This is a genomic window from Christiangramia oceanisediminis, from assembly GCF_022570735.2.
Classification (GTDB): domain Bacteria; phylum Bacteroidota; class Bacteroidia; order Flavobacteriales; family Flavobacteriaceae; genus Christiangramia; species Christiangramia oceanisediminis.
Map to the genome: position 1 here is coordinate 634,388 of NZ_JANCNS010000003.1, position 57,671 is coordinate 692,058.

Sequence of the window (57,671 nt, forward strand, 5' to 3'; positions counted from 1 at the left end):
TATTTGAAACAGCTTTATGTAAAGCTCAAGATACTATTAGAATAACCTGGAGCCTAAGAGATAATTATTTTTACAATCAATATTTAAAAACAGGTGAAAATGTAATTACTGAGCTTGAAGGAATTGCAGTTCAAAGAAAAAAATCGAATGATATCGAGGGCCTTTTGAGCAGTTACAAACATTTAAGTTCTATTTATCAGGAACATAATCTTTCTAAAGCCAAACAGATAGCGGAGCAGTATCTAAATACAGCTAAAGCTTTTGGTAATCCTTTGGAGGAATTACAAGCCCTTGAAGTAATTATTCAACTTAATAAAGAAAATCTTAAAGAGGATTATGTACAGGAATATTTTTATCTAAATGATAGTATAAATACTTCTAGAAACAAGATCAAAAACCTATTTGCTAAAATTAAATTTGATGAAGAACAAAAATTAAAAGAAATAGAGAAGTTGGAGCACCAATCTGCGGCCAGCAAATTGGAAGCTGAAAAAGAGAAAACTCAAAAAATTGTCATTTCTGTCATTCTATTTTTCTTGTTACTGGCTGCCTTCATCTTATATTATTTAATTCAACAAAAACATAAAAGAGATAAGATCAAGGAAATTCATGATACCGAGGCCCGTCTATCTAAAAAAGTTCATGATGAGCTGGCTAATGATATTTTTCAAATAATGACTGATCCAGCTGTAACAGAATCTACTTTAATAGATAGGCTGGACAATGTATACCATAGAACGCGTGATATTTCAAAAGAAAACAATTTAATCCATACTGGATCGGATTTTTCAGATGAACTACAAGGAATGATTAGCAGTACGGTTCCGTCCTCAACTAAAGTCTTTATTATTGGTTTAAAAAATATCGAATGGGACTTTTACAACCAGGAAAAGAAAATTGTGATTTATCGTGTAATCCAGGAATTACTAGTGAATTTCCGTAAACACAGCAAGGCTACCCGTTTAACTCTTAGGTTTGAGAATTCAGGGGGTAATCTTAATATTCTTTATAAGGATAATGGTCAGGGAACTGATTTAAAGAATGCTAAATTCTCTGGGCTTAGAAATATGGAAAACCGTATTCATTTAATAGACGGTTCTATTACTTTTCAATCAAAACCAGGATCTGGATTTTCTTGTCAAATCAATATTCGCAGTTAAAATGTTTAACAACGTACTTATAGCCGAAGATCAAGACTTCGTAAACCTAGGAATTAGAGAAGTTTTACAGAATTTAGAAATAGAAAAAATTACTCATTCTCAGTATTGTGATGAGGCATATCTTAAATTAAAGCGCGCTGCCTTAGACAATAAACCTTTTGATCTTTTAATTTGTGATTTAAACTTTAAGGCTGATCATAGAAATGAAAAAATAGAATCAGGTGAAGCATTAGCAAGTCTTTTAAAAAAGGAAATACCAGACCTAAAAATCATTATAAATACAGTAGAAGAACATCCAAGTATTGTAAAAAGGGTTTGGAGTTCCGGGATCGCTGACGCTTACGTTATTAAAGATAGAAATGGTTTTAAAAGTCTTGAAACAGCCATTAAAAAATTAACGATAAACGATAAGTATTTGGCGCCTTCTATAGAAGGTATACTATCACAAAGTAATGTCATCGAATTATCTGATTATGAATTAGAACTTTTAAAATACGTTTCAAAAGGATATAGTCAGGAGGAAATTCATCAAGTATTTAAGAATTACAAGATCTCACCAAACAGCAAGAGTTCCATCGAAAAAAAACTTAAAGAATTACGGGAACTCTTTGAAGCCAAAACTAATCCCCATTTAATTACTGTGCTTAAGGATCTCCAGATCATTTAGTACGTTTTTGGATTAGCTATCTAAAATTTTCAATAATCTTCAATTTGCGGAAAACCGTAAGAGTTTAAATTTCAGGCATGTTAAATTTAGTTCTGGAAGTAAACTCTTATATGAAAAAATTTCTCACCTATTTTCTTATACCCTGTCTAATCTTACTGGCTGCATGCAGTCCTGATGGAGAATCCGATACCTCAGATGATTTAAGAAGCGAGTGCGGTACGCATAATGGAAACCTACTAGATATTGGGCCCGAAGGAGGTTGCTATTATATAAATAGCAGTGGTAATAAGACGTATGTGGATAGGTCTGAATGTCAATGCTAAAAAAGTGGAATTCCTTTTTAACTAATTTAATTGTATTACCATGAGCAAAACCGCTATTTCAACCGAACTGAAAAGCCACTTTTTAAGGCTTTACCAAATGGCATTAACCGATGATCAATTTGATGTACTCGAATTAAAGACTCTTTATTCCTTTGCTGATGACCGCGGAGTCCCTAGAGAAGAGTTGGATAGATTACTCCTTAATCCAGTTGATCATTCATCTACAATTCCAAAAGATTTAAATACTAGGATTGAATACTTGTACGACCTGGCTACTATGATTCTAGCAGATAATGTAATTACTGAAGATGAAAAAAGCACTTTAAGAAAATACTGCAGGAAGTTTGAATTTCTCGAAGAGAATGTTGAACAATTATCTGCTTATTTACTGGAATGCGTTAAAAACGGTGTAAAAAAAGAAACACTTATAAATGAATTAAATAACTGAAAATGGAATCTATAAAAAACCTATTTCGAATTAAAGATGCTCCGGTAGAAATAAACGATTCTATGGAAACTGATATTGATAGAGAGCAAATTAGAATAACTTATTATCAAAGTGGTTTTGCCGCATCTACAAAAGCGTCTGGAAAACCTATTGTGCTACAGGCCTGTTTGCAAAACTTATTTAGCAGTTTCGAAGATCAATGTCGCAGACAAAATGCTGAACAGGAGAAGTTGAAACAACCCTATAGAGAAGAGCAGGAAAAGTTGCGTACTGAGTTAAAAAAGCTGGAGACAGGCCTTTCCATTTTCGATGAAAAAGAAATTGATTTAAACAAAAAAATTGAATCTGTTAGGCATGATATAGTTGATGTTAAAAATGCTCCTGAAAAGTATGGAGTTGAAGCAGACAAAAGACCAAGAGCTCAATTTTATATTGGTTTAGCAGTTTTATTACCTATTACCCTTTACCTATTGGTATTTTATATATCTGCTTCATATTCCGCTTTTTTCAAGGAATTCACGAATGATGTATTGACTGCTGCAATATTTGATAAGGATGCCTTAAATAATGCCTTTGAAGACAGTTGGCTTGAAGGACTATTAGTAATTACAATTCCTTTTGTTTTTATGGGCTTGGGATATGTTATACATATGATGCAAAAAGGTAGTGGCTTTGTAAACTATTTAAAACTCGCCGCTCTATTAATAATAACTTTTTTGTTTGATGGTTTGCTTGCTTATCAAATTGAAAAGAAAATCTACGATTTTAATCGAACTCTAAATTCACCAGATTATAACTTGGAAGTAGCACTTGGCCAAGCGGAATTCTGGATGATAATTTTTGCCGGATTTGTGGTTTACATTATCTGGGGACTGGTTTTTGACTTCATCATGAAGGAGCATGAAAACCTTGATAAGATTAAGGTCTTTATTAATAATAAAAAAGAGCAAATTAAAAACCTGGAAAGAATAAAGGAAGGTATAATAATCAAGAAGGATGAATTTAAAAATAAAATAACGGAGGTTCAGGGTAGTATTTCTGAAATCCAATCAAAAATAAACGGATTCATTTTTCCCATTAAGGAGTACTTATTATATCATAATCAATACAAAGAGGGCTGGTTCCAGGCAATAAATACTGAAATAGCATTACCAAACAAAGAAAAAGAAGAACTTCTTAGTGCCTGTGACCAAATGGCACAAACCCACCTTAAAGAAATGAATCTTTCCGAACAGGACTTCCAACATCTTGTTTACTCTAAAAATTAAATCTCATGAATTTTAAACATATATCATTAATATTTTTCTTAGCACTTGTCGCCTGCCAGAACGAACAAAATCATAATACAACAGATATTCAATCGACTGTACACAGAGACTCAGGGGTAAGGCAGCCTGAACAAAACTTAAATATAAGTTTCTTACTCGACTTATCAGATAGGATCGATCCCAACAAATACCCCAACGATGCGATGGCATATTATAAAAGAGATGCAGCTTACATCAAATCAGTTGCGGGAGCCTTTAGAAATCACTTGAATTCAAAAAAAATTCGTCAGATCAACGAAAAGATTCAGGTATTTTTCGAACCAGAACCTTCAAATCCTGAAATAAATGAAATCTCAGAAAAATTAAAATTTAATTTTTCAAGACATAATATCTCTAAAGATTTATTAGAAACCTTTGATCACAACTATAGAACCTATCCCACCCAAATTTATAATTTGGCAATTGAAGATAATAACTATATAGGCTCAGATACCTGGAGATTCTTCAAAACTAACATTCAAGATTACTGCGTTGAAGAGGGTTATCGAAACGTTTTAGTTATTATGACAGACGGTTATATTTTCCATAAAGACACCAAAATTAAAGAGGAAAATAGAACTTCCTATTTAACACCCGAATATATAAGATCAGTTGGCCTTAATTCTAACAATTGGATAGATCGTTATAAGGAAAATAATTTTGGCTATATTAACCTTGATAAGGATTTAAGTAATCTTGAAATCCTAGTTCTAGGTATTAATCCCGATCCAAAAAATGATTATGAGGAAGAAGTAATTCGAAAATATTGGTCAGATTGGCTCGAAAATATGAATGTAAAAAGATTTAAGATTATGAATGCTGACTTACCCTCAAATATGGAAGAAATCATCAAAGATTTTATTTAGAGCTTGAATTTTTGGACATGAAAAAGTTCATTTTTACTATACTCCTATCAGTTGCCACCAATTTCTCTGGATATGATCTGGTTTCTAATCCAGAACTTAAAAATGTATTCATTTGCAATAGTCAGAATGGTAAAAAATATCATTTTTCTAAATCTTGTAGGGGTTTGAATGCTTGTAGATCCAACATCAAAGAAATTACTCTTGAAAATGCTAAGAAATTAGGAAAAACCATTTGTGGTTGGGAAGACTAGTTTCTTCATTAACATTTCAACTATAACTTATCTTTTACATTTATTGGGATCCCAACTTTAAGCCCAAATCTTAATCCTTCTTTGTCATTCCTAGGGTGTACATTTAAATCTGGCCGGTCTGCGAAAAGTTGTAGTATCGCGATTTTACCAGATTTATCCGCCCTTTTAAAATCCCATAATAAACCTATTCTAAAGGGTATTTTATCATTATCTAACTCGTCCAATTCGAAATCATTATTTTCATACCCAATTGAGGTGAAAACACCTCCCCTATCCCACGGCCAATAGTACAACTCTAGAGATGCTCCTGATTTAAAGGCATATTCATAAGGCTTTGAACCTTCATATGCTTTCTTTTCAGTAATTGACTCCACATTTTCATTACCTGCTATCTGGTTTCTTATTTGTATAGTAGATACCGATAAATCGTCGTAATTGGTGGACCTGCCTAAATCAAAAGAAAGTAATGCAAAAAATTTGCTCACATATTTACTTTTACTCTGTATAAAGTAACCTGTATGAAATCTAGCTCCGTAGATATCTCTACTAACGGTTTCAAATTTATATCCGGGATTATTCGTGATTTGAATATATGCGTTTCTTGATTCCCTTCCATAATAAGGCGATGCACCAGCATACAATATATGTTTTGAATTCCAGACATCGCGGTTTTCTTCTTCTTCGATTTTATGTAAATTGCTTCTAATAGATTCTATCTTCTTCTCTAAATTAGAAATCTCTTCAATTATGAGATTAGTTCTATAACCTTTCAAACTAGTAGCAATATTTTGGGAAATGGAAGCATCATCCTTATCGATAAATTTATGATTAAACTTGAGCTCCTTCTCGCTAATTTGGTACTCCTGCAATGAAACTTTCCGTTTATATTTATCTATAGAGTCTGAAAAAATTCTTGCAAATTCATTTTTCAGCGTTTTTAGGTTCTCTTTAACCTTCTTTGATTCTGATAATTGTGTGAAACCATTTTGATTTTCAAGTATTCTAACCAGGGTATCGTATTTTGAATATAATTGAATCAAATATTCAGCCTGGCGATGAGTACTCCTCATATTGGCAAAAGACCGTTCCTTATCTAATGTCGCGATTTCATCTTTTTTCGAGAACAAAGGATCAAATCTTCTAAAATATTTGGCAATTCCAAAAAAGTTTATCGAAATAGTTGCTTTCTTACCTGCTGCATCATCAAAAAAATACACTCCGGAATCAGCTGAAAAATCACCATCAGCTGTTATAAAGTCCACGCCTAAAAAATTTACTTTAGAAATATATACACTAGCTTCAAGAGTGGAAAGATCGTCTGCATACTCATAACTTAAGCCCTCTTTCGGGGAATCATCTCCAACAATTAAAAAGTTCAAATCCCTAAATGCTAAAGAATCGAATAATGACCGGGAAACTTGTCTATTGCTAATTAGCTCCGTATTTAAAACCAATTCCTGAGCTACAATCGTACCTGGTAGAAAAAATAAAAGAAGTATTGAGAAGTAGTAATTTTTCATAACCCTAATTTTTAAAATTTAAAAAATTGTAGGGTCCTTTTTTTTTAAATCTTGAAGATTAAATAAACTCAAAGTTTATAATTGGAAGCAGCTAACTTAATCAAAACCAAATTTCTAATATAATTTAAAACCGTAATAATTCTAAGGTATATCCTTATACCTATGGCAATCTAAACCGTTAATTTTGAGCAGTTAATAACCCAAACTACTATATTATGATTAAAAAGTATTTATTTGGAACTGCTATGGTTGCCGTAATTGGATTTACATCCTGTGAGAAAAATGAGTCCTCCCCTGAAGAGCCCCCCCAGGAGGCTATGACACAGATTGATTTAGATCAAGATCTTCAAGTAACCAAAGAGGTTCGTGAAAAGGTTAAATCATTAAATTTCAATTCTAAGCATATTGAAGTTGTAACTCAAAAAAACCTGGAAGGAAAGACTGAGTCAGTTTTTAAAATTGAAGGAGATATTCTTATGAGCCCTCAAGCTCTTGCTGAAATGCAACCGGCCGATATCACCTCAAAACAGTACCGTACCTACAACCTGGTAAGTAGCCCAAGAACAGTAAATGTTATAGGATATACCGGTGGATATGGTCAAGGTCTAACCTCCAAGCAACGCTCCGCATTACAACGCGCAATTCAAAATTACAACGACTTGAGTATAGGTCTGAATTTCACCTTAACCTTTGGAACAAATTATCAGTCTTATGACATTGTTGTTTATCAAACCCAGAATGGAAGTGCCGGAGGTGTAGCCGGATTCCCAAGCAACGGAGACCCGTACCAGTATATCCAAATTTTCGATGGAATGGAAAACTACAGCACCGCCACAAATGAACATGTATTGACACACGAAATTGGCCATACATTAGGTCTTCGTCACACCGACTGGTTTAGCCGTCAAAGTTGTGGACAAAGTGGTGAGGATGCTGAACCTTATGGCGCTGTTCATATACCTGGAACTCCTACCGGGTATGACTCCAATTCACTTATGCTAGCATGTTTTAGTGCTTCGGAATCAGGAAACTTTGGATATTATGACGAAGTAGCATTGGAATACCTTTACTGATCTATTAACCTAATATCTATCCAATGTTCGAAAGTGGGTCTCTTTGAGATCCACTTTTTTTCAAGCATACCCTTCCGATAATCCTTTAAATTGATTAGCTGGCTTAGTAAAACTGATTATCATCTTTTGGGTGATAGATCCCAAAATTTTTTGAAATGAAAAGGTATTAGAAGGTTAAACCTCAATTTACTTCCTCAAACACTGTTCTAAATTAAAATATCTCTTTTGAATGGTAAGGTTGGCACTTATAAATAGTAAGGTTATTCACGAAGTTAAAACAAACAACTTAAATAACTTAGCAGATATTGATGTATTGCTTAAAAATTAATTTAACCTAACTCTTCAAAAATGAAAAGAATCTTATCCTACCTCGCAATTTGTGCTTTTTTAATTTCCTGTACCAATGAATCAATACCTGAGGAAGAAATAATCGTTGCAAATAGTCAATTCACTTCTTTTAACTTGAATTACGTAATGAATTATTCACCTACTAGAGAATGCTCTCCAGATGGCACACTACCTGCTACCAATGATGTGCAGATAGCATTTGATAAAACTATGCCCCAAGATGCTATTTTCAATTTCGCAGTTCAACAAAAATCTAGTAGTGGCAATTATTGGCTTGATGTAATATCAGAATTCCAGAATGTTAGAATGCCTGCAGGAACAAACTATATTACCTTATTTACTAGTTGTCAATTAAAATATTTACATGATTGCTTTACCGGCTCTTATGGAACTGAAGAATTTAGAATAGTTCTTGAAAGTGCAGAATTTGTAGAAGACGGGACCTTAAGTGTAACTCCTGGACCTGGGATGAATGGTAATAATTATTATAGTGTAAATTCATACGTGCCTTGTGGAAATGGGCAACCAGCTATTAGTCTTGGTTCGAAATGGACAGTAGGGTATGATTCGGCATACGAAGATTAAAAAAAACATCGAAGATTGATTTTCTTCAATTTACTATTTAAAGCTGGGGATATTGAAACTCCCAGCTTTTTTATTAAATTACCGATAGTCTATTTCTTTAAAGCTTACCGGTAAAAGTTTGTAAACGAACATTTTAAGGACCTGGTTTATCTTTTCAAGGTTTAGGTACGTTTTATTCTGTTCGATCTTTCGAATAACGGTTAGTGCTACCCCTGCCCGCTCTGCAAACTCTTCCTGGGTAAGATTAACCTCTTTCCTACAGGATTTTACAAATTCTGCTAACTCTTCCATTATACGTTATAACGTATAATTTACAGTAGATCTACCAAATTATATGAAATAAATACAATTTAATTTGTTCTATTTTTTATGCTTTCACATATATTATTGAAGAACGATATTAATTTACATACCTATACATATAAGTGTTGATTTCGACTAAAAATAGATTAAAAGGATTCATTTTATATCAAATGAGACGAAGATCAATTATAATAAAGCAAAAGAGTTAAACTTTGTTAAAGCGAGACCAATCCGGTGACCAATTTTTCCTGTCCTCTGGAAAGCCCTGTAAACTCAACATACTTTTAAAATCGGTCGTTCCCTCCGATTCCGCTTTTAGTACCAAACTCGATCAAAAAGCTCTGAATACATGGATTAACGAGTTTTTGATTGATGAAATAAACCTCCGCCTTCCAAATACCACATTATAGAATTTAAGCCGGGGTTAAAAAAAGCCCGATGTCAGGTGATATCGGGCTTTAAATTAAAAATTAGATTCGCAGACTAATCGTCTTTTACATCGTACCTGTCCAGCATCATCACTTTGTCCCAGGCCTTTACAAAATCTTTTATAAAACGCTCATTTCCATCTTCTGCACCATAGACCTCAGCAATATTTCGAAGCTGTGCATTAGACCCAAAAATAAGGTCGCAACGGGTAGCCGTATATTTGGTTTCGCCGGTTTCGCGATGCTTGATGTCGAACAGCATTTCCTTGTCGTTTTGCGGAACCCACTCGTAATCCATGCTTAGAAGTACCTTAAAGAAATCATTGCTCAGAGTTCCCGGACGATCGGTAAAAACTCCATGGCTGGAATGATCGAAGTTTTGATCCAGGACTCGCAGACCTGCAGTTAGAACGGTCCATTCTGGTGCATTTAAAGTAAGCAACTGTGCGCGATCCAGGAATATCCTTTCTGGCGGCACATGATATCCCACTTTATCGTTATGGTAATTTTTAAATCCATCTGAAACGGGTTTCAGCCAGTCGAAACTTTCCACATCGGTCTGGTCTGGAGTGGCATCTGTACGCCCTGGAGTAAAAGGAACTTCTATGCTGAAGCCACCATCCCTGGCTGCTTTTTCTACCGCTGCACAACCTCCAAGTACCACAAGGTCTGCCAGTGAAACTTTTTTGTTGCCAGACTGATTTCCGTCGAAATCATCTTTGATTGATTTTAACCTATCCAGAACTTTATAAAGCTCTCTTGGCCTGTTCAGATCCCAATTATTTTGAGGTTCCAGGGCTATACGCGCACCGTTGGCTCCTCCCCGTTTATCTGAATCACGATAGATAGCTGCGGAAGACCAGGCTGCTGAAACCAATTCAGAAACTGAAAGTCCACTGTCCAGGATCTTTTGTTTTAAAGCAGTAATGTCTGATTCCCCAATAAGATCATAATCTCTTTTTGGAACCGGATCCTGCCAGATCAGATCTTCTTCGGGAACTTCAGGCCCCAGGTAACGATCTTTTGGCCCCATGTCTCTATGCGTTAATTTATACCAGGCTCTTGAAAAAGCATCGGTAAAATATTCAAAATCGTTCAGGAATTTCTCGCAAATTTCACGATAAGCCGGATCTACCTTTAGAGCGATATCTGATGTCATCATCATCAAATCGTTCATCTTTCCCTCCTCGTGAGCATCGGGTGTTTTAGGAGCATTCGCATCCTCGGGAGTCCATTGAACAGCTCCTGCCGGACTTTCGGTCTTTTTCCAGTCATATTTGAAAAGATTGATGAGGTAACTATTATCCCAGGTTGTAGGATCTGGTGTCCAGGAACCTTCGATCCCGTTTGTCATGGTATACTTACCAAATCCGGTGCCTTCAGGATTTTGCCAGCCCATACCCATAGCCTGTAATGGCGCGCCTTCCGGTGCAGGTCCTATTTTCTCTGCGCTTACCATTCCGTGGCTTTTTCCAAAGGCATGTCCACCGGCCACCAATGCAACCGTCTCTTCATCATTCATCGCCATACGTTTAAATGATTCCCGAATGGCCATAGCAGAATCCATTGGCTCCCCATTACCTCCCGGACCCTCGGGATTTACGTAAATCAAAGCCTGGTGAGTTGCTGCAACCGGGTTTTCCAGGTCACGATCTGGATCTGATGGTTCACCCTTCCATCTTAATGTCTGGCTCACCATTTGTTCCGGATGTCCGTCGTAGTATTCACCCACCTTGGATTCTTTGAATGGCTTACCATTCCAGAATTCAGGTCCCCAGTAAGTACTGCGATCGGGTTCCCAGGCATCCCGGCGCCCACCGCCAAAACCGAAGGTTGGGAAATTCATGATCTCCAAAGCACAATTTCCGGTAAGTACGATAAGGTCTGCCCAGGAAAGGGAAGCTCCGTATTTTTGTTTGATAGGCCAAAGCAGCCTGCGGGATTTATCGATATTCCCATTATCCCACCAGGAATTAAGCGGACCAAAACGCATCATTGCTTGGCCAGCACCTCCACGACCATCAGCGATACGGTAAGTTCCCGCCGAATGCCAGGCCATACGAATCATCTGCGGGCCGTAGTTATTATAATCTGCCGGCCACCAGTCTTTTGAATCCACCAGTAAATCCTTGATCTCTTTTTTTAATTGCTTAAGGTCGATCTTATTAAAAGCCTCCTTGTAATTCTCGTCTCTCAATGGGTTCGCGGCTGCTGGTTCCTGGTGTAACAGTTCTACCTGTAACCGGTTAGGCCACCAGTCGTCAAGTTGTGGTGAAGTTCCAATAGCACCACCAACCCGGGTACCTCTGAATGGGCATTTAGCCAGGTTATCTGGATTATCCATGTTTTTCATAAAATAAAATATTGCTGGATTAAAAAATAAGTTTACAGTTGAATGGCTAGTATCTTTCCCGGCAACTAATTGTATGGTTAATCATGTTACCTAACCCAATGATCCAGTATCGAAAAGCTATAATGATCTTTTACTTAATGAAGGGAAATAAGGAAGAAAAATATAGTCGTTATTTAATGTTTAATTTCAAAAGCAGAATTTAGGAAGAAGCTGATAATTAAGACGATCTACACTCGTTAAACTTTATTTAAAACATTTCTTCCCATAATAGCGACATTTGTAATCACCAGCTCTTCTTTCATTTATACTCAGCCTTTTAATTTAAAGGATGAACATTCTATCCCGCCAATGACTCAAAAGCGAATAAGACCCGATAAGAGTGAAAAATTTCAGGTATTCTTGGAGTCTGCAGAAAGAAGCTTTAGGTATTTTTTAATCGGAAACAGAATCCAGATCCAGCGAGCCGTAGATAGGTTTAATAAAATGCCCGTTCAAAAAGCTTTTGGTGGGGATCTGGCTTTGCAGAATGACCCCTTTGGCGGAATCCTGGAGCAGAAGCATGGCCGATTGCAGAAACGGAGCCGCGGTGGTGGTTTGTATTGCCCGGAGTTGATGCTTACCGATCTTCTGCGGAAGAATTTTCTTAGAGATTTCTATTCTTCGTAAGATTCCCTGAGCATCCTTCCCCTCCACCGACGCATAAAGGATCACCTGGTCTTCTTCGATATGCGGGATCATCGCCTGCATTTGTTCCTGCAATTTTTCTATGGCATCCGGCTGATTCCCTATCGGTTTCAGTTGCTCTTCTACCCAGGAGTAATGCCCCGGAAACCTAAGGGTCTTATAATCCAGGGATCTAAGTTTTCCACTCAGGCTCTGTGGCAGATCGGCTGCACCGCCCGAAGTAAGATCTTCTTCGTAGGTTTTTCCGTCGATGATGATCTCAGCCCTCTCGGAGAGCGACGGCAGTTTAGCTTTTTTAAAATCGCGAATGACCTCGGCATCCTTTTGATATTCTGTAGCTACTCCCACCGGGCTCCAGGTGAACCCGTAATAGTGGGGTGCAACGGCATGCCTGGTAAGCGCCCCCACCTTAAGGGCCATAGAACCGGCTTTCTTCACATTATATTTCTTACAGAAAACCTGGAAAAGATGATTCCCCAGCACATTGATATAACCCGGAGCCAGGCCGGTTTGTAACAAAAAGCCGGTATCGGCATCAGCAGCCAGTTTTTTGATGGCCTCTGTTTCGGCAACATACTCTGTAAGATTCGCGTAATGTAAATGATGATCTTTAGCCAGCCGGGCCATTTGCGGGGCGAGGCTTCCCGGAAGGCAATCCAGGAGTATATCGGCTTTTCGCAGGCTTTTCTTCAGGGAACTGTTAATACTATTTCCAGGCAATTCAAAACACTCGATCTGGGTTTTCCTGGAAACTCCTTTGTCGATCCATTGAGCCATCCTTTTCGCCTTGTCAGTATCCCTGTTAAGTATGAGTAATTTAGGACTTACCTGGCTTAATTCGGCCAGCATCAGTCCAGCTGCTTTGGCTATACCGCCGGCGCCAGCAATGACAATAGTGTAGTTTTGGTCCATACTTAAAGTTACATAATTTTAAGCCCTCCTGTTCAAAAATAAATCAGATTCAATAAAACAAACTGTATACGAAGAAAACTAAAAAACTGGTATTTATTCGGCTTTTCCTATTTTCGCGCTATGAATCTACGCCCCCTGTTTTTTATCTGTAGCCTGCTGATGCTCTCAATTTCGGCCTGCGAAAGCTCTGCTTCTTTTTCTGAAGATGCGCAGGCGGTGCGAAAAGATTCCGCTTTTATTTTGTTTGAAAAAGGAAAGACTGCCAAAGATCTTCGGGAAAAGATCTCCTATTTCAACAAGGCTCTTAAAGAATTGAAATTTAAAAAAGACACTATAATTCCCGATATTCTCGATTACAAGATCTATTATCATGTGAGTCTGAAAGAATATGATAGTTCGCTTTATTTTTCAGATTCTCTTATTAACACAGCCCGGGCTCAACAGGACTCCGCATACCTGGCCAAGGCCTATTACCGAAAAGCCTCTGCATTCAGAAATCTGAATCAATATGAAAAGCAATTTAAAAATTCCTTTGCTTCACGTGAGATCTATTTAAGAATTGGTGACACTTCTAATGCCGGACGAAGAACATCTGAAATGGCTTCGGCTCAAAGTCAGTTAACCGATTATACAGGCGCCCAGCAAACGGCCACAGAAGCCCTGGAATATTTAAAGGAAAATGATTCGGTTTATTTAAGCAGTATCTATAATACCATTGCCACCACCTATAGAAATCAGGGTTTATATGATGATGCGGCAAAAGAATGGAATAATGCACTTAGATATGCTTCCAGCAGCCGGGACAGCCTGAGCAATTTGAATAATATCGCGCTTGCACTTCAGGATGAAAAAAGATTCGATGAAGCTATCAGGATTTTTGAGTCCATCCTCGAAAGATCAGATCTCACTGTTTTAAAATCCCGGGCCCGATTCATGGACAACCTTGCTTACACGAAATGGCTGCAGGATCCTTCTGCACCGGTCCTTGAGGATTTACTGAAAGCAAAGGAGATAAGGCGCAGGCAGAACGACGAAAACGGGCTCCTGGCCAGTTATGATCACCTTTCAGATTACTTCAGAGATAAGAACAGCCAGCTTTCAAAAAAATATTCCGACAGTTTACTGTTAATCGCGAAAAATACGGGAAGCCAAACGGCCCAGCTCAATGCGATCCAGAAACTGATAGATCTTTCTCCTGCCGAAAAAACGAAGGGACTTTCCACGCAATATATTCGGTTAAATGATAGTATTCGATCTGAAAATCTAAGGGCCAAGAATCTATTTGCCAAAATAAGGTACGATGAAGAACAAAAGCAACGGGAGATCAATAACCTCCATGCTAAAGCCCTGCAACAAAAACTGCAAACCGAAGAATTGAAGAACCAGACGATCATACTTTCCTTAGGTGGATTGCTCCTGATGGTAAGCGGTGGATTCGGTTTTTATTATCTAAGGCAAAAACATGAAAGGGAAAAAATAAAAGAGGCCCACGATACAGAAACCAGGATTTCTAAAAAAATTCATGATGAGCTGGCTAATGACGTTTACAATGTGATGAGCGGTATGCAGGAAATAGCTCCGGTTGCTATGATGGATAAACTCGAACATATCTATAAACGAACCCGCAATATTTCCAGGGAAAACAGCAGTATCCCTCTCGGCCAAAATTACCTGCCTCATTTAATTTCGACTTTAAGTTCAGCTACTTCAGAGGATACGAGGCTTATCTTACGCGGTGAAGACACGGTGAAATGGGACAGTCTTACTTCAGAGAAAAAAATCATCATATACCGGGTGCTGCAGGAGATTATGATCAATATGAACAAACACAGCCAGGCGAGCCTGGTGGCGATCATATTTTCTGAAGAAAGAAATCTTCTGAAGATCCAGTACTCAGACAACGGAATTGGCACCTCAGAAAATCAGCTGAAATCGGGCAATGGGCTACAGAATGTGGAAAACCGTATTTTTTCAATAAAAGGAAAGCTTACTTTTGAAACCGAAACAGACAGAGGTTTGAAAATATTCATTCAGATCCCAATTTAGTAACCCGGCATGTTTAAAAAAGTATTGGTAGCAGAAGACATGGACAGTATCAACCACGCTGTTGCGTCTGTACTTAAGGAATTGAATATTCCGGAGGTGGCCCATGCCCAGTACTGCGACAAGGCCTGGCTGCTGGCGAAAAAGGCCGCACAGGATGGGCAGCCATTTGAACTGCTTATCTGTGATCTTTCCTTTAAGGAGGATCATCGGGAAGAAAAGATCAGGTCTGGGAAAGAATTGATCGCCATTTTGAAATCAGAATATCCCGACTTAAAAGTTCTGGTGAATTCTATCGAAGATCATCCGCAAACCGTGAAGGAATTATGGAATTCAGGTACTATTGACGGGTACGTATGCAAGGATCGCCGTGGTTTAATGGAGTTAAAGGAGGGCCTTCTGAAACTGGAAAAAGGTGAAACCTATAACTCCCCTTCCATCCAAAAGGTATTGAACCAAAACAATTTGCTGGTTTTAAATGATTTTGAGATCAATATTGTAAAATTCCTGGCTAATGGGCTTACCCAGGATCAGATAGAACAGGAACTGAAAAGTAAGAATATCAAACCAAGCAGTAAAAGTGCCATCGAGAAAAGGCTAAAAGATCTTCGGGAGGAATTCAATGCGAATACCAATCCTCATTTGATATCTATCATGAAAGATCTTCAATTGATATAAAATAATATGCCACGCCTTATGAAGCATGTTGAGTAGGGTCGATTTTGCTGATTAAGGCTGGCATATTACTATAAAACAGGATAGAGGTTTACTCGCCCCCTGATGCAGAAAATCCAAAAAGGTGGCCCTATTGCCGATCTATGGGAAAGCACCAGAATTTCACCTATTTAGAAAAACCCTCCTTCTAAAATTTCTTTATACACTCAACCTTGCAGTATGAGAAGCAACATAAAGGTCCTGCCTGATACGGTAGGCAAGTTTTCTGTGCTGCATACCTGCTCCTGAAAAAGGATCCTGTTATTTAAAATCTGGTACTCATTTCAGAATTCAGGATGCGCCTGTAAAATCATTCTAACACGAGCTTATTGTTCCTTCACCAACAAGGCTTTTCCTTACCGAATTTTATGCTGGATAAAGCAAGCATAAAAACCCTTCTTATTGTAAATCAAATTTTTAAAGTATATTGTTAATGCATTATTATTCGGTCTTAACATTTTTGATAGGGCTCAATTCTAATGATCCTGGCATTTATGGGAGATAATTGCATTAAGATTATTGATTCCCTTAGATCACAATCCGCGATAACAGATATTTTCCTGTTATAAAGATGAATCGCCACCAAATTTGAAGTATAAAATCGTCTCCTGAAGTGTAGGCTACGATTAGAAAACCGGATAAAAGACCAGCAAAGGTTTTTTCCAAATGTGATAAGAAAACCCACTTCTATGAGTTCCGCTAAAAAGATAGACTGGTTAAGAATATTTTCGTTCCGCTCGATAGCTTTTACGCTTATAGGAGTTCTTCTTGCCATCGTTGGGCTTCAGGGTTTCATGGTTCCGAATAATTTCCTGGATGGTGGTGTTACAGGGCTCTCTATCCTGATTAGCAGTTATGGTAACTTCCACATAAGCCTGCTTTTATTGGTTTTTAATATCCCGTTCCTGATAGTTGGTTACCACAAGATCAGTCGAACTTTTGGAGTACAGACTCTAATAGCAATGCTTTTGCTTTCTGCGGGAATGTACTTTATCAATATCCCGGTATTTACTAATGATAAGGTTCTCATCGCAATTTTTGGAGGTTTCTTCATTGGGCTCGGCATTGGATGCGTTATTCGAGGCGGTGGTGTAATTGATGGATTTGAGGTGATCGCACAGTATACTGAAAAAAAATCGGCATTTACCTCTGGCGAGATCATCCTTGCCCTCAATACTCTTATGATCATAGGCGCTGCCCTGCGCTTTGGAATAGAGACCGGAATGTATTCGATCCTGGTCTATTTTACCGCCATGAAGACTGCCGACTATGTCGTTGACGGGTTTGAAGAATATACAGCCCTCCATATAATCTCAAAGGAATCGGAACAAATAAAATTTGAGATCGTAAACAACTACAATAAGGCAGTCACCGTCTATAAAGGAGAGCGAGGATTTCTTCCCGGTTCCTACGATATAAATACAGATTGCGATATCATTATGACCGTGGTTACACGGCTGGAAATTCACAGGATCAAGATCGCGGTTTCTGAAATTGACCCAAATGCTTTTATTTTCGTGAACAGCATTAAGGAAGTTAAGGGAGGGATCGTACGCCGAAATAATAAGACCAATGTCTAAAGATATCTTTGAAATCATTATCGATCGTTTGAAAAGGAAGCTTCCTCCGGAACTGCAATACCATAATGCCGAACATACCCAAATGGTGATAGATCAGGCGAGATTCCTGGCAAAGAAGGAGTCGGTTGAAGGCCGGGATGCTCATCTTATCGAAATCGCCTGTTTGTTCCACGATATTGGTTTCCTGGATCAGATCAACGATCATGAAAAGAAGGGCTGCCAGATAGCCTCCAGGGAATTAACTAAATATGATTATACAAAGGAGGAAATTGAAAAGGTGTGCGGTATGATAAAGGCCACCGAAGTACCTCAAAAACCGCTCAACTTAAATGAAATGATCGTTGCAGATGCCGATCTTTTTTACCTGGGAACTTCCAGCTATAAAACAATTAGCGAACGGCTTTACAGGGAGCTGCAGTTCTTAAATCCCAGATTGGAAAATGAACAATGGTTTCGAATCCAGATCAATTTTCTCGAAGCGCATCAATTTCACACTTCGTATGCCCGGAAAAACCTGGAACCGGGAAAACAGGAGAACCTCCGAAAACTGAAATCTGAATATGCCGAAATATTGGGATGAAAATTTCGGAAGTAATACTTCGATCTTCCTGATGACATTGAACACCGGAATTACATAATTCGGTATAACATCCAAAAAACCTTACTGCCGCTGTCTTCCAAATGATTTTAAGATTTTTTTAATATATTGGATGCCTTTACCAGCCAATAACTTTATGAAATCAAATCCATTCAGGATTTTCCTATGCCTGATCTTTTTTCCATTAGTATGCTCAGCACAGGAAATTCCGGAAGCCTTAGTTCCCGATCATAGGGTCACCTACGGAAATAATAATCACACCAGCAGGGATGCCATTTTCTTTTCTGAAATGGATAGCAGGGGTAATTTGATCGTAGCAGGGTATACCGAACAGGATTTCACCTTTAGCGACGTTAAAATTTTCAGTTATGACCAAAATCTAAACGTAAATTGGAGTGACCAGCTATCCTGGGATGGAATAAGCTATGATTATCCCATGGATCTTTTGATCGATGAGAAGGACCATATCTGGATTATTTCGAAGAACTATATGGGCGGCTCCGCGGCTATTTATAGCGTAATTCGTTATAGCCCTACCGGGCAAAAATTATGGGAATACCAATCGCCTACGCCCTTGGAGACGTCCACCCTGAACATGAAACAATATTATTATTTCTTTGATTCGGAAGGTTTTCTCAACCTTTCCTATCAAAAGGCCCAGCAAATGGACGCTAAAAGAACTCTTTTCAGGATCTCTCCTTCGGGTGTTGCTACAGCTGAATATGAGGTTGAGGGCCCTCTGAACATGTTAACCGATTATAATGACTCCTATCTGGGCTTAAGTCTGCGATATGACACCATAACTTATGATGAACCCCTATATTCACTAAGGTTTAACGAGCGGGAAACCAGGGAAAAACTCCTGGATCTTGAAGAAGATCAGGTAGATAAAGTAAAGAATAGTCTATTTGAAAGAAACAGTATTTCCTTTGCAGACAGCGATGGTAATTATATCTACGTGGGAGGTGGCGATTTTTTTAACCATACCGGATCCCGGCATCCTGGAATCTTCCTGCTATCTGTTGATCAATCAAATGAAATTAAATTCTTTAAAGACGATGATCAGGAAAACGACAAATATTTATTAGACGCAAGGGTTAGCCCTCAGAATGAAATTTTGGTTTTGGCCAATACTCAGCCTACAGGGAACCAGGGTGAACCCATACTAAGCCTGGAAAAATATTCTACAGGTGGCGACCTACTTTCAACTCGAACAGCTACCGGCATTACGGGGAATATGGGGAAACTTTATGAAAATAGAATTCTGGTTAGAACCCTGTCTGGTCAGCTCCAGATTTACGATGCCGAGCTGAACCTGCTGCAGGAAACCACCGAAACGACCACAGAAACCTATTTTCATCCGCAGGACATCCATTCAATAAATCAAAGTATTTACCTGGTAGGGACTACCATTGCCGCGAAGTATGAAGGTTCAGATTATAATTCTGAAGAAAACTTTTACATCAGGAAATTCGGAACCGGAGGCCTGGAAGCTGAATTCCACTATAACGGCGAGGGTACTTCAAAATTTTACAATTATCACATGGTGAAGGAAGACTCAGGAGATATCCTGGTGAGTTGCCGGGAGTTCTATGGGCCCAACAATTTAAATCTGGGAGGTTCCAAAGCTCCTTATGACAAAAAGGTGATCCGTTTTAATTCGAACCTCGAGTATAAAGACGAAGAAATAGTAGACGAAAATTTCCACCTTTGGAAAGATCCCGGATTAAAATTCACTGCCAGCAATGGGGATGAATATAGATACGAAATTGACGACGAAAGAGAATCGGTGACCTGCTACCTCAACGGCAACCAGGCATGGATAAGGCAACTTGATTTCGATAATGATAATTTTATGGAGGTTGGTTATAATAATAGGATCGATAAAGAAGGTAACCTTATTTTAAGCTCTTCCTTGTACCGAAATTTCAACGGAATGATCCATAAGCTAACTCCAGATAATGAATACAGCCGGGTAATCACAGGAGGGTCGCTCATGAACCAGGTAATCCTTAGCAATAACTGGATATTTAGCATTTATGAGGATTATTCCATTAGGATCTATTCCCCTGAGCTTGAATTAATAAATGAGGTTCAATATGACCAAAACTTTTTCTATAGTGAAAATTACCCATACCTGGTTGAAAAGAATAATAAAGTCCTGCTGAATGTAACCCACGAAGAACTGGTGATGGTTTTTGATCAGTTCGGTAACTATGAAGATCAATTCAGGATCCAGGGACTTCTTCATCCCAGTGTTTCCTTCTTCGATGAAAATGATGCTCTAAACGTTTATCACCTGGTAGGAAAGGGAATTTATACCGAACATGGTCACAACTGGTCTCGCCTTGCGATTAGCAGATATGATCATATCGTAGAAGATTACATTGGGTATGCAAATGGCGACGGCGACCAGGACGGAGTCCCAGATTCCCTTGACAGGTGTCCTGATACCGAGCCCGGAGCAGAGGTTGATGCGAATGGCTGTAAGTTACTGGAGTTACCAGCAGATAATTTTACATTTTCCACAAAGGATGAAACCTGCCCCGGCAGGAACAACGGCCAGTTCGTGATAAACGTAAAGGAAGAACATGATTACGTGGTTAATTTGAATGGCGAAGAACATTATTTCCCACTTGGAATTTCTTTCGAGGCCTTATCGCCAGGAACCTATATGGCCTGTGTCCAGGTAGTAGGTCAACCTCACACCATGCGATGTGTGGAATTTGAAATAAAAGCCGGTGAATCTTTAAAAGCCGTTGAAAGCATCGAGGATAACAAGATGAACATCTCAATAAAGAAAGGTACGGGTCCTTACGAAGTTACAGTGAATGGCCAGCAGGCTGGGGTTTTCCACGTAGAAAACTTTAAGATCCCTGTGAAGGATGGAGATCTGGTGGAAGTAAAATCGGCTAACGAGTGTGAAGGCAATTTGAATTTGATGGCGGTCATCAACTCCGTTAGGCTCCATTCCAACCCGGTCACTGATATAGCAAGGGTCCTGATTCCCTCTACAATTAAGAGACCTGTTCCCGTTAAAATTTTCAATGCCTCCGGCCAACTGATGGCTTCAGAAAACCTAAGCCCAGGTAATAAAAACGAATTGATGGTCAATACAGGGGCACTGGTTCCTGGTATTTATTATCTACAGATCCATTTAGAAAATCAACATAGTCTAAAACTGATCAAAAAATGAAATTCTCAAGATTAGCATATATTATAATTGGTCTCTTGATGATCGCCTGTTCTGGTGATGAGGCAGTAGAAACAGATAAGGAAGAGGATATTAAGAACCCTGTAAACAAGGCGCCTTCCAAACCGGTTTTAGTATCCCCGCAACAGGATCTAGCCTGTGCTTATTCTACGCTTAATTTTGAATGGCAGCAATCTCAAGATCCTGAAGACGACGCGATCAGGTATGTCCTGGAAGTTGCAGAAGACCAGGATTTCCAGCGAATTTATGAAAGAGTGGAAACAATCGATACCTTTAAAGACCTTGAACTGGAGAAAGGCATGGTTTATTTCTGGCGGGTAAGGGCTAAGGATGACCAGGGAAGTCTTAGTGATCATTCCGAAACACGATCTTTCTACACCGAGCCTCGCCTATCCTATAATACGATTCCGGAGATCCCTTACGCTGAAAGCCCATCCAATAACTCATCTATTGAAGGAACTGGCGTATTATTAAAGTGGACCGCTGCAGATCAGGATGGAGATTCTCTCTCTTTTGACGTCTATTTAAGCAATACCTATCCTCCATCCCTGTATAAGGCAGATGTCCCAGAGCCTGAACTTCTGGTGGAGGTGCAGGATAATGAAAATTACTTCTGGAGAATAGCTGCCAAAGACAATAAGGGAGCCAAGGCTTTTGGCCCCGTTTGGAGTTTTGATACTAACTATTGAAAGATTGCAACAGTAGGCCTGCTTATCATTGATAATACAGCAAATTGATCAGGAATCTTCTTCGTTCTCTTCTGGTAAATTGAGCATTTCTTCATTCAGGCTTTCGGTTATATACCACCTGCGATAATCACCATCTTTTGTACCCACATGTACATATTTACCTAAGGAAGTTTTCATGGGGATCATGCCCTTTTTATTCGCCGGGTGTTTATAGGTTTCCTCGCCAAGGATATCGAATTCTACTTCGGTTTCCTCGATGATTTCCCTGTTCTGGCTTAGCCTTGTAAGATGCACCTTTCGTTTCATGTTCCAACGTCTTTTCTTTTTCCCGCTTTCGGTTTGTAGAGCATGGCAACTTAAATAAAGTCTGGAAAAAAAACATGGATTTTAAGGAATCATTGGGAATTGATTAAGCCTATATTTATAATTATAGATTCTATCAATTTATCTTCGGAAAAAACCTTCCAGTCCCTGACCTGTAGGCAGGATATTCCTCGAATTTTTCTTCTAACCTTTTCTCTTCATATTCGGTTTTGATATAGAAAAGGGCATATAAACTTATACAGATTAGCACCCGAAAGCCCGAAACAGAATAAATCGAATAAGCAGATAGTCCAAGGAGAATTCCTCCATAAATAGGGTGTCTCACGTATTTGAATAAACCGGTTTTTACAAATCTTGCTCCCTGTCGTGGAGTGGGAAATGGTGAAAGATTTCGGTTAAGCTGAAGCATGGCCACAAGAGTGATCACTACGCCCATAATTGCAAAAACAAGGGCTGCATCTTTCAAAAATTGAGGAAAAAACAATTTCAGGAAACTTAGGTCAACCAAATACAGTACAAACAATAAAAATTGAATGCCTACAAAAATATAGTCTTTCTTCCTTAGCCTCATAGACTAAAGATAAGCTTACTTTTTAAAAACCGACTTCCAGGCTTTTTTAAGCAGGTTCACGATTGGAAGAACAATAAAGCCCACGACGAGTCCAACAAGAAATTCACCAAGTATGGATGGGAAATTATGGACCAGGTCATGGATAAAGTGAATATTATGCACAAAAATTCCACCTGAAACCAGCATCAAAGCTATAGTCCCAATCACACTAAGACCTTTTATCACCCAGGGAAGTGCGTTGATCAGGAATCTTCCAACTTTATCTGAAAAGCTGTTGGTACGTTCGTTAAGGTTAATAAGCCTGGCGCCAAATTCGTCCATTCTCACGATCAGGGCCACAATTCCATAAACCCCTACGGTAGCAACCAGGGCAATAAGGCTCACCACGGGGATTTGTATGCTCAACGGCTGATCGCTCACCGCTCCCAGGGCGATGATAATAATTTCTACGGAAAGGATAAAATCGGTGATAATGGCCGATTTGATCTTTTCCTTTTCCCTGGCCAAAGCCTCTTCCTTGGTTATTTTTTCAAGTTTTGGTTTTTCTGAAGGATGTTTATGCGGAAAGAGGTACTCATGTATCTTTTCTGCACCTTCATAAGCCAGGTACAAACCTCCCAGTATTAGGATAACGGTAACGGCAAAGGGAACGAACGCACTAAGGAGAAAAGCGACAGGAAGGATGATAACCTTATTTAAAAAGGATCCCTTGGTGATGGCCCACAGAACAGGGATCTCGCGGGAAGAAACAAAACCGGAAGCCTTTTCGGCATTTACCGCCAGGTCATCTCCAAGGAGACCCGCTGTCTTTTTACCGGCAACTTTCCCCATGGTCGCAACATCGTCCATAAGAGCAGCAATATCATCTAAAAGGGCAAAAAATCCTGAAGCCATAAATATGATTTATAAAATCGAGGTAAGTTCCATCTTTTTTGCCAGAATTTGAAAAATAAATTGAAATCTCAATTTTAAAAACAAAATCCCAGCCTAAAAACCTGATAGTAAAAATCCTTTAATCTATCAATATGGTTTACTCGCCGATGATTTAAAATCTCTTTGAAAGCAAAGCCTTACACAAAGCCTATTTAACTGAATATTAACTATTTAAGTAAAACCGAAACCTCCAGGTAACCCGTAAGTATTTATATAAACTAAAATCATAAATTATGAAATCTTTAAAATTATTTTTTACCGGAATCCTCTCAATTGCATTGTTTTCAATTGTAGGATGTTCAAAAGAAGAAATGGGAAACGAGGAGATCAATACGGCAAATGCACATATTGCCCCTCAGGATCTCCCCAATAATGGAGCGAAAGCCAAAACCTATACCGTCAATTTTGGGGAATTGAACGGATCAGGTGTTTCCGGAATGGCTGAACTGGTGCTGGACGGTGCTAACCTTACCGTGCGCATCTCGGCCTCCGGACTTGAACCTGGTGCTCACGCCCAACATATTCATGGATTCGTAGAAGACAAAAGAAATTCCAAATGTCCCCCAGAAAGTGCAGATACCGATGGAAACGGATTGATTAGCGTTGCTGAAGGAGCTCCCTTTTATGGCGGTATACTTTTATCACTTACCCCATTTCCTGAAGCCGATGAAAATGGAGACCTTGAATATGAAATGACCTTTGAAGATGTGACGAAAGATTTAACTCCCCTTCAAAATAAAGCTATCGTATTGCATGGAATGGACGGAATGCCATTTCTACCGGTAGCCTGTGGCCAAATAAAAGCTGCTCAGGGAGCTAACTAGGATTTTCCACATAGTATTTAAAAGCATCCTTCGGGATGCTTTTTTCGTTTTTCTGAATATTACGGGAAACCACGTAAGCATAGCTTTTGAAAAACGACTCAGCAAAGCACGCCTTTTAATGGATTTTATCCGTATGTTTGGATTTTTTCCATATAAAGACTAATTTTCCCCCATGAAAGATGTCAAATTTGCGATCACGGATATTGAGACCACAGGTGGCGGTATAAAAGGAAACAAGATTACCGAAATTTGTATTATGGTGATCCAGAACGGGGAAGTGATCGATGAATACACTTCACTGGTCAACCCAAGCCAGGAAATTCCGCTTTATATTGAAAGTCTTACAGGCATCAATGATACGATGGTCGCCAATGCTCCTGCGTTTAGTGAGATCGCTTCAGAAATCGAAGCCATCACCCAGGACTGTATTTTTGTAGCCCACAATGTAAATTTCGATTATAATATCATTAAAGCCGAATTCGAGGAAATTGGACTCAGTTTTAAACGAAAAAGGCTATGTACGGTAAGGCTCACCAAAAAACTGATCCCAGGTCTTTTTTCCTATAGCCTGGGAAATATTTGCACCTCTATCAATATTCCTCACCTGGACCGTCACCGCGCTAAAGGTGATACGGAAGCAACGGTAGAACTTTTTAAGCGCTGCCTGTCTCTTGATCCCGAATTCGAGGTGATCGCGGAACTTCTGAACCAACGAACCGCAGCTTCGTACCTGCCTCCAAATTTTAAAAAATCAGATTTCGAAAAATTGCCAAATTCCACGGGTGTTTATTTTTTTAGAGATAAGGAAGGTATTCCTCTTTATATTGGAAAGGCCAAGAACATAAAAAGCAGGATCAAATCACACTTCCAGGAGAAATCGAACCGTAAATATAAATTGATGCAGGCCACCTATAGCATCGATTATGAACTTACCGGCAGCGAGATCCTGGCTCTATTGAGAGAGTCTGAACTTATCCTGAAGCATTATCCTAAGTTCAACAAGGCACAAAAGAAAATCTCCAGGCCGTATACCCTTACCTCCTATCATAACCAAAAAGGCATAGAACAGTTCGCACTACACAAAAATAAGATCGCTCCGGTTAGCTGGATGCGTTTTTATACCCGCGACGAGGCGATTAACTTCCTCGAACTGCTCTGTAAAAAATTTGATCTATGTCCCAAATATTGTGGCCTGCAGGCAGGGGTTAAGCATTGTGATCATTATAAAATTACCAGCTGCAGCGGAGCCTGTAAAAATGAGATCGAGCCGGAAGAATATAATGAAAGGGTCGCAAAAGCAGTCGATTATGTTTCGCAATTTGATGCATCCTGCCTACTGGTTGAAAAGGGCCGACATCAAAAAGAAAAGTCTTTCATCTACCTTAACAAGGGAAAATATTCGGGGTATGGATTTATTGATCAATCACAGGAATTCAATGAGGCCGAAGATTTTCGCAATTACCTGGTACCACAAAAAAATTCCAGTTATACTGAACGTATCCTGAGTTCGTATCTCAATACGAAGAAGGACCTGGTAAGAATCCCGATTGATGGCAGCCAGGCCGAAGATCAGCACTCCAATTTAGACAACTGGATGATCGCATAAAAAAGCCCGGCTTAATCTACCGGGCTCTTATGGATGAATTATTTCTTCACTCGCTTTACGGTTCTAAATCCAACATGGTCTGACCCGGAATCCAGGGTCATTCCCATTCTAGCCGAAACCCGGTAACTCGCGCAATAGGATTTATTACATAAAAATGAACCACCCTTGATCACTTTCTCCTTTTCATAGGGGTTCTCGGGATTGAAAAATCGTGGTGAACCCTGGGGATTTACCTGTAAACCGGCCGGCGCGATATTCTGATAATAGGCCACATCAAAATTATCTTTAGTGAATTCCCATACATTCCCGGCCATATCATAGATGCCCAAACTGTTAGGCGGAAAGGATTTTACTGGAGCCGCATATTTATAACCATCTTCTGGAATATTTTTAACCGGGAACTCTCCCTGCCAGGTATTGGCATTCTCAACCAGCGGGGTTTCTTCATCACCCCATGTGTAAATGCCTCCGTGCATTTTTCCATGAGCCGCTGCTTCCCATTCTGCCTCGGTTGGAATATCCCTACCCTTCCAGTTGGCATAGGCCTGTACATCTTCGGTGGAAACATGTACTACCGGGTAGTCATCCATACCTTTAATACTGCTGCCGGGACCCTGTGGCTGTTTCCAGTTTGCTCCTGTTTTCCATTCCCACCATTGCGAGATGTCATAAAGATTATTAACGCTTTCCAGTTCCTTTCTAAAAATCAGCGAACCCGGCTGCAACAAGCTATCGTGAGGTTTTGGTGTCCCGGGCGGTAATTGCTTTTTTATTTGTTCCCAGTCGATAGGTCGCTCAGCAACGGTCACGTAACCGGTGGCTTCTGCAAATTCGCGGAATTGGGCATTAGTCACTTCGGTCTTATCTATAAAAAAACCATCAACCGCAACAGCATGCGCAGGTTTTTCCCTTGGATGTGCGTAGGGATCATCATCTCTGGCTCCCATGGTAAATTCAACACCGGAGACCCAAACCATGCCTTCGGGAGTATCAATATCTGAAGGTTTTTCCCGAATCAGTTCAACTTCAACCTCGTTTTCAGAATCCGGTTCAGGCTTTTTTTCTTCAGCCTGGCTAAGTTCCTGTGACTTTTTCGCCTCATTTTTACAGGAAACCGAAAGTACCAGAATAGCCAGTATCCATATTATATTCTTCATCATGCTATTACTTCAAAATTATATTTGCTTATAAATTTAAATCTTTTCTAAGTTTCTCATAGAAAATCCTTTTAATAATTGGAGAAAGAAAAAAAACCACAATGAACTGTATGTCAATATATTATAAATCCAATTAAATAGCCTACTGCTTTTATGAATTTCAATCTAAATAATGAATCATGATTAAATCAAATTTTTTTGTAACACTAATTCAATATTTTAGTCAAATCATTCGCAATCAATTAAGTATTTTAGCAAACATTAATTAAAAATCATTTTATGACTAACATCAGTTTTAAACCGATAGCCATCATGCTATCGTTCATGCTGATCTCCTTTGTTTCCTGCAATGAAAAAGAGGAAAATAAAGATTCAGCAGAAGAAGGTCTATCGATCGAATATGAAAAATATGAACTCGATAACGGCCTTAACGTTGTACTACACCAGGATAAATCAGACCCGATCGTATCTGTAGCCATACAGTATGGCGTAGGTTCTAACAGGGAAAAACAGGGACGTACCGGTTTTGCTCACTTATTCGAGCATATGCTTTTCCAGGAATCGGAAAATGTTCCGCAAGACCAGTTCTTTAAAAAGATACAGGATGTAGGTGGAACGCTGAATGGAGGAACCTGGCAGGATGGAACCATCTACTACGAGGTAGTTCCTAAAAACGCACTGGAAATGGTCATGTGGCTGGAGTCTGACCGAATGGGATACCTGATCAATACCGTAACCAAATCGGCCTTTGCTAACCAGCAGGAAGTCGTTCAGAATGAAAAGCGCCAAAGGGTAGACAATAACCCTTACGGGCATACCAGCTGGGTAATAGACAAGAATCTTTTTCCTGAAGGTCATCCATATAGCTGGCAGGTAATAGGGGAACTGGAAGATCTTCAGAATGCCACTGTTGAAGACGTAAAGGAGTTCTACGATAAATTCTATGGTCCTAACAATGCAACTCTGGTAATCGCAGGTGATTTCAACGAGGAGGAAACCAAAAAAATGGTAGAAAAATACTTCGGTGAGATCAAAAAACGTCAGGAGGTTGAGCCGCTTGAAGTTCAGAATGTAAGCCTTGAAGAGTCCAAGCGCCTTTACCACGAAGATAATTTTGCTACCGCGCCTCAGCTTAACATGGTATGGCCAGCAGTAGAACAATATAACAAGGATGCCTATGCCCTTAACTTTCTTGGGGAAATCCTTTCAGACGGAAAGGAAGCTCCATTGTACAAGGTTCTTGTTGAAGAAAAAGAGCTCACTTCTCAACCTTACGCTTTTAACAGTGCCAACCAGATCGCTGGTAAATTCAGAATTCTTGTTACCGCGAATTCAGGTGTAGACCTGGATAGCGTTGAGGCCGGAATACAGGAAGCCTTCCAACTTTTCGAAAAAGAAGGAGTAACTGAACGCGATATCGAGCGTATCAAGGCTGGTCTAGAGACCGATTTTTATAATGGGATAAGCAGCGTACTAGGAAAATCCTTCCAGTTAGCTCAATATGATGTTTTCGCCGGAGATCCCGGTTTCATTTCCAAAGATATCGAGAATATCAAGGCTGTGACCAAAGAAGACGTAATGAGAGTCTATAACGAATACATCAAGGATAAGCCATTTGTGCTTACCAGCTTCGTACCTAAAGGTGAAATGGATCTTATTGCTGAAAATTCGGAAAAAGCCCAGGTCGTGGAAGAGGAGATCACTGAAAATGTTGAAACAGAGGTCGCAGAATCCAACGAGGAGATCAAAAAGACGCCTTCAAGTTTTGACCGTTCTGTTCAGCCCGAAATAGGAGATTCTCCAGAATTGAACATTCCGGAATCCTGGAGCGTAAACCTGGACAACGGACTTGAAGTTTACGGTATCGAGCAAAATGAATTGCCATTGGTTAACTTCAGCCTTGTGCTGGAAGGTGGTCACCTGCTGGATAATCTTGATAAGAACGGGGTAGCCAATTTGATGTCTGACATCCTTATGGAAGGAACCGCCAACAAAACACCGGCTGAACTGGAAGAGGCCATCGACCTTCTGGGAGCCAGCATCAATATGTATACTACCGATGAATCTATCGTAATTAGAGGAAATACCCTGAAGCGAAATTTCGATGCAACGATGGATCTTGTTAGAGAGATCATACTTGAGCCTCGTTGGGATGAAAAGGAACTGGAAAGGATCAAAACAAGCACCATCAATAGTATCAAGCGTTATGAAGCAGATCCAAACAGGATAGCAAGTAATGTGTACGATAAGGTACTTTACGGAGAAGATCATCCTTTCGCGCATCCAACTTTAGGCACCGAGGAGTCTGTAAAGTCTATCACTATGCAGGATCTTAAGGACTATTACAATAATTATTTTTCACCTTCAGTAAGTCGTTTTCATGTAGTGGGAGATTTAAACAAGGAGGAAGCTCTTGCTGCGATTTCAGAAATGGAAAGCAACTGGGAAGCTAAAGAAGTGAAAATGCCTGAATTTGAAGTTAAAAATGACAGGGATAAGGCTTCTTTATATTTCGTTGATATTCCAAATGCGAAGCAATCGGTGATCAATATAGGCTATGTTGCCCTTCCAAGAACCAGCGAGGATTTCTATCCGGCTGAAGTTATGAACTATAAGTTAGGTGGTTCATTTTCTGGAAATGTAAACCTGATCCTGAGAGAAGAAAAAGGATACACTTACGGAGCCCGTTCAGGATTTTCCGGGTCCAAAATACCTGGAACCTTTACAGCTTCTTCAAGTGTAAGGACCAACACAACCGGGGAGTCGGTAGAGATATTCAGAGACCAGATCTCGAAATACAAAGAAGGTATATCTCAGGAAGATCTTGAATTCACCAAGAACGCGTTGATCAAATCTAACGCCCGTCGTTTTGAAACCCAGGGATCCTTACTGGGGATGCTTCAGGAGATGAGCGCGTATGACCTGGATCCAAAATACATCGAGAAAGAAGAAGATGTGATTCGCTCGATGACCCTTGAACAACATAAGGAATTAGCCAACAAATTACTTGATGAGTCTAAAATGGCATATTTGGTCGTTGGTGATGCTGCTACACAATTCCAGCAGTTCAAAGACATGGGATTTGATGAAGTAATCCTTTTAAATAAACAGGGAGAAGAAGTTAAGTTTTCGAAAGTTAAGCCTTAAGCATTCTTTTCACATAACTATAAACCCTGCCAGATGGCAGGGTTTTTTTTGTTTGTGATAGTGATCTATTTCACCATCGATCTCATTTATAAGCTCCGGAGGTGTCCTTCCCAAATAAATTGTAACTTTAAAAAACGTACAATTATGTGTTTAAAAACTTAAGAATATTTCACTCAGGTCTAACATTTTAGATAAAGCCGGCTGGCTTTCAAATAATATATCCTACGCTAAGCGGATATGTATTTTCATACTTGTTTTTATGGTTGGCTGCGCTCCAAAACTGGAAGATGTGGAAGCACCAATCGAGAATCCACAGCAATTCTCAAATTCAGGAAATAGGGATTTACCCGATACCTGGTGGACGAGCTTTGATGACCCAGCCTTGCACAGCATAATTGAACGAAGCCTTGAAAATAACCTGAGCCTGGCCGCGAATCAGCAGGGATTTCTTGCGGCTATGGCCGTAGTCAAGCGTGAAAAATCCTTTTTGATCCCAGATATTTCAGCTGAAGCAAGATCGGGAATCAGCCGGCCGGAACCTGATTTCGCTGGTGGTGAGAACACCCAAATTGGTCTTTCAGCCTCTTACGAAGTGGATCTATGGGGAAGGATAAGAGCGGGTATTGAAGCCGAAGAATACCGGGCGCAGGCCAGTTATTATGATTATCAGGCGGCTGCTATTAGTATTTCGGCAGAAACTGCATTGACCTATTACCGGTTAGTTGCAGCCAGGCAACAACTGCAACTCGCCGAAAACCAGATCCAGACCAATGAAGAGATCACAAGGCTTATCAGGGCAAGATTTACCGGGGGGCAAATTCGTGCGGTGGATATTCTCAGGCAGGAGCAGTTGCTTCAGAACACCCGGGAACAAAAGGTGATCTATGAAACCGATATCGAGATTTTAAAAAATCAGTTAGCCCTTTTACTGGCCAAACCCGCTCAAAACGAACTGATGGTAAAGACCGATAGTTTTCCGAGACTTCCTGAATTACCCCAGACAGGCCTTCCGCTGGAACTGGTGAGAAGACGTCCCGATGTAAAACAGGCATACAACCTGGTTCTCGCAGCCGATCGTGATATGGCCGTAGCCATCAGAAATAAATATCCCCGGCTATCCCTTAATCTCCAGGGACAGGCCAGGTCTAACAATTTCAATAATATCTTTAACGACTGGGCCTATACACTTTCGGGAAATCTTTTCGCACCGCTTATTACCGGGGGAAGATTGAAAGCTGAAGTAAGCAGGACCGAGGCCGTCAAGGAACAGGTGCTGTTGCAGTATGGTCAAACGGTACTTACTTCCTTTAGAGAAGTTGAAGACGCACTGATTAGAGAAGAAAAACAAAAAGAACGCATCCAGATTCTGGAAGACCGATTAGAATTATCGCAAAAGACCATCCGGCAGTTAAGAACAGAATTTTTAAACGGGCTTAGTGAATATCTTGATGTTCTCCTGGCATTAGGAGAACAACAGCAATTACAGAGAGATCTCATCACCGCCAGGCAAAACCTAATAGAAATAAGAATATCTCTGTACCGTGCACTGGCAGGTGGATTAGAATTGGAAGAAGTAGAAGAACCCCAGTTTAACTAAAGAACTTTATATGTCTACTAAAAAGATACTGATCATTTGTGGAGGAATTTTACTGGCAGCAGCGGCCGTGACCATCCTGGTCTTTATGACCGAACCTACCGCTCAACAGGAAGGCGCCAGTAAACAAATGGCCATGCTTGTTCAGGTCACTGCTATTGAAAAAGGCGATTTCACCCCGGTTATTCAGGCTACCGGCACGGTACAGCCCGTGGAAGACGTGATGTTGAGCCCCCTGGTAAGTGGCCAGGTGATTAAACGATCAGATCGCTTTGTACCCGGTGGATTTGTTGAAGAAGGAACTTTGCTATTACAAATAGATCCTTCCGATTTCAGAAATCAATTAGACCTTAGAAAAAGTGAACTCCTGCAGGCAGAAACCGATCTCGAGATGGAAATGGGAAGGCAGGAAGTTGCCCAACAGGATCTGCAGCTGGTTGGTGGCGATTCACTTTCTAATCGCCAGCGATCACTTGTACTTAGAGAACCTCAGCTAAATGCTGTTAAGGCAAGGATTCAGGCTGCAAAAGCTGCCGTAGAACAGGCCGAGATCAACCTGTCAAGAACGAGCATCAGGGCACCGTTTGACGCCCACATCCTTTCCCAGAATGTTACTTTGGGCTCACAGGTGACGCCCGGAGATAACCTTGGCAGGCTGGTAGGCACCGATTATTACTGGGTCAATCTCGCCATCCCGGTGAATAAGCTTGCCTGGCTTGATTTCCCGGACTCGGAAGAAGAAAAAGGGTCTGAAGTGATCCTGAACAATAATTCTGCATGGCCAAAAGGCAGTTCCAGGACTGGTTTCCTGGATAAACAGGTTGGAGCACTTGACAGCCAAACCCGTCTTGCACAGGTTCTTATAAAAGTACCCGACCCGCTGGGAAGAGAAGCTGAAGATGATATACCTCGCCTGATGATCGGTACTTTTGTGGAGGCAAACATACAGGCAAAAGAAATTAAGGATGTGATAAGGCTGGACAGAGACCTTGTTAGGACGAATGAAACGGTTTGGGTCATGCAGGATGGCAAGCTTTCGATACGGCAGGTGGAAATAGCATTGACCGATTCAGAATATGCCTATATAAGAGAAGGGCTGGATGCGAACGACAAGGTTGTACTCACCAATCTAAGCACGGTAACCGAAGGGATCAGGCTTCGAACAGAAGCCATGGATTCGCTGGAAGGAGAGAAAAAGGGGATCAGTAAAAATTAGGGAATGGGGAAGTCAGAAAAAAAACAACCGAGAAAGGAAGGTGCGATAGGTTATATGGCAAGAAATTCGGTTGCCGCGAATCTACTGATGATCATATTGCTTGGTGCAGGTATTTACACCATGTTCACCATTCAAAAAGAAGTATTTCCACAATTCCAGCTCGATTATGTGAATGTGAACGTGGTCTATCCAGGCGCTGCTCCCGCTGAAGTTGAACAGGGCATCCTTCTTCCGGTGGAGGAAGCGATTAGGGGTGTTCAGGGGATCAAGGAAATCGTTTCCACGGCTAACGAAGGCTCTGGAGAGATCGTTATTGAGCTCATTGCGGGGACAGACAGGATGAAAGCATTCCAGGATATTGACCAGGCCGTTCGCCGCATACGTACTTTCCCAGATGATATCGAAGAGCCACAGGTCAATCTTCAGAACAGGCAACAGGATGTGATGCAGATCGCTCTTTATGGAAATGTGGATATCTGGACCCTTCGGAAACTGGTGGAACGCCTACGCACCCGCCTTTTAAGCAATCCCGAGATCACCCAGGTTGAAATAGGAAATGTCCCCGATTTTGTGACCCATGTGGAAATATCCCGTAACGATCTCAGAAAATACAATCTCACCCTGGGTAGTGTCGCTAACCTTATCGCCAATTCGAGTGAAGATGTTCCAGCGGGTGCTGTCGAGACCCAGTCTGGAGAAATCCTTCTGCGTATGCAGGAGCGTAAACAGTGGGCCGAGGAATTTGGAAATATAACGATAGTTTCATCTTCATCAGGAGCTAAGGTCACCCTGGCCGATATTGCCGCGATAACCGACGGCTTTGAAGAGACCGGGTACCATGGCAAATTTAATCAAACCCCTTCAGTAGATATCGAAATATTTCGCGTTGGAAACCAGTCTCCCCTGGAAATCGCGGAGGTAGTCCAGAAGATCATGGATGAGTTCCAGTTACCGCCGGGAGTGAATTACAGGATAGACAGTAACAGGGCCGAAGATTACCGCGAACGCCTTTCCCTGCTAACGGAGAACGGCATACTGGCCATTGTTATAGTTCTTTTTATACTGACGTTATTCCTGGAATACAGGCTGGCATTCTGGGTAATGATGGGTATGGCTATCTCATTCATTGGAGGAATAATATTCCTGCCCATGATTGGTGTAAGCATCAATATGATCTCCATGTTCGGTTTTTTGGTGGTACTGGGGATCGTGGTTGATGATGCGATCGTGGTAGGAGAAAATATCTTTGAATACAGGCAACAGGGTAACAGTTATATGAAAGCTGCCATAAAAGGTACTAAGGATGTAGCCAAGCCGGTTAGCTTCAGTATTATTACAACCATCATCGCGTTCGTTCCATTGCTATTCATGCCCGGGGAAACAGGAAAATTCTGGTGGCCCTTACCGGTTGTCGTGATTGTGATCCTCGCTGTCTCTCTGCTGGAAGCGCTTTTTATCCTCCCTTCTCACCTCGCGAGCCTTTCAGAAAAAAAGAAAAAGAAGAACTGGGTAGCCAAACTGGAAAGCTGGCAGGGGAAATTTGCAAAAAAATTCAATTTTATCATCGACAGGTATTATCGCCCCTTCCTTGATAAATGCCTTAAACACCGGTATATCACCTTAAGTGCTGCCGTAGGTTTATTGCTTATGGTTGGTGGTTACGGCTTCAGCGATCATATGGGGATGATCATGATGCCGGAGGTGGCTGCAGATGAGATTGAAGCCGGTGTGCGTCTCCCTGTTGGCACCACTACCCTTCAGGCTGCCAAAGTTGCTGAAGATATTACGCAATCTACCCGTGAAATGTTCGATAAGCATAATCTTTACGAGGTTGCAGAGGGAATTAAAACCAATGTTCGAGGGCAGAATTTCATCGATGTTGAGATCGTAATGCTCCCTCCGGATCAAAGAGATATGAGCGCCAAGGAACTCATCGCTCTCTGGAGGGATAATATCGGGGAGATCGAGGGAGTAGACCAGATAACCTTTGAGGCCGAAAGAGGTCCCGGTGGTTACCAGCAGGACATTAGCGTGGATCTTAGCCATTCAGATATCAACGTGCTGGAAAAGGCCAGCCAAAGCTTTCTTAATACTATGGAAAGTTTTGAGAATACAAGGGATGTAAGCGATAATTATAACAAAGGTAAGTTACAGTATGATTTTAAACTGCTTCAGGAAGGCCGAAACCTGGGACTTACTTCAACCCAGGTTGGACAACAGGTTAGAGATGCTTTCTTTGGCGCCCTGGCCATGCGGCAATTAAGGGGAGATAATGAAATTGAGGTTCGTGTGAAATTACCGCTGGAAGAACGAAGGGATATTCAGAATCTGGAAGATTTTATCATTCGAACTCCTGAAGGCATGGAAGTTCCCTTAATGGATGTGGTAGAAGTCGAACAGCGAGAAGCGTTTACCAGCATTAACAGGCGTGATGGAAGACGAGTTGTAAATGTGGGAATGGACGTGGAACCCTCAAATGCCGTTAACCAGGTACTGGAATCTATTGAAACCGAAGTGCTACCTAAACTCAGGAGCGATTACCCGGGAGTCACCTGGACCTTTGAGGGTAGCCAGGCAGACATGCGGGAATCTACTTCTGTGCTCTGGAGCGGTTTTTCCATGGCGATGCTGATCATTTATGCCTTGCTGGCCATCGCGTTTAACAGCTACACTCAACCGCTTATTATCATGTTCGCCATCCCGTTTGGGATTGTGGGTGCAGTAATAGGACATATAATCTTAGGATATGACCTATCTATTGTAAGTCTAATGGGTGTAATTGCACTATCTGGAGTGGTAGTGAATGACTCATTGATCATGATCGACTATGCGAATAAAAAACGCAAAAAGGATACAGTCACGGTATATGACGCCATACATGAAGCAGGACTCAGGCGTTTCCGACCAATTTTGCTTACAACTATGACCACTTTTGGAGGGCTAACACCTATCATCCTGGAAACTTCCAGCCAGGCCTATTACTTAATTCCTATGGCAATCTCTCTTGGTTTCGGGATCGTTTTTGCAACCTCAATCATACTGATCATAGTTCCCTGCCTGTATTTAATTCTCGAAGACATCCAGGAATTTGTAAAGCGAAAAAAGGAAAAGGTCAAGAACACCGAAATTCTGGAACCAGGCGAATAATATTGTAAAATGTGGGGGTATTCCCTCTATAGGAATTGTAAAAAAATAACTATAACTTTATGAATTCAAAGTTTTGGTTTTAGAGTAAGCGCATAGCTAGGAAATAAATGTTTCATCTTATTCTTAAAACTAACCAACAAAAAAAGGGATGGTTTAATAGACCATCCCTTTTTAATTTATATAAATTCTTCTTTTTAGAAGTAGCAACCACCTTTTCTCCTTCCGGGATTTGCGGCAGTATCGAATATTTTAAAGCTAAGGCTGATTAAAAACTGGTTTAAACGGGTATCGTCAAAAGTAGCCCTGTTAATCCCGTAATCGCTGTTAACGATATCCAGTTCGAGTGATTCTTCTGAGGCTAGAGTTCTGTCATATCGGAAATCTATTTCAAACCTCCCGAAACTGGCTTTGATCCCAGCCTGAGCTGCAAGAGGGGTGTTTTGTGCTACGATCACCTGGTTAGGCGGTTCGGTTCCCTCAAGGGAAGAATCAAGAATGTTCTGATAAGCTGGCCCGGCATAGATATCTATCGGCCCCCAGATATTATATCCTATTAAAAGGGGGACACTTATTTTATCCACTTCATAGAGCGATGGTGCGGTAGGAAATCCAAATTCAGTTTTCATCGCACTGTAAATAAACTCAGGTCTTAATAAAAATTTACCAAACCTGGCTTCAAAAAAGGCTCCCCCATGAAAACCGAATTCAGGATCGGCCTCAACGGTTCCATCGAAGTAAAGACCGTTTGAGCTATTTCCGGTTATCTGACCTCCCATTACATAGTTGGCTCCTCCTTTAATTCCAAAACTAAATTCCTGTGCATTAGAATTAATAGAAAAACATAATAATCCCAGTACAAGTAGATAAAAAGCTTTATTCATGATCATAGTATAAATAGCGGCAATTCGGGTTTAAATATATCAATTTAAAAAACCAATCAAAGTTTTCGGCATATGTTTTTAACGTAAAAAAATCAATTTGAGTATCTCAAAGTAAAAAAGCACCTAAACAGGTGCTTTTAAAGATCTATTAAAATTGAGAATATTAGTGAACGATAATAGGATCGGCATTTCCATCTGGATCACCGTTAACGGTTCCATCTGTACCAGCGTTTCCTAGTAGCAGAACTCCTGCTGCATGAGGTGCCGCCATTGAAGTACCACTAATGGTATTATAATTCCCATCTTTCCAGGTTGACTTAACCGATACTCCAGGAGCAGCGTAATCTACCGGCGGATTTCCATAGTTAGAGAAAGATGCCCAGTTATCATTGCTGTCCATTGCAGAAATGGTGTATACATTAGTTCCGTTTGCACGGGCCGGAGAATGATTATTTGCGTCATCGCTTTCATTCCCAGCTGCCAGAACAAATTTAATACCGTTAGAAGCAGCTGCAACCACAGCATCATCAAGAGCCTGAGAAACAGGACCTCCAAGAGACATATTGGCCACATCTCCATTTGCTCCATTAGCACCTACAAAGTCCACACCGGCTATCACACCAGAATAAGAACCACTACCACGGCTGTCAAGAACCTTTACAGGAACCACGGTTGCTCCTGCTGCTACACCAATAACACCTACTGTATTGTTAACAGCTGCAATCGTACCCGCAACATGAGTACCGTGACCATTTCCATCATCAAGAGATTTTCCATCTCTTCCAGAAGTAAATGCATTAAAACCTCTTGAGGCATCTACATTCAAATCAGGATGATCCAGGTCTACACCAGAATCCAGGATATAAGCAACATTAGAACCGGTATAGCTTACGCCACCGTTTACACGTGTGATTCCATAAGGAGTTTCCTGGCCGGAAGGATCTGGATCCTCTCCTCCACCGTCTCCATCACATGGAGCTCCATTTGGAGTTCCACAAGGTGGAGCGAAAATTACAAGCCTGTCTTCTTCAACATAGGCAACCTTATCACTATTTCTAAGGTTCTCTACATCTGCAGGATTCAATTTAAGCGTAACCCCATTAATTGTTTTACTATAAGCATGAAGGATCTCGCCTTTAATTCCGGCATCCATCATTAATTTATTGGCCACAGCTTTCACCCTGTCCTGGGATTTTTGGTAAGATTCAAAAGCTTTTACTTCATCATTATTCTTAAAAACAACAATATACTGTCCTGGAATAATATCAGAATCGGAAGGAACGACCATTTGAGATTCCTCCTCTATTGCATTGGGATTTTGATCCTGGTTACAGGAAAAAAAGAGAGCAGCAGACATAACAGCTGTGCTCAATAATTTGAGTGATTTTAACTTCATTTGTTTAAGTTTTAGGTTAAAAAAAGGTTAATAGATCGGTTAAATGTACGTTTTGTAAGATATAATGCAAATTTATTTTTCATAAAATTGAACATTCCATAAAAAAAAGCCACATCTTATAGATGTGGCTTTCAGTTATTTGATATAATAAATTTGAATCTCCAGCCTATGGAGTGGTGGTTTCCCCCTCCCATTCAGAAAAACCTCCTAAAAGATTATAGGTCTCATTAAACCCCATTTGATCCAGTAAAGTGCAGGCCTGGGAGCTACGCTTTCCAGATCTACAGTATATATAATAATTCTTCGATTTATCGAGTTTTTCTACTTCATTAATAAAACCCTGTCCCTTATATATATCTATTATCTTGGCATTAGGGATATATCCTTCCTCTACCTCTTCATCTGTACGTACGTCCAGAATCACGGCATTCTTATCCTTTTTTAATTTTTCCTGCCATTCTTCCTGAGTTAAATCTTTCATAGTATCATAAGTTTAATTGGATTTGTAAATATAAATGTATGAGCTTTTCAGAGACCCGTCACCTCAAATTTTAACATATTATTAAACCGGAAATTGAAATTTGAACCTATATTTGTACATACAAATGTTGTTTATACAAATGAATATTGAAGAATTGCTTAAGACCAATAATATGCCAGAGATCAAAAAGCTGGTATTGAACATAATTGTTACCGCAAATTATCTGAACGAAAGGCTGGCAGATATTCTAAAGCCCTATGATATAAGCAGTCAACAGTTCAATGTTTTAAGAATTCTGCGTGGTCAAAAAGGAAAGCCAGCCAACCTCTCCACTATTCAGGAAAGAATGGTTTCCAAAATGAGCAATACCACAAGACTTGTAGATAAACTGGTAGACAAAAAACTTTGCGAAAGAATTATTTGCCCATCAAATCGTAGAAAAGTTGAAATAAGGATCACCCAGGACGGTTTAGATCTCTTAAAAGAACTTGATCCCCTGGTACAGAACCATGAACAGGATATCGCCAAAAAAATAAATGAAAAAGAAATAATATCACTAAACACTAAATTAAATGAACTTAGAAGTTAAAGAGAAAAACACCTACATTGAAGATCTTAACTGGAGATACGCCACCAAGAAATTCGACCCAAATAAGGAACTAAGCCAGGAAGACCTTAATGCATTACTTGAAAGTATTCAGTTGAGCGCCTCTTCTTATGGTTTACAGCCTTATGAAGTGGTTGTAGTTAAAGATCTCAAGACAAGAGAAAAATTGAAAGCTGCTGCCTGGAATCAAACTCAAATAACAGATGCTTCTTATCTAATCGTATTTGCAAATTTAAGATCGGTTGATGAGGCTTATGTAGATACCTACCTGGATAATATTGCCGAAACAAGGAATATTGATCGGGAAGATCTTAAGGGAATGGAAGACATGATCAAAAGCACTACGCTACAATTGTCTCCCGAAGTACAGAACAACTGGGCAGCTAAACAGGCTTATATCGCGCTTGGAAACTTACTCTCTGCAGCAGCAACCATGAAGATAGACACCTGCCCAATGGAAGGTTTCGATGCTGAAAAATTCGACGAGATTCTTGGATTGAAAGAAAAGAATCTAACTACGGCAGTGATTGCCCCTGTTGGCTACAGAAGTGAAGCCGATCAAAATCAGCATTTGACCAAAGTAAGAAAAGCAAAATCAGATTTAATTGAAATAATTTAATAACTAAATAAAAATGAAAACCATGAAAAACAGATTTTTAAAAGGCGGAATAGCCATCGTAATGGTGTTGACCACTTTAGCGTTTACCAACACCAAAAAAGAAGTAGATGTTGACGCGAGCACCATTAAATGGAAAGGTGAAAAAGTAACCGGATCTCATTACGGGAACATCCAACTGGAAAGCGGACATATCATGATGGAAGATGATAAGATCGTTGGAGGTGAATTCGTAATGGATATGAGCAGCATCGAGGTGACAGATCTTTCAGGAGAGAATAAAGCTAAATTGGAAGGCCACCTTAAATCTGATGATTTCTTCGGAGTAGAGAATCATCCAACTGCGAAGCTGGTAATTACCAGTGCAGCTTCTAAAGGAAACGGTGTGTATGGAATCGTAGGAGATCTAACGATTAAGAATGAAACCCACCCAATTACCTTCGACCTTAAAATGAATGGAAATAAAGCGACAACCGAAGTAACTATCGATCGTTCAAAATATAACGTTAGATACGGTTCAGGAAGTTTCTTTGACAACCTTGGAGACAAGACCATCTATGACAACTTCGAATTAGAAGTCGATCTAAAATTCTAAATATTAAAATCCCGGAACAAGCTTCCGGGATTTTTTATTAGAAAAAGGTTTGTTTAGAAAAAATTCGTTTCTATATTTGAAGCCATGTTTACAATGAAAGCACATAACTGGTGGTGGAATAACTTACGTCGAAATTCGTGAGCTAAACTGCCATTCAATTATTTAATATATAAGGCTTGTCTCACGACAAGCCTTTTTTTATTCAAAAAATCCAGGGTTTTATGTTCAAATTAAAAACCAGCTATAAAAAGATCCTCGCCGATACGATCACACCGGTGAGCATTTATCTAAAACTAAGGGATAAATATCCTAACAGCCTGCTGTTGGAAAGTAGTGATTACCATGCGAGTGATAATAGTTTCTCCTACATCTGCTGTAATCCTATCGCCTCTTTCAAGCTGGAGAAAGAAGAGATCATCCAAAGCTTTCCTGATGGAAGCATCCAAAAGGAAAATGTGACGAAGGCCACCTCGATCCCAGCAGCCATCCAGGAATTTTCAAAAAAGTTCCAGGCAGATTCCTCAGATTTCAAATTCATCAATAATGGCCTTTTTGGATATATAGCTTACGATTCGGTACGCTATTTTGAGGATGTAGACCTAAAATCAAAAGGTGATGATCTAAGTATCCCTGATATCTATTACGCGGTTTACCAGAATATCATTGCGATCAATCACTTCAAGAACGAAGCCTACATCTTTGATCATAGTTATGAGTCGGAAGACCGTTTAGAGGAGATCGAACAACTCTTAAGGGTGAAAAATTTCGCGACCTACAATTTTAATAGGTCTGATAACCCAATTTCCAATCTTACCGATGAGGAATATATGGAAGTTGTTCGCACGGCCAAAGAACATTGCCATCGAGGTGACGTTTTTCAAATAGTTCTTTCAAGAAGGTTTTCTCAAAAGTTCAAGGGAGACGAATTTAATGTCTACAGGGCGCTCCGAAATGTGAACCCTTCCCCTTACCTGTTCTATTTTGATTATGGGAATTTCAAGATCTTTGGAAGTTCTCCTGAAGCTCAACTGGTAGTGAATAAGGGACGAGCCGAGATACACCCCATCGCCGGCACCTTTAAACGAACCGGGAACGATGAAAAAGATGCTGAAATCGCGAAGGAACTAGCTGCCGATCAGAAGGAAAATTCAGAACATGTGATGCTGGTTGACCTGGCCCGAAATGACCTTAGCCGTAATGGAAGTGACGTGAAAGTTGAAACCTACAGGGAAATACAGTTCTTTTCCCATGTGATCCACCTGGTGAGCAAAGTAACTGGAAAGATCGACGAGCAGGTTCCCACCCCGCAGATCGTGGCCGACACTTTCCCGGCGGGAACCCTTAGCGGGGCTCCAAAACCCATGGCCCTGAAACTGATCGAAAAACTGGAGAACGTGAACCGAAGCGCCTATGGAGGTGCCATTGGATTTATGGATTTCGAAGGCAATTTCAACCATGCCATCATCATCAGGTCTTTTGTAAGCAAAAACCATGAATTGCATTACCAGGCGGGAGCCGGCGTGGTTTCGGAATCTAAACCTGAAAATGAATTACAGGAAGTCTATAACAAATTGGGGGCTTTGACCAAAGCTCTGGAAATCGCTGAAGAAATTTAATGAGAGCTATGAAAAAGATACTGGTAATAGATAATTACGACTCCTTCGTTTATAACCTGGTCCATTATTTAGAAGAACTGGACTGTGAGGTAGTGGTAAAACGAAATGATCAGCTTCAAATAGAAGAAGTAGAAAATTATGATAAAATTCTTTTATCACCGGGTCCGGGTATACCCGATGAGGCCGGCTTACTAAAGCCGATAATCGAAAAATATGCAGAAACCAAAAGCATCCTGGGTGTGTGCCTGGGAATGCAGGCTATTGGTGAAGTATTTGGCGGTCGCTTACTGAACCTTGCCGAAGTATACCATGGGGTGGCAACCAAAGTGGTTCAGTTCGTGGATGACGAATACCTTTTCGCGGGGCTGGAAAAAGAATTCGAAGTTGGAAGATATCATTCCTGGGTAGTGGAGAAAGAATTGCCAACCAACTTGCAGGCTACGAGTTACGACGAAAAAGGAGAGATCATGTCTCTAAGACATTCAGAATTTGATGTTCGCGGAGTTCAGTTTCATCCGGAATCGGTTCTTACTCCAGACGGTAAAAAAATGATCAGGAATTGGGTACAGTACGAATCTAAAGACCAGGCAGAAACATCAAAAGCCCAAACCCAGCCTCAAAACTAACAAATGAAAGAATTGCTCAACAGGCTCATCAGCCACGAAACCATTACCAAGGAAGAAGCCAAACAGGTTATTTTCAATATTTCAGAAGGATTATACAACGAAACCCAGATCGCCGCTTTTCTTACGGTTTATATGATGCGAAGCATCACGATCGAAGAGCTGGAAGGATTCCGGGACGCCCTTTTAGAATTATGCATCAGGGTGGACCTTTCAGGTTATGAAGCCATCGATCTTTGCGGTACCGGTGGAGATGGTAAGGATACTTTTAACATCAGTACTACCTCCTCGTTTGTTACAGCCGGTGCGGGCGTAAAAGTGGCCAAACATGGGAATTACGGAGTTTCCTCTGTTAGCGGGAGTTCGAATGTGATGGAATACCTGGGAATCAAGTTCAGCAATGATGAAGGTTTTCTGAAGAAATGTATCGAAGAATCCAATATTTGTATTTTACACGCCCCTTTGTTCCACCCTGCCATGAAGAACGTGGGCCCGGTTAGAAAAAGCCTGGCCGTAAAAACATTTTTCAATATGCTGGGGCCTATGGTAAATCCGGCTTTTCCGAAGAATCAGTTAGTAGGTGTTTTTAGCCTTGAATTGGCCCGGATGTATGCATATCTTTACCAGAATACCGATAAGAATTATACGATCCTTCATGCCCTTGACGGTTATGATGAAATTTCATTAACCGGGAAGACGAAAAGTATCAGTAATCAATCGGAAAGGGTATTGAGTCCTGAAGATTTTGGGGTTCAATCATTGAATGAAATGGAGATCGCTGGTGGCGGAACCATCGAAAGTTCAGCAGAAATACTGATAAACATCCTTGAGGGTAACGGGACCAAAGCCCAGGAGAACGTGGTTTGTGCCAATGCCGGGATGGCTATAGCAACTGCGCGTAACCTGGAACCCAAAGTTGGTTTTACAGCCGCAAAAGAATCCATCAAATCTGGCAGGGCTCTGGATAGTTTTAAGAAACTTCAGGAATTAAGTCAGGCTTAAATTCGAAATAATATGAATATTCTGGATAAGATCATTGCAGATAAGGCAAAAGAAATTGAACTCAAAAAATCCCTGATCCCGGTTTCACAACTGGAATCTTCAGTCTTATTTGAGCGGAAATGCCTGAGCCTTGCTGAAAGTTTAAAAAATGGCTCGGGTATTATTGCCGAACATAAGCGCAGGTCACCTTCAAAGTCTGTCATCAACCAGGACCTGAATGTTCAGGATGTGGTATATGGTTATGAAAAGGCTGGTGCTTCGGGAATTTCGGTACTCACAGACGGTAAATATTTTGGCGGATCGCTCGAAGATCTTTTATACGCCAGGGCTTCGGTTAACATCCCGATTCTGAGAAAAGAATTCATGATCGATGAATACCAGGTTCTAGAAGCCAAGGCTTATGGAGCAGATGCCATTCTTCTGATCGCTGCTGTTTTAACAGAACAACAAATGACTTATCTTGCCAATTCGGCAAAAAGCCTTGGTATGGAAGTACTATTGGAAGTTCATAATGAAGAGGAATTAAAAAAGTCGCTGGAAGTAAATACCGATATGATTGGGGTGAATAACCGGAACCTGAAAAGTTTTGAGGTCAGTATTGAAAATTCAAAAAAACTAAGCAGTCTTATTCCAGACCAGCTTGTAAAGGTTTCTGAAAGTGGAATTAGCAATACCAATACCATCGCTGAACTTAAGATTTTTGGTTACCAGGGCTTTCTTATAGGCGAAAACTTTATGAAAACCTCCAATCCGGGCCAGGCGGCCGAAAAATTTATTACTGAACTAAAATCAATCGCATAACATGAACCAGGAGAATGTTAATGAGAAATCCCTGATTACACCGGCATCTGGACAAAGCACCGGTCTAAGTCTTAAGGTTTGCGGAATGCAGCAACCCGGGAACATGATTCAGGTAGCTGAGATCCAGCCAGATTACATGGGATTTATTTTTTATGAAAAATCACCTCGTTATTTTAATGGAGATTTACCCCAATTAGCTGCCGAGATCAAAAAAACAGGTGTCTTCGTAAATGAAGAAATTGAAGCCATTTTAAAGAGGGTAGACCAATACCAACTTAACGCCATTCAGCTTCACGGGGATGAATCGGCTGAATATTGCCGGGAGTTAAAAGTACATCTTCAAAAGATCGAAAATGCCCCGGAACTTATAAAGGTATTTTTGGTAGGTGATACATTCAATTTCCAGGAGATCAAAGCCTTTGAAGGCATTGTTGATTATTTCCTGTTTGATACAAAAACTCAATTACGCGGTGGATCGGGGAAGGATTTTGATTGGGAGATCCTGAAAGATTATTCCTCCACCACTCCATTTTTCCTGAGCGGAGGAATTGGCCTGGAACATGCGAAAGCCATTTCCCAGTTAAAAAATCATTTTACCCGAATGGGTAAGCCTGGTTTGCTTTACGCCATTGATGTGAACAGCAAGTTCGAGTTGAAACCAGGACTAAAAAAATTAAAAGAATTAAAGGAATTCAAAACTCATATAAATTCATAGAATGAGCTATCAGGTAGATGAAAAAGGATATTACGGGGAATTTGGCGGCGCCTTTATTCCCGAAATGTTATATCCCAATGTAGAGGAACTTCGATCAAGATATTTAGATATCATGAAAGAAGAGAGTTTTCAGAAGGAATTCAAGGATCTTCTTCGAGATTATGTAGGCAGGCCAACGCCTCTCTACTATGCTAAAAGATTTAGTGAAAAGTATGGAACAAAAGTATACTTGAAACGGGAAGATCTTTGCCATACCGGAGCTCATAAGGTTAACAATACGGTAGGACAGATCCTTATGGCTCAGAAATTAGGCAAGAAACGGATCATTGCTGAAACCGGAGCGGGTCAGCACGGTGTTGCAACGGCAACGGTTTGTGCCCTTATGGGAATGGAATGCATCGTTTATATGGGTGAGATCGATATAGATCGTCAGGCTCCTAATGTGGCCCGGATGAAAATGCTTGGTGCCAAAGTGGTTCCGGCAAGATCGGGCAGTAAGACCCTGAAGGATGCCACCAACGAAGCGATTCGCGACTGGATCAATAACCCGGTTGATACGCATTATATCATAGGTTCTGTGGTGGGACCACATCCTTATCCAGATATGGTAGCCCGTTTCCAGGCGGTGATCTCGGAAGAGATACAAAGCCAGCTCCAGGAAAAGGAAGGTCGCAAGGACCCCGATTATGTTGTTGCCTGTGTTGGAGGAGGGAGTAATGCTGCCGGTGCTTATTATCATTACCTCGACAATCCGGATGTTGGTATTATTGCAGTAGAAGCTGCCGGAAAAGGAATCGACTCCGGTGAAAGTGCGGCGACTTCGGCATTAGGTAAAACAGGGATCATCCACGGAAGTAAAACCCTGCTCATGCAAACCGGAGACGGACAGATCACCGAGCCTTATTCGATTTCCGCCGGGCTTGATTACCCGGGCGTGGGACCTATGCATGCCAATTTATTCCGAAGCGGGCGTGGAGAATTCATCAGTATAACCGATGAGGCCGCCATGAAAGCCGGGCTGGAACTGGCAAAACTGGAAGGTATTATTCCGGCTATTGAAACCTCTCATGCGCTGGCCATTTTTGAAGACCGAAAATTTGAAAAGGATGATATCGTGGTCATCAATCTTTCTGGCCGTGGTGATAAGGATCTGAACACTTATATAGAGTATTTCAATTTATAACAAGTCATGCTGAAATCTGAGTTTCAACGGAGTTAAATAAATTCAGCGTGACGAAAACTCATTTAGAAAACAGACCTCACAGGTTTTGAAAACCTGTGAGGTCTAGAAACAAAATATTGATTTAGGAACATGAACAGAATCAAGCAAAAACTTCAGGAAGATCACAAACTCCTGTCCATATATTTCACCGCCGGTTTTCCAAATATCAACGATACAGAAAAGATCATCGTTGACCTGGAAAAAAGCGGGGTAGACTTTATCGAGATCGGCCTTCCATTTAGTGATCCTCTCGCAGATGGGCCTACGATACAGGAAAGTTCTACAAAGGCTTTGAAGAACGGAATGACCACAGAAAAGCTGTTCTCACAATTAAAAAACATCAGGGATAAGGTAAAGATCCCATTGATCATCATGGGCTACTTCAATCCCATGCTTCAGTACGGCGTGGAGAAATTTTGTAAAAAATGCCAGGAATGCGGGATAGATGGGCTCATTATTCCAGATCTTCCCGTGGATGTCTACCATGAAGACTATAAAGAGCTTTTTGAAAGCTACGGGCTTATCAATGTATTTTTGATCACCCCTCAAACGCCAGATGAGCGTATTCGCTATATCGATTCGGTTTCAGATGGGTTTATCTATATGGTGAGCAGCGCGAGCGTGACCGGTTCAACCAGCGGGTTTGGCGAGGAAACGCGCAATTATTTCAAAAGGATAGATGGGTTGAAATTAAAGAATCCCCAGATCGTTGGTTTCGGGATCAAAGACCAGGAAACCTTTGACCAGGCAACCGAATATGCAAAAGGAGCCATTATTGGAAGCGCCTTTATCAAACATTTAGAGAAGCATGGAGTGGAAAAAACTTCAGATTTTGTGGAAAATGTTAAAGCTTTAACCTAATTGTAACAGGACCTTCACAGCTTTTTTAGGCGATACTCGTTATCTTAGAGATGAACCTTAAAAAACAAAAGTTATGGGAGGACCAATTGAAGATAAGCACAAAGGAAAGAAAGACAGAAGAAAAAATCAGGAAGATCCGTTAACAGGTGGACTTGGAGATCGTGATAAAAACACCAATAAGGTGGATTACGACGAAGAAACCATTAGAGATCAAAAAAACAAAAAATAGCATATGGGAAAAGGCGATAAAAAGACCAAGCGAGGAAAGATCGCTATTGGAACTTACGGTAAGTTGAGGCCTAAACGTAAAAAGTTCAGGGTGAAACCTACCACACTAGCCGACCAGGAAAAAAAAGAATTGCAATGATTCACTAGAAAAATTCCTTATACTGAAGAACCCTGAAATCAAGCGTATTGAATTCAGGGTTTTTCTTTTTCAATTCTTTATATAATTGCGAACTCCCTATTGAAATATTCGCTGCACCGGAAGGCGCCACCAAAGATACCGTTTTAATTGCCCTACCATCCAGGATGAACTGATGTATCCTGGGAGATGTTTTGGATATGAGCTTCATCCTAATTTCCTCCTCATGTTCCTTAAGATATCTTCTAAAAAAGTATTCCGGGCCATTTTTTGAATTTCCGCCAGTAAACAGCAGGGTATCCACTTTTGGATTTTTGCGGAGGATAGCTATCATATCCCTTAACTCTACCTTTTGCATTCCAAGATCTGAAGCATCCACCTTTTCCCTGCGACTGCTCTCTACGACATCGCAAATTCCGAGTCCGCGCGATCTAAGGAATTCCTTGCGCTGCTCCACCGCCTCCTGCGTATTCTCGAATTTGAGATCGAGATCGAAAATCCGGTCAAGCACTTTCCAAAGCAGTCCGTCACCACTGCCATAACAAAAATCCACATCGTCTTCCCGCAGTTTTCGTTTTGTGAAACGCGGCGGCGGAAGTGTGCCCACGATCAATTTCGTGGCATTCTCCGGGATAAAGGGTGGAAATGGATGTTTGTGGTGGAAAAGTTCCAAGTTTTTAATTTTAGTTGTTTGACCTCTCGACGGAGCCTGTGCTGAGCCTGGGCAAAGTTTTCGAGAAGACAAATTCAGTTAAATACAAATCTCTACAACTTCTATTTTTATAACCTCTCGACTCCGCTCGAGGTGACAATCAGTAGCCTTCTTATCCTTTTTTTAAGTTCTTTCAACCTCTCAACAGAGCCTGTGCTGAGCGAAGGCGAAGTGCTCGAGGTGACATTTCCAGCTTAAAGCTTAAAGCTTTGTTACCTAATAAACGTAGGCTCATTCTCTTTTTCGGTATGTTCTTCGCTATAGCGATAACCCTCAAAATCGAAGCCCTTTACATCATCAAGGGTCTTGCAATCATTGTCGATGATATAACGAACCATAGAACCACGGGCCTTCTTGGCAAAGAAACTGATGATCTTAAGCTTACCATTCTTGAAATCCTTAAAAACCGGGGAAATTACCGGCACTTTTAATTTCTTCTCATCAACAGCTTTAAAATATTCGTTGCTGGCAAGGTTTAGGAACAACTCATCCTCTTCCAGTTCATTATTAAGATAATCGGTCACCTTCTTTTGCCAGACTGCATACAGATCTTTTTTGCGCTCTATTCCAATCGAAGTTCCCATTTCCAGGCGATAAGGCTGGATCAGGTCAAGGGGTCGCAATATACCATACATTCCGGATAAAATTCGAAGGGTATCCTGAACCCGGTCTAATTTATCGGTTGGAATTGTATAGGCATCAAGACCGGTATACACATCGCCGTTAAACGCATACATAGCCGGGCGGGAATTTTTCTTATCGTGATCTTCTTCAAATTCCTGGTAACGGGTATAATTAAGATCGGCCAGCTTATCGCTGATGCTCATCAATTCTGAAAGTTCCTTTTTGGTTTGCCTGGATAATTTGCGATTTAGTTTGGCGGCAGTTTCCAGGAACTCGGGCTGTGTGCCTCTGGTGGTAGGTAATTTTGATTCATAGTCCAGCGTTTTCGCCGGTGAAACAACAATTTTCATGTCTGTTGGGTTAATTTTCTTTCAAAGATAACCTATCAGCTTAAAAATGGAAAAATCCCTGAAACTTGTTTCTTATCTGTCTATAGAGCTGTTTTATGCCGCGATCAAACCAAATTTGTCTTCAGGAAAATGCGTGAGGGATTGAGGCATTGTTGGAGCTCATCCCCGACTAAGGTCGGGGTTAGCGACTGCCGAAAGCCCGACCCAAAATCTCATTTTGGGGCACGCCCTAATCCAAAAATTCCTTTTGATTCTTTGCGTAACCGCGCCATTTTTCGATACAGTCCTGCATATCCTGTGGTATTTCTGAATCGAAACTGAGCCATTTCCCGGTATCGGGATGCTCAAAGCCCAGGGTTTTCGCATGAAGGGCCTGCCTTGGTAAGATCTTAAAGCAATTATCAACGAACTGCTTATACTTGGTAAATGTGGTTCCCTTTAGGATCCTGTCACCTCCATAACGGGCGTCGTTAAAAAGCGTATGCCCAATGTGCTTGAGGTGAACCCTGATCTGGTGAGTCCTGCCGGTTTCCAGTTTACAGGCCACCAGGGTCACATACCCAAAACGCTCGAGCACCTTGAAATGCGTAACAGCTGGTTTTCCGTTTTCGGCATCATCACCTTCATAAACTATGTTTTGAAGACGGTTCTTTGGGTTCCTGCCAATATTGCCTTCGATCACTCCTTCATCTTCCTCGATATTTCCCCAAACCAGTGCCACATATTCGCGTTCGCTGGACTTATCGAAAAACTGCTTGGAAAGATGAGCCATCGCCTGTTCGGTCTTGGCGATCACCAGGAGTCCGCTGGTATCTTTATCTATCCGGTGAACAAGACCGGGCCGGTCGCTGCTATTATTTGGCAGGTTATCAAAATGATGCACCAGCGCATTGATAAGTGTCCCGCTGTAATTCCCATGACCGGGATGAACAACCATTCCCGCTTTTTTATTTACTACCAGTAAGGCTTCGTCTTCGTATACGATATCCAGTGGAATATCTTCCGGAACCAGCAGGTATTCATAAGGTGGATGCTCAAACATTACCTGGACCACATCTCCAGCTTTTACCTTGTAATTCTGTTTAACGGTCTCGTTATTAACGTAGATATTGCCGCTTTTCGCAGCCTTTTGAATCTTGTTTCGGGTAGCATTTTCGATGAAGTTCATCAGGTATTTGTCAACCCTTAGTGGCTTCTGCCCTACCTCGGCGATAAATTTATGATGTTCGTAAAGACTTTCATCTTCATCCTGCTCATCGATTTCTTCCCTCTGGTCTTTATTAGAACTCATCTACCTCGTTTTCATTTTCTACCTCAACACTATCTTCCTGTTTATTGTACCTCTCGCTGCTGTCACCTAGAACCAGATCAATAACCGATGTTTTCATCAATTCTGAACCTGGTTTTACCAGTTCACCTTTGTGTCTCAGTTCCAAAACAGCATCATCTGCGATATCGGGTTTATAGGTGATCTCACCAATTTCGAATCCAAGAGAACGCAAAGTTGGCTCTACCTGCCTCCTGGTTTTTCGAATAAGGTTATCCGGGATCTGAATTTTTCGATAACCAGATGGATTAAGGGTCAAATAGATCTTCCGGTCTTCCTTGACAAATTTTCCCGGCGCCGGCACCTGGTCTATTACCGAATATCTTGGGAAATCGGGATTAAAATTAGCCGAATCAAGGATCTCGTAATTCAGGTCCAGTTCATCCAGCCTGTCCTCAACAAGATCAAGATTCATCTTAGCAAGGTCTGGCACCTCGATGCGCTGATCCTGATTGGTGGAATAATCCAGCCATTGTAAGGCAAGGAAAGTGAGTATGATCAATACAATACCAGCGATCAACAGCTGAACTAAAAAGGTCTTACTAAAGACAAATCGAAAAAATCCCATAGTTTCATGATAATGGGCAAAGATATAAAACCCTTCGGTTTTGGTATCAGCCCTTTTTAATGATATTTTTTTTAACGACTTTTACGCCTTTATATTGAACCCATGAAGAAAAAGATTGCCATCGCGATGGGTGGATATTCCAGTGAATATCGCATTTCCATCAATAGCGGAAATATCGTCTATAAAAACCTGGACCGGGAACTTTATGAACCATACCGGGTTCATATTTTACAAAAAGAGTGGTTCGTCGTGGCAGAGGATGACACCCCCTACCCGATCAATAAAAGCGATTTTACCGTCACTATAGATGACAGGCTTGTACGGTTCGATTGTGTATTCAACACCATCCATGGTACTCCGGGCGAGAATGGACTGCTGCAGGCTTACCTGGAACTGCTGAACATCCCCCAGACCAGTTGCGGATATTACCAGGCAGCTTTAACTTTCAATAAAAGAGATCTAATTAGTGTACTGCAGCCTTATGGCATCAAAACGGCCAAAAACTATTTTCTGAACAAAGGCGAGGAAATAGACCTGAAGGCTATTACTGATAAAGTTGGACTTCCCTGTTTTGTAAAAGCCAATCGTGCCGGAAGCAGTTTTGGGGTGACCAAGGCCAAAACAGAGGATGATATAGTACCAGCCATCAAGAATGCCCTGGGAGAGGACAGTGAAATCATTATTGAATCTTTTCTTGATGGGACCGAGGTATCGGTTGGAGTCATTGGATATCAAGACGACATCCTGGCGCTTCCGGTAACCGAAATTGTTTCGGAAAACGAGTTCTTTGATTATGAAGCAAAATACTTGGGTAAATCACAGGAGATCACCCCGGCCAGAATATCAGAAGAAGACACTAAAAAGGTCCAGGATATTGCAAAAATGATCTATAGAAAACTGAAGATGAAGGGTTACACCCGTTCTGAATTCATTTTTCATAATGGAGAACCTCATTTTATAGAAATGAACACCACACCCGGATTGAGCCAGGCGAGCATCCTGCCACAGCAGGCCGAAAAAGCCGGCATAAGCCTGCAAGAGCTATTTGGAAGCGCAATCGAGGCCGCTCTTAAGTCGAAATAAATAAGTACCTTTTTGAGCTAATTGAATCCAGACAGCATGAAAAAAGCCGTTTTTCCGGGATCTTTCGATCCGCTTACCCTAGGACATACCGATATTATTGACAGGGCGCTGCCACTTTTTGATGAGATCATCCTGGCCATTGGCACCAATTCCAGCAAAAAATATATGTTCAGCCTGGAAGAAAGACTTCATTTTCTTAAAAAAACCTATGAAAACGAGCCGAAGATAAAGGTAGAAACCTATAAGGGTCTAACCGTTGATTTTTGCAAATCCAGGAACGCGCGGTTTATACTTCGTGGTCTCCGAAACGGACAGGATCTGGAATTTGAAAAAGCCATTGGGCAAACCAATTTTAAAATGTCTGGCATTGACAGCATTTTCTTTATTTCAAGTTCAGGAATGGCCCACATTTCTTCTACCGTTGTTCGCGACGTGATACATCATGGAGGAAATTACGAGTTCATGGTGCCCGATGTGGTAAGGAAAAAGTAATTCCCTGTAGCTAACCAAAAATTGAAAGTATACAAAAGATCCTGAAACTCCCGATGCTTCGGGACAGGATGACCGTCTTTAGAAGTCATACCTTAAACTTACTCCACCATAATAATTTCGGGGTTCCCCGGGATAATAATATCGCGGATCTGAACCTCCAAAACCAACTGCATTCGTGACTACACTGGCAGCATAATTTTCATCCAGGATATTATTGATTCCAAAATTCAGATTAAGTGCAAGGCCTGATAGAACCTCTTTTTCGTATCCAAGCCGCAGGTTCAAAAGCTGGTAGGCATCGGTATACCTGGAATTGGCATCGTTAAGTGGCATTTCACCAAAGGCCTGGTAATTCAGGTTTAAATTTGCATTTCTAAAGCCTAATTCCAGCCCGGGAGTGATCATATAATCGGGAACACCTGGCAGTTCATTCCCTGAGTAATTCTCACCCAGATCAACAAAGCGGTCGAAAGTAAAAAAGTTGAAATTTGAATTAAGAAAAAGATCGAGTTGCCAGCCTCCTGTAAAATAACTGGTATAGGTCGAAGTGAATTCGATCCCGTTATGATCGGCTTTTCCGGCATTGACACCCACATACTGGTCCTGACCCACCCTTCTTGCCACCAGCAGGTTCCTTATCTGAATGGAATACAGGCTAAGCTCGGTGTAAAGGCGCCTTTCTAACCAGCTACCTTTGAATCCAACTTCATAATTCAGCCCGGTTTCAGTTTTTAGATCGGTATTGATCAGCCCTTCAGGAGTGAGCGTTTCGGCAACGCTCGGGGTTGAAAATCCATGACTTACGGAAGCGTAAAAAGTCTTTTCGGGAAAGGCGGTATAACTAATACCTAACCTAGGTGAAAGCACTGGATCGAAACTATAATCTCCGGACTGGTCTATATCATCTTCCATAAAATTATCTTCCAGGTCATAAGAAGTTGAGTTAAAATTAAGTCCAGCCTCAATATGTAACTTTTCGGTTGGGTCCAGGTTTAATTGTGCAAAGAAGTTCAGGTAATTTCGGTTTTGCGAATTAGAGTTGATAAGATCCCCCTGTAAGCTTCGTCTTTCCTCTATCTCTTCATAGAGGTTTTCATAATTCCACACATCATAGAACTCCCAGATCAGTTCGGTTCCAAAACTTATTTCAGAAGGGATCGAAAGCAGCTTTAACTGGTGATTAAAACGGCTTCTCAATCCTACCGATTGTCGTTCCTCATCCAAAATATCAAAAGGCCGGGGTTCATAACCATCCCTGGAATTATAAAATATCGAACTCAGATTCTGCCAGTTTTCAGATAGATCCTGGTCGTAACTTAAGCCAAGAATGTTTCGACTATAGGATTCGTACCCGGCAGCCTGATTCCAGGAAAAGGCAGCTTTTTCAGGTTCATTCAAAAAATCATCTTCATTCAGGGAACTGGGGATATAGGCTTTAAGGTTGATATGAGAATAAAACAAATTCCAGCGATTTCCTTTTTTATTCAGAAAACCGGCCTGTGTGGTCATTCCTAACCGATCATAATTGCCGTTCTCACGATAGCCGTCACTTTCCAGTTTACTATAGCGAAAATTCAGGTCAAGGCTATCCTTTACGTAACTGATGCCTGCGGTATACTTCCTTGTATTGAAACTACCATAACTAAAACCACCTTCTACCGACCTTCTTTCAGTACGGAATTCCGGAGTATACAAATTGATAGCTCCTCCCAGGCCAGCCCCGAAAACCGAGGAAACCGGGCCTTTAAAAATTTCGATACGGTCTATGGTTTCTGGATCAAAATCATCGATAGTTAGTTCGCCTTCAGCGGTGGTTATTGGAATTCCGTTGAAATAAGCTTTGATACGGTTGGTGCTATACTGAGACCTGGAGCCTATTCCGCGAATATTGATCTTATTAGTATTAAGTGCTCCCTGGTTTACGTAGACGCCGGGCACATAATTGAAATTCTGAACCAGGTTAAAATTATCTTTCCGTTTGAGGTCTTCAGAAGAAATTATACCTACCGCGGCCGGTGTTTGTCTAACTTGCTGGCTGATATTCGAACTTCTTAGCAGGACTTCCGAAAGCATATCTACCTCCCTCACCAAAGTAATAGTAATACTATCATTTGGTTTCCGAAAGGTCCTTACCAGGTTTTGATAACCCAGGATTGAAAATTCGAGCTGGGCCGGAAATTCTATATTTTCAATCTGAAATTCACCCTGGGATTCAGAAGTGGTTCCAGACCCGGTTTTAAGGTTAAGGATACTAACACCGGGAATGGCAGTTCCAGACTCCTCAACAATAATTCCTTTAATTTCCTGGGATCTCCCCAGACTTACACAAAAAAGTAAGAACCAGAGACAACAAATTTTTTCCGTCAAAGCACTATTTTTCAGCCGCGACTCTCCAGATCACATTCCCATCATCATCATTTACCAGAAGAGAACCATCAGGCAGGGTGGTTACTCCTACCGGTCTTCCATAAACCTGGCTTGAATCATCACTTGCGATAAAACCGGTGAGGAAATCTTCGGGTTCCTGGGGATCGCCATTTTCGTCGAAAGGTATGAAGATTACTTTATATCCGGAAAAATTAGCCCTGTTCCAGGACCCATGTTGCCCTACGAATGCACCATTCCTGTATTTCTCAGGAAACGAATTTTTAGTGTAAAATGTCAAACCAAGCGATGCTGTATGCGGCCCCACTGAGACATCAGGAATGATGGCGTTCTCAACTTTTTCAGGATGCGGATCGCTTTCCCACCTTGGATCCTTTAAATTCCCGTAATAAGAATATGGCCAGCCATACCAACCATCTTCCTTAACACTCGTCACATAATCGGGCACCAGGTTGTTACCTATCTTATCTCGCTCATTCACCGCTGTCCACAATTCCCCGGTGACCGGATTCCAGTCCATTCCTACCGGGTTTCTTAAACCGGCGGCATATACTTTCTCCCCGCTACCATCGGGATTTATCTCGAGGATATTCGCTCTTCTAACCTCCTTATCCATTCCATGTTCTCCCACATTGCTGGAACTACCTACACTAACATATAATTTCTGGCCATCTGGCCCCGCGATCAGGTTTCGTGTCCAGTGATGATTATAACCTCCGGCTGGAAGTTCCAGTATTTTTTCACTATCGGCATCAATAGAGGTCTGCCCCTCCTTGTAAGGAAATCTTACCACTCCGTCCACATTCGCTACATAGAAATAATCATTTAAGATCAACATTCCATATGGCTGGTTTAAATTCTTTAGAAAGGTATATCGCTCTTCCGGTACACCATCCTGATTGCGGTCCCGGAACATAGTAATGCGATTTGCGCTTTTTCCGGCGTCGTTAGATTCTACCACAAAAATATCCTGATTTGGCCCAACGTAGGTTCTCCTTGGATGTTCAAGATCCTCGGCAAATTTAGTCACCTTAAATCCCTGTGGTGCCTTAGGCATTTCACCATCCGGCCATTTTACGATCTTACTATTCTTTGTTACCGATTTGGTTGCAAAGGGCGGGGGCAATATCAATCGACCAACAGCGGTCTGTACCGTATCGGGGCCCGTATTTGCCCATTCCTGCTTCTTCTCTTCGCTTAAATCTTCATTGGCCTGCGCACATACATCCTGTATTCCAAATAGGATGATGAAGATCGATAAACATAAACTAATCCTTTTCATACTTAACTATTTCCCATAAAATTACTGGGAAAGTATATGTTCTGAAAAAAATCGGCATCGATTAGGTTTACTTTAACAGCCAGACCAATATTTGCTTTAAACAGGGTGTTTTTTAGCTACTTTGACAGTTTTTATTTAAGTTTACCCCAACAATTTCTGAAAATTTTATGAAAAAACTGTGGTTGGTACTGGGTATCCTGATTTGCCTTTCATCTTGCGATTTTTCAAAGTACAGGCTTGTAAAGGACTACGACCTCGAGACCAGATTTGAAAAGTCTAATGGAAAAGAAACAGGTACTTATGCAGAAGTTATAAGTTTTTACCAGCAACTCGCAGATGCATATCCTTCGAGTATCAGCATACAGGAATTCGGAACCACAGACAGCGGCCTTCCGCTTCACCTGGTGATGTACAATCCAGACGGAGAGTTCGAATTAGAGAAAATAAGAAAAAACCACAGCATCCTGCTTATCAACAACGGGA

52 protein-coding genes (2 of these 52 running past the window's edge) are annotated in these 57,671 nt (G+C 40.8%); 35 read left to right on the forward strand and 17 right to left on the reverse strand.

The window, feature by feature from the left end; all coding sequences use genetic code 11:
* The 6 genes from MKO06_RS15660 to MKO06_RS15685 form a co-directional block, all read left to right on the forward strand.
* Window positions 1–1,160 carry the 3' portion of a tetratricopeptide repeat-containing sensor histidine kinase gene (locus MKO06_RS15660; RefSeq protein WP_241552202.1) on the forward strand. The gene continues 742 nt to the left of window position 1, outside the view, so 1,160 of the gene's 1,902 nt are visible here — the last part of the coding sequence; its start codon lies off the left edge, out of view; it ends in the stop codon at window positions 1,158–1,160.
* A gap of 1 nt (window position 1,161) precedes the next feature.
* Window positions 1,162–1,827 carry a response regulator gene (locus MKO06_RS15665; RefSeq protein ID WP_241552203.1) on the forward strand — a complete coding sequence of 222 codons (666 nt, stop codon included), beginning with the start codon at window positions 1,162–1,164 and terminating at the stop codon, window positions 1,825–1,827.
* Between the two features lie 363 nt (window positions 1,828–2,190).
* Window positions 2,191–2,598 carry a hypothetical protein gene (locus MKO06_RS15670; protein ID WP_156283500.1) on the forward strand — a complete coding sequence of 136 codons (408 nt, stop codon included), beginning with the start codon at window positions 2,191–2,193 and terminating at the stop codon, window positions 2,596–2,598.
* Between the two features lie 2 nt (window positions 2,599–2,600).
* Window positions 2,601–3,866 carry an ABC transporter permease gene (locus MKO06_RS15675; RefSeq protein WP_241552204.1) on the forward strand — a complete coding sequence of 422 codons (1,266 nt, stop codon included), beginning with the start codon at window positions 2,601–2,603 and terminating at the stop codon, window positions 3,864–3,866.
* Window positions 3,867–3,871: 5 nt separating this feature from the next.
* A complete protein-coding gene (locus MKO06_RS15680; RefSeq protein WP_241552205.1) occupies window positions 3,872–4,771 on the forward strand; it encodes a hypothetical protein in 900 nt (299 codons plus the stop codon).
* Between the two features lie 17 nt (window positions 4,772–4,788).
* Complete coding sequence (locus tag MKO06_RS15685) at window positions 4,789–5,022, forward strand: hypothetical protein (RefSeq protein ID WP_241552206.1); 234 nt, start codon at window positions 4,789–4,791, stop codon at window positions 5,020–5,022.
* A 20-nt stretch (window positions 5,023–5,042) separates the two neighbouring features.
* Here the strand turns inward: MKO06_RS15685 and MKO06_RS15690 are convergent, their stop codons facing one another.
* Window positions 5,043–6,542, reverse strand: a complete 1,500-nt coding sequence (locus tag MKO06_RS15690; protein WP_241552207.1) for a hypothetical protein — start codon at window positions 6,540–6,542, stop codon at window positions 5,043–5,045.
* Between the two features lie 215 nt (window positions 6,543–6,757).
* Here MKO06_RS15690 and MKO06_RS15695 point away from each other — a divergent pair, with 215 nt between their 5' ends.
* Together MKO06_RS15695 and MKO06_RS15700 are read left to right on the forward strand one after the other, a co-directional pair.
* On the forward strand, window positions 6,758–7,615 hold the full coding sequence (locus MKO06_RS15695; protein ID WP_241552208.1) for a M57 family metalloprotease: 858 nt from the start codon (window positions 6,758–6,760) through the stop codon (window positions 7,613–7,615).
* A 348-nt stretch (window positions 7,616–7,963) separates the two neighbouring features.
* Window positions 7,964–8,548, forward strand: coding sequence for a hypothetical protein (locus tag MKO06_RS15700; RefSeq protein ID WP_241552209.1), 585 nt, complete (start codon window positions 7,964–7,966; stop codon window positions 8,546–8,548).
* A gap of 78 nt (window positions 8,549–8,626) precedes the next feature.
* Here MKO06_RS15700 and MKO06_RS15705 read toward each other — a convergent pair whose 3' ends face one another.
* From MKO06_RS15705 to MKO06_RS15715, 3 genes are all read right to left on the reverse strand, one after another.
* Window positions 8,627–8,839, reverse strand: a complete 213-nt coding sequence (locus MKO06_RS15705) for a helix-turn-helix domain-containing protein (protein ID WP_241552210.1) — start codon at window positions 8,837–8,839, stop codon at window positions 8,627–8,629.
* A 495-nt stretch (window positions 8,840–9,334) separates the two neighbouring features.
* Window positions 9,335–11,632, reverse strand: coding sequence for a catalase/peroxidase HPI (gene katG / locus MKO06_RS15710; protein WP_241552211.1), 2,298 nt, complete (start codon window positions 11,630–11,632; stop codon window positions 9,335–9,337).
* A 432-nt stretch (window positions 11,633–12,064) separates the two neighbouring features.
* The gene (locus MKO06_RS15715; RefSeq protein ID WP_241552212.1) at window positions 12,065–13,228 is read right to left on the reverse strand and encodes a saccharopine dehydrogenase family protein; all 1,164 of its coding nucleotides are present in this window, start codon (window positions 13,226–13,228) and stop codon (window positions 12,065–12,067) included.
* Between the two features lie 120 nt (window positions 13,229–13,348).
* On the opposite strand from MKO06_RS15715, the gene MKO06_RS15720 reads away from it, so the two are divergent.
* From MKO06_RS15720 to MKO06_RS15745, 6 genes are all read left to right on the forward strand, one after another.
* Window positions 13,349–15,274, forward strand: a complete 1,926-nt coding sequence (locus tag MKO06_RS15720; protein WP_241552213.1) for an ATP-binding protein — start codon at window positions 13,349–13,351, stop codon at window positions 15,272–15,274.
* Window positions 15,275–15,283: 9 nt separating this feature from the next.
* Window positions 15,284–15,949, forward strand: coding sequence for a DNA-binding response regulator (locus MKO06_RS15725; protein WP_241552214.1), 666 nt, complete (start codon window positions 15,284–15,286; stop codon window positions 15,947–15,949).
* 725 nt (window positions 15,950–16,674) lie between these two features.
* The gene (locus MKO06_RS15730) at window positions 16,675–17,565 is read left to right on the forward strand and encodes a YitT family protein (protein ID WP_241552215.1); all 891 of its coding nucleotides are present in this window, start codon (window positions 16,675–16,677) and stop codon (window positions 17,563–17,565) included.
* Window positions 17,558–18,145: an HD domain-containing protein gene (locus tag MKO06_RS15735; RefSeq protein WP_241552216.1), complete on the forward strand. Its 588-nt coding sequence runs from the start codon at window positions 17,558–17,560 to the stop codon at window positions 18,143–18,145. Before MKO06_RS15730 ends, MKO06_RS15735 begins: the two co-directional genes overlap by 8 nt.
* Before the next feature lie 154 nt (window positions 18,146–18,299).
* The gene (locus MKO06_RS15740) at window positions 18,300–21,359 is read left to right on the forward strand and encodes a T9SS type A sorting domain-containing protein (protein ID WP_241552217.1); all 3,060 of its coding nucleotides are present in this window, start codon (window positions 18,300–18,302) and stop codon (window positions 21,357–21,359) included.
* Window positions 21,356–22,066, forward strand: a complete 711-nt coding sequence (locus tag MKO06_RS15745) for a fibronectin type III domain-containing protein (RefSeq protein ID WP_241552218.1) — start codon at window positions 21,356–21,358, stop codon at window positions 22,064–22,066. The genes MKO06_RS15740 and MKO06_RS15745 overlap by 4 nt, the downstream gene beginning before the upstream one ends.
* A 48-nt stretch (window positions 22,067–22,114) precedes the next feature.
* On the opposite strand, the gene MKO06_RS15750 is transcribed toward MKO06_RS15745, so the two are convergent.
* From MKO06_RS15750 to MKO06_RS15760, 3 genes are all read right to left on the reverse strand, one after another.
* On the reverse strand, window positions 22,115–22,372 hold the full coding sequence (locus MKO06_RS15750; protein ID WP_241552219.1) for a hypothetical protein: 258 nt from the start codon (window positions 22,370–22,372) through the stop codon (window positions 22,115–22,117).
* Window positions 22,373–22,505: 133 nt separating this feature from the next.
* Entirely contained in the window at window positions 22,506–22,856 is a 351-nt protein-coding gene (locus MKO06_RS15755) for a methyltransferase family protein (RefSeq protein WP_241552220.1), read from the reverse strand.
* A gap of 120 nt (window positions 22,857–22,976) precedes the next feature.
* Entirely contained in the window at window positions 22,977–23,855 is an 879-nt protein-coding gene (locus MKO06_RS15760) for a DUF808 domain-containing protein (protein WP_241552221.1), read from the reverse strand.
* A 272-nt stretch (window positions 23,856–24,127) separates the two neighbouring features.
* Here MKO06_RS15760 and MKO06_RS15765 point away from each other — a divergent pair, with 272 nt between their 5' ends.
* Both MKO06_RS15765 and MKO06_RS15770 read left to right on the forward strand, forming a co-directional pair.
* Window positions 24,128–24,718, forward strand: coding sequence for a hypothetical protein (locus MKO06_RS15765; protein ID WP_241552222.1), 591 nt, complete (start codon window positions 24,128–24,130; stop codon window positions 24,716–24,718).
* Window positions 24,719–24,890: 172 nt separating this feature from the next.
* On the forward strand, window positions 24,891–26,324 hold the full coding sequence (locus tag MKO06_RS15770; protein ID WP_241552223.1) for an exonuclease domain-containing protein: 1,434 nt from the start codon (window positions 24,891–24,893) through the stop codon (window positions 26,322–26,324).
* Between the two features lie 38 nt (window positions 26,325–26,362).
* On the opposite strand, the gene MKO06_RS15775 is transcribed toward MKO06_RS15770, so the two are convergent.
* A complete protein-coding gene (locus MKO06_RS15775) occupies window positions 26,363–27,484 on the reverse strand; it encodes a formylglycine-generating enzyme family protein (RefSeq protein WP_256946194.1) in 1,122 nt (373 codons plus the stop codon).
* Between the two features lie 276 nt (window positions 27,485–27,760).
* Here MKO06_RS15775 and MKO06_RS15780 point away from each other — a divergent pair, with 276 nt between their 5' ends.
* The 4 genes from MKO06_RS15780 (at window position 27,761) to MKO06_RS15795 (ending at window position 36,585) form a co-directional block, all read left to right on the forward strand.
* The gene (locus MKO06_RS15780; protein ID WP_241552224.1) at window positions 27,761–30,628 is read left to right on the forward strand and encodes a M16 family metallopeptidase; all 2,868 of its coding nucleotides are present in this window, start codon (window positions 27,761–27,763) and stop codon (window positions 30,626–30,628) included.
* A 259-nt stretch (window positions 30,629–30,887) separates the two neighbouring features.
* Window positions 30,888–32,225 (forward strand): TolC family protein, encoded by a 1,338-nt coding sequence (locus tag MKO06_RS15785; RefSeq protein WP_256946196.1) that lies wholly within the window; start codon window positions 30,888–30,890, stop codon window positions 32,223–32,225.
* A gap of 10 nt (window positions 32,226–32,235) precedes the next feature.
* Entirely contained in the window at window positions 32,236–33,438 is a 1,203-nt protein-coding gene (locus MKO06_RS15790) for an efflux RND transporter periplasmic adaptor subunit (RefSeq protein WP_241552226.1), read from the forward strand.
* A gap of 3 nt (window positions 33,439–33,441) precedes the next feature.
* Window positions 33,442–36,585, forward strand: a complete 3,144-nt coding sequence (locus MKO06_RS15795; RefSeq protein WP_241552227.1) for an efflux RND transporter permease subunit — start codon at window positions 33,442–33,444, stop codon at window positions 36,583–36,585.
* 194 nt (window positions 36,586–36,779) lie between these two features.
* On the opposite strand, the gene MKO06_RS15800 is transcribed toward MKO06_RS15795, so the two are convergent.
* The 3 genes from MKO06_RS15800 to MKO06_RS15810 form a co-directional block, all read right to left on the reverse strand.
* Window positions 36,780–37,466: a PorT family protein gene (locus tag MKO06_RS15800; RefSeq protein WP_241552228.1), complete on the reverse strand. Its 687-nt coding sequence runs from the start codon at window positions 37,464–37,466 to the stop codon at window positions 36,780–36,782.
* Between the two features lie 163 nt (window positions 37,467–37,629).
* Entirely contained in the window at window positions 37,630–38,862 is a 1,233-nt protein-coding gene (locus MKO06_RS15805) for a S8 family serine peptidase (RefSeq protein WP_241552229.1), read from the reverse strand.
* 166 nt (window positions 38,863–39,028) lie between these two features.
* Window positions 39,029–39,343 (reverse strand): rhodanese-like domain-containing protein, encoded by a 315-nt coding sequence (locus tag MKO06_RS15810; protein WP_241552230.1) that lies wholly within the window; start codon window positions 39,341–39,343, stop codon window positions 39,029–39,031.
* Between the two features lie 139 nt (window positions 39,344–39,482).
* Here MKO06_RS15810 and MKO06_RS15815 point away from each other — a divergent pair, with 139 nt between their 5' ends.
* The 12 genes from MKO06_RS15815 to MKO06_RS15870 all read left to right on the forward strand — a co-directional run bounded on the left by MKO06_RS15815 (window position 39,483) and on the right by MKO06_RS15870 (window position 48,368).
* On the forward strand, window positions 39,483–39,932 hold the full coding sequence (locus tag MKO06_RS15815; protein WP_241552231.1) for a MarR family winged helix-turn-helix transcriptional regulator: 450 nt from the start codon (window positions 39,483–39,485) through the stop codon (window positions 39,930–39,932).
* Window positions 39,916–40,569 carry an NAD(P)H-dependent oxidoreductase gene (locus MKO06_RS15820; RefSeq protein ID WP_241552232.1) on the forward strand — a complete coding sequence of 218 codons (654 nt, stop codon included), beginning with the start codon at window positions 39,916–39,918 and terminating at the stop codon, window positions 40,567–40,569. The genes MKO06_RS15815 and MKO06_RS15820 overlap by 17 nt, the downstream gene beginning before the upstream one ends.
* Before the next feature lie 22 nt (window positions 40,570–40,591).
* A complete protein-coding gene (locus MKO06_RS15825; RefSeq protein WP_241552233.1) occupies window positions 40,592–41,161 on the forward strand; it encodes a YceI family protein in 570 nt (189 codons plus the stop codon).
* 221 nt (window positions 41,162–41,382) lie between these two features.
* Entirely contained in the window at window positions 41,383–42,777 is a 1,395-nt protein-coding gene (locus MKO06_RS15830) for an anthranilate synthase component I family protein (RefSeq protein ID WP_241552234.1), read from the forward strand.
* A gap of 8 nt (window positions 42,778–42,785) precedes the next feature.
* Window positions 42,786–43,403: an anthranilate synthase component II gene (locus MKO06_RS15835; protein WP_241552235.1), complete on the forward strand. Its 618-nt coding sequence runs from the start codon at window positions 42,786–42,788 to the stop codon at window positions 43,401–43,403.
* A gap of 3 nt (window positions 43,404–43,406) precedes the next feature.
* Window positions 43,407–44,402 carry an anthranilate phosphoribosyltransferase gene (gene trpD / locus MKO06_RS15840; RefSeq protein WP_241552236.1) on the forward strand — a complete coding sequence of 332 codons (996 nt, stop codon included), beginning with the start codon at window positions 43,407–43,409 and terminating at the stop codon, window positions 44,400–44,402.
* A 12-nt stretch (window positions 44,403–44,414) separates the two neighbouring features.
* A complete protein-coding gene (trpC, locus tag MKO06_RS15845; RefSeq protein WP_241552237.1) occupies window positions 44,415–45,203 on the forward strand; it encodes an indole-3-glycerol phosphate synthase TrpC in 789 nt (262 codons plus the stop codon).
* A 1-nt stretch (window position 45,204) separates the two neighbouring features.
* Window positions 45,205–45,918, forward strand: coding sequence for a phosphoribosylanthranilate isomerase (locus MKO06_RS15850; RefSeq protein ID WP_241552238.1), 714 nt, complete (start codon window positions 45,205–45,207; stop codon window positions 45,916–45,918).
* A gap of 1 nt (window position 45,919) precedes the next feature.
* On the forward strand, window positions 45,920–47,101 hold the full coding sequence (gene trpB, locus MKO06_RS15855) for a tryptophan synthase subunit beta (protein WP_241552239.1): 1,182 nt from the start codon (window positions 45,920–45,922) through the stop codon (window positions 47,099–47,101).
* A 129-nt stretch (window positions 47,102–47,230) separates the two neighbouring features.
* Window positions 47,231–48,001: a tryptophan synthase subunit alpha gene (gene trpA, locus MKO06_RS15860; RefSeq protein ID WP_241552240.1), complete on the forward strand. Its 771-nt coding sequence runs from the start codon at window positions 47,231–47,233 to the stop codon at window positions 47,999–48,001.
* A 73-nt stretch (window positions 48,002–48,074) separates the two neighbouring features.
* On the forward strand, window positions 48,075–48,230 hold the full coding sequence (locus MKO06_RS15865; protein WP_241552241.1) for a hypothetical protein: 156 nt from the start codon (window positions 48,075–48,077) through the stop codon (window positions 48,228–48,230).
* Between the two features lie 3 nt (window positions 48,231–48,233).
* Complete coding sequence (locus tag MKO06_RS15870; protein WP_156284042.1) at window positions 48,234–48,368, forward strand: 30S ribosomal protein THX; 135 nt, start codon at window positions 48,234–48,236, stop codon at window positions 48,366–48,368.
* Between the two features lie 4 nt (window positions 48,369–48,372).
* Here MKO06_RS15870 and MKO06_RS15875 read toward each other — a convergent pair whose 3' ends face one another.
* The 4 genes from MKO06_RS15875 to MKO06_RS15890 all read right to left on the reverse strand — a co-directional run bounded on the left by MKO06_RS15875 (window position 48,373) and on the right by MKO06_RS15890 (window position 51,946).
* Complete coding sequence (locus MKO06_RS15875; protein WP_241552242.1) at window positions 48,373–49,038, reverse strand: uracil-DNA glycosylase family protein; 666 nt, start codon at window positions 49,036–49,038, stop codon at window positions 48,373–48,375.
* 251 nt (window positions 49,039–49,289) lie between these two features.
* On the reverse strand, window positions 49,290–50,051 hold the full coding sequence (gene yaaA / locus MKO06_RS15880; RefSeq protein ID WP_241552243.1) for a peroxide stress protein YaaA: 762 nt from the start codon (window positions 50,049–50,051) through the stop codon (window positions 49,290–49,292).
* 229 nt (window positions 50,052–50,280) lie between these two features.
* Entirely contained in the window at window positions 50,281–51,342 is a 1,062-nt protein-coding gene (locus MKO06_RS15885) for an RluA family pseudouridine synthase (RefSeq protein WP_241552244.1), read from the reverse strand.
* Window positions 51,332–51,946, reverse strand: coding sequence for a PASTA domain-containing protein (locus tag MKO06_RS15890; protein WP_241552245.1), 615 nt, complete (start codon window positions 51,944–51,946; stop codon window positions 51,332–51,334). Before MKO06_RS15890 ends, MKO06_RS15885 begins: the two co-directional genes overlap by 11 nt.
* Window positions 51,947–52,048: 102 nt before the next feature.
* On the opposite strand from MKO06_RS15890, the gene MKO06_RS15895 reads away from it, so the two are divergent.
* Together MKO06_RS15895 and coaD are read left to right on the forward strand one after the other, a co-directional pair.
* Window positions 52,049–53,029 (forward strand): D-alanine--D-alanine ligase, encoded by a 981-nt coding sequence (locus MKO06_RS15895; protein WP_241552246.1) that lies wholly within the window; start codon window positions 52,049–52,051, stop codon window positions 53,027–53,029.
* 36 nt (window positions 53,030–53,065) lie between these two features.
* The gene (coaD, locus tag MKO06_RS15900) at window positions 53,066–53,521 is read left to right on the forward strand and encodes a pantetheine-phosphate adenylyltransferase (RefSeq protein ID WP_241552247.1); all 456 of its coding nucleotides are present in this window, start codon (window positions 53,066–53,068) and stop codon (window positions 53,519–53,521) included.
* 78 nt (window positions 53,522–53,599) lie between these two features.
* Here the strand turns inward: coaD and MKO06_RS15905 are convergent, their stop codons facing one another.
* Together MKO06_RS15905 and MKO06_RS15910 are read right to left on the reverse strand one after the other, a co-directional pair.
* Window positions 53,600–55,888, reverse strand: coding sequence for a TonB-dependent receptor (locus tag MKO06_RS15905; RefSeq protein WP_241552248.1), 2,289 nt, complete (start codon window positions 55,886–55,888; stop codon window positions 53,600–53,602).
* A 4-nt stretch (window positions 55,889–55,892) separates the two neighbouring features.
* Complete coding sequence (locus tag MKO06_RS15910; RefSeq protein ID WP_241552249.1) at window positions 55,893–57,188, reverse strand: PQQ-dependent sugar dehydrogenase; 1,296 nt, start codon at window positions 57,186–57,188, stop codon at window positions 55,893–55,895.
* A 167-nt stretch (window positions 57,189–57,355) separates the two neighbouring features.
* On the opposite strand from MKO06_RS15910, the gene MKO06_RS15915 reads away from it, so the two are divergent.
* On the forward strand, window positions 57,356–57,671 hold the start of the coding sequence (locus tag MKO06_RS15915) for a M14 family metallopeptidase (RefSeq protein WP_241552250.1). The gene runs 1,439 nt beyond the window's last position; the window shows 316 of its 1,755 coding nt (coding positions 1–316); the start codon lies at window positions 57,356–57,358; its stop codon lies beyond the right edge, outside the window.

Bases quoted from the DNA above. Each gene is read 5' to 3' on its own strand.
- trpC (WP_241552237.1), top strand. From the start codon at position 44,415: ATGAATATTCTGGATAAGATCATTGCAGATAAGGCAAAAGAAATTGAA.
- MKO06_RS15675 (WP_241552204.1), top strand. From the start codon at position 2,601: ATGGAATCTATAAAAAACCTATTTCGAATTAAAGATGCTCCGGTAGAA.
- MKO06_RS15835 (WP_241552235.1), top strand. From the start codon at position 42,786: ATGAAAAAGATACTGGTAATAGATAATTACGACTCCTTCGTTTATAAC.
- MKO06_RS15825 (WP_241552233.1), top strand. From the start codon at position 40,592: ATGAAAAACAGATTTTTAAAAGGCGGAATAGCCATCGTAATGGTGTTG.
- MKO06_RS15685 (WP_241552206.1), top strand. From the start codon at position 4,789: ATGAAAAAGTTCATTTTTACTATACTCCTATCAGTTGCCACCAATTTC.
- MKO06_RS15785 (WP_256946196.1), top strand. From the start codon at position 30,888: ATGGTTGGCTGCGCTCCAAAACTGGAAGATGTGGAAGCACCAATCGAG.
- MKO06_RS15770 (WP_241552223.1), top strand. From the start codon at position 24,891: ATGAAAGATGTCAAATTTGCGATCACGGATATTGAGACCACAGGTGGC.
- MKO06_RS15695 (WP_241552208.1), top strand. From the start codon at position 6,758: ATGATTAAAAAGTATTTATTTGGAACTGCTATGGTTGCCGTAATTGGA.
- MKO06_RS15820 (WP_241552232.1), top strand. From the start codon at position 39,916: ATGAACTTAGAAGTTAAAGAGAAAAACACCTACATTGAAGATCTTAAC.
- coaD (WP_241552247.1), top strand. From the start codon at position 53,066: ATGAAAAAAGCCGTTTTTCCGGGATCTTTCGATCCGCTTACCCTAGGA.
- MKO06_RS15720 (WP_241552213.1), top strand. From the start codon at position 13,349: ATGAATCTACGCCCCCTGTTTTTTATCTGTAGCCTGCTGATGCTCTCA.
- MKO06_RS15850 (WP_241552238.1), top strand. From the start codon at position 45,205: ATGAACCAGGAGAATGTTAATGAGAAATCCCTGATTACACCGGCATCT.
- MKO06_RS15800 (WP_241552228.1), bottom strand. From the start codon at position 37,466: ATGAATAAAGCTTTTTATCTACTTGTACTGGGATTATTATGTTTTTCT.
- trpB (WP_241552239.1), top strand. From the start codon at position 45,920: ATGAGCTATCAGGTAGATGAAAAAGGATATTACGGGGAATTTGGCGGC.
- MKO06_RS15670 (WP_156283500.1), top strand. From the start codon at position 2,191: ATGAGCAAAACCGCTATTTCAACCGAACTGAAAAGCCACTTTTTAAGG.
- MKO06_RS15830 (WP_241552234.1), top strand. From the start codon at position 41,383: ATGTTCAAATTAAAAACCAGCTATAAAAAGATCCTCGCCGATACGATC.
- trpD (WP_241552236.1), top strand. From the start codon at position 43,407: ATGAAAGAATTGCTCAACAGGCTCATCAGCCACGAAACCATTACCAAG.
- MKO06_RS15705 (WP_241552210.1), bottom strand. From the start codon at position 8,839: ATGGAAGAGTTAGCAGAATTTGTAAAATCCTGTAGGAAAGAGGTTAAT.
- MKO06_RS15795 (WP_241552227.1), top strand. From the start codon at position 33,442: ATGGGGAAGTCAGAAAAAAAACAACCGAGAAAGGAAGGTGCGATAGGT.
- MKO06_RS15760 (WP_241552221.1), bottom strand. From the start codon at position 23,855: ATGGCTTCAGGATTTTTTGCCCTTTTAGATGATATTGCTGCTCTTATG.
- MKO06_RS15735 (WP_241552216.1), top strand. From the start codon at position 17,558: ATGTCTAAAGATATCTTTGAAATCATTATCGATCGTTTGAAAAGGAAG.
- MKO06_RS15745 (WP_241552218.1), top strand. From the start codon at position 21,356: ATGAAATTCTCAAGATTAGCATATATTATAATTGGTCTCTTGATGATC.
- MKO06_RS15740 (WP_241552217.1), top strand. From the start codon at position 18,300: ATGAAATCAAATCCATTCAGGATTTTCCTATGCCTGATCTTTTTTCCA.
- yaaA (WP_241552243.1), bottom strand. From the start codon at position 50,051: ATGAAAATTGTTGTTTCACCGGCGAAAACGCTGGACTATGAATCAAAA.
- MKO06_RS15690 (WP_241552207.1), bottom strand. From the start codon at position 6,542: ATGAAAAATTACTACTTCTCAATACTTCTTTTATTTTTTCTACCAGGT.
- MKO06_RS15865 (WP_241552241.1), top strand. From the start codon at position 48,075: ATGGGAGGACCAATTGAAGATAAGCACAAAGGAAAGAAAGACAGAAGA.
- MKO06_RS15700 (WP_241552209.1), top strand. From the start codon at position 7,964: ATGAAAAGAATCTTATCCTACCTCGCAATTTGTGCTTTTTTAATTTCC.
- MKO06_RS15665 (WP_241552203.1), top strand. From the start codon at position 1,162: ATGTTTAACAACGTACTTATAGCCGAAGATCAAGACTTCGTAAACCTA.
- MKO06_RS15815 (WP_241552231.1), top strand. From the start codon at position 39,483: ATGAATATTGAAGAATTGCTTAAGACCAATAATATGCCAGAGATCAAA.
- MKO06_RS15780 (WP_241552224.1), top strand. From the start codon at position 27,761: ATGACTAACATCAGTTTTAAACCGATAGCCATCATGCTATCGTTCATG.
- MKO06_RS15765 (WP_241552222.1), top strand. From the start codon at position 24,128: ATGAAATCTTTAAAATTATTTTTTACCGGAATCCTCTCAATTGCATTG.
- MKO06_RS15790 (WP_241552226.1), top strand. From the start codon at position 32,236: ATGTCTACTAAAAAGATACTGATCATTTGTGGAGGAATTTTACTGGCA.
- MKO06_RS15895 (WP_241552246.1), top strand. From the start codon at position 52,049: ATGAAGAAAAAGATTGCCATCGCGATGGGTGGATATTCCAGTGAATAT.
- MKO06_RS15805 (WP_241552229.1), bottom strand. From the start codon at position 38,862: ATGAAGTTAAAATCACTCAAATTATTGAGCACAGCTGTTATGTCTGCT.
- MKO06_RS15750 (WP_241552219.1), bottom strand. From the start codon at position 22,372: ATGAAACGAAAGGTGCATCTTACAAGGCTAAGCCAGAACAGGGAAATC.
- MKO06_RS15910 (WP_241552249.1), bottom strand. From the start codon at position 57,188: ATGAAAAGGATTAGTTTATGTTTATCGATCTTCATCATCCTATTTGGA.
- MKO06_RS15885 (WP_241552244.1), bottom strand. From the start codon at position 51,342: ATGAGTTCTAATAAAGACCAGAGGGAAGAAATCGATGAGCAGGATGAA.
- MKO06_RS15725 (WP_241552214.1), top strand. From the start codon at position 15,284: ATGTTTAAAAAAGTATTGGTAGCAGAAGACATGGACAGTATCAACCAC.
- MKO06_RS15890 (WP_241552245.1), bottom strand. From the start codon at position 51,946: ATGGGATTTTTTCGATTTGTCTTTAGTAAGACCTTTTTAGTTCAGCTG.
- MKO06_RS15680 (WP_241552205.1), top strand. From the start codon at position 3,872: ATGAATTTTAAACATATATCATTAATATTTTTCTTAGCACTTGTCGCC.
- katG (WP_241552211.1), bottom strand. From the start codon at position 11,632: ATGAAAAACATGGATAATCCAGATAACCTGGCTAAATGCCCATTCAGA.
- MKO06_RS15870 (WP_156284042.1), top strand. From the start codon at position 48,234: ATGGGAAAAGGCGATAAAAAGACCAAGCGAGGAAAGATCGCTATTGGA.
- MKO06_RS15730 (WP_241552215.1), top strand. From the start codon at position 16,675: ATGAGTTCCGCTAAAAAGATAGACTGGTTAAGAATATTTTCGTTCCGC.
- MKO06_RS15775 (WP_256946194.1), bottom strand. From the start codon at position 27,484: ATGATGAAGAATATAATATGGATACTGGCTATTCTGGTACTTTCGGTT.
- MKO06_RS15810 (WP_241552230.1), bottom strand. From the start codon at position 39,343: ATGAAAGATTTAACTCAGGAAGAATGGCAGGAAAAATTAAAAAAGGAT.
- MKO06_RS15715 (WP_241552212.1), bottom strand. From the start codon at position 13,228: ATGGACCAAAACTACACTATTGTCATTGCTGGCGCCGGCGGTATAGCC.
- trpA (WP_241552240.1), top strand. From the start codon at position 47,231: ATGAACAGAATCAAGCAAAAACTTCAGGAAGATCACAAACTCCTGTCC.